Below are 53,957 nucleotides of genomic sequence, written 5' to 3'. Positions count from 1 at the left end.
TTACATTTGATGATCCCAAAAAAAATGTAGATCTTCACGAATTTTTCTTAACTGCGCGGTTACAGTCTAAATATAACTCATATGCAGCTTTCGCTGCTGCTGCAACTGTGATTTTGCAAATGGCTGGCTATTAGAAAACCTTAACCAAGATATTATTTACCTTTATCAATATCAGTTAACGGCTCAAAGTGTAATGGTTCCACATTCTCCTAATGGAGTTATTTACTCGCCCGTCTCGGTAGCCAGCTGCATAAAGCCATTAACCAGCTCAGGCTGACGTCGTGACGTCTTGCCCGTAAAGGTTTCGCCTGTTTGGGTTTGGTAGATGTCGGACATTGAGAGCCTCTTTATCCGCTTGTGGGGATATATGGTTAATTATCCTCTGTAGGGGATACTGCCATCACGATGGGGAGAATCATCGTAATGGCAATAAAAACCGCCCATAGGCAGTTAATCTGAAAGACCAAATTTCTTTTTTGCGTAGGATTTTAGAAGCTCTACACCAACATCTTTCAATACCGATAATGGTTGATCGCTAATTGTTTGTAGCTTCTCAAAAACAGCCTTTTGTTGAAGGGTTTCTGCAAACTCTTGGCCTGATGACGTGAGTCTTACATTGGCTGGCCATTCACGGATTTCATTAAGCCCAATAGTAAGTCCTAATTTCTTAGGATCGCCTATTTCTAGAAAATGGTTACTAATATAACCTCTCTCAATCAATTGGTAGTAATGAAAGAGTCCTTTATCGCTGCTTATTTCGTATCCAGCTTTTTTAAGGTCATTAGCTGATATCAATGGTCCGCCAGCCTTAATAAAGACCCCTAACATTCCCTTCAAGTATTCCAGATCGGTCTGCATAAATTACCTCCATCCTGAGAAATAGAGATAATATTACCCTTAAAATTCTTCATTAACACTAATTTGAACACTGCTCTTTGATGTAGTCCTGCAAGTAGCCGACCTGCTTCGTCACTGTGACGATTCGCTCTCTGAGGGTGAAATAATCCCGTTCAGCGGAGTCAGTAAGTCCGGGGCTGGAAGCATCGCCCAAGCTGCCGGTGCCGGTCTTTCCGCTCGCTGGACATCGGGCATTGAAGTGCAGCCCACACTTGCCAGTGCGAACACAACGCTGCAGATCATCAAGCTGCTTTTTCGCATCAGCTAGTTCTCCGGTGTATTTAGCATCGAGTGCATCAGCATCACGCTGGCGTTGCTGCATGTCAGTAATTGCCGCGTTCGCCAGCTTCAGTTCTCTGGCATTTTTGTCGCGCTGGGCTTTGTAGGTAATGGCGTTATCACGGTAATGATTAACAGCCCATGACAGGCAGACGATGATGCAGATAACCAAAGCGGAGATAATTGCGGTGACTCTGCTCATACCTCAATCTCTCTGACCGTTCCGCCAGCTTTTTTAAATCGGGCAATCAGGTCACCGATTTTATGTTCATACTGACCGTAACCTGCACCAGGTAACGACGCCCAGATATTGCTGCAACGGTCGATTGCCTGACGAATACTGCCGCGGTCAATCATCGGTAAAGCACCACGTTCTTGAATCTGCTGCAGAGCTACAGCGTCCTGGCTTTCTGGAGAAAAATCTTTCAGGCCAAGCTGTTTACGGTAAGCATCCCACCAGCGTGAAAGAAGCTGGTAACGTCCGGCGGCTGTTGATTTGAGTTTGGGGTTTAGCGTGACAAGTTTGCGGGGGTGATCGGAGTAATCAGTGAACAGTTCGCCACCAACAATAACATCATAACCGTGGTTACGTGTCGGTTGTCGCCCGTTATCCGTTCCTTCTGACCATGCCACCATATCCAGGAAAGCTTTACGCTGTGAATTTAGTGCCTGCATAAATTACTCCTTCGATCTACCAAATTTGTTACCGATTACTCGCATTGCAGCCCCACGAATAGCATCGACACCGATCAGCCCCACGCCACCACCAATGGCAACAGAAAGCGATTTAGGCCATCCGACATACTCAAGAGCGGATGCAAAGGTCAGCGTCAGAGCGCCACATAGCAAAATCTCGAGCGTTTTTCGCTTCCAGCCACCACCACCGCCAAAATAGGCGATGCGCAAACCAGCCATAACGATCGACATAATCACTGCGCCCAGCGGTGTGTCTCCACGCCACCAACTTTGTAAGAGTTCCAGTAAGTCAGGCCAGGAATGAGGGACATTGTGCATTTTCATAAGCCTCACCTCCGAAAGTTCGGATGGTGCTAAATGTAAGATTCAGGCTCTCTGGCTTGCTCACAAGAAGTCGAGGATGTTTCCGGAGCCTAACAACGAAAAAGCCCCGGGACATGCCAGGGCCAGATGGAGTACCAGATTAAGCTTCTGGCGGTATATCCTCGTGTTTGATATCGTTAAATCGCCAAAAGTAACCATATCAATTAAAGGAGTATATATGGCTAGTTTTACTGTCCGCGTTGAGCTTGTGGGTGCATCATCCGATGACTACGCTCGCCTTCATGAGGCGATGGAATCCCGAAGATACTTTCGCGAAATTCAAGATGGAGCAGGAAACTGGTTTTATCTTCCAGACGCTGAGTACACAGCCGAAAAAAACGCATCTGCTCGCGCAGTCCGAGAAGAAGTTGTAGCCATCGCTGGGACAATAAAAAAGAACCCTCGGGTGCTAGTCACTCAAGCGGCAGATCGCTCATGGCATTTAATCAAGAAGTGAGTTTTGATCGCCATTAACGGGTATTCCGTTCCCGCTACGCCCCTCACCAACCTCAGGGGCGCTTTCATAGCGCTCCATCGCAATAAACGCGGCAGCGATGCAATGCCCCAAATTTTCAAAATCATCCACCCCCGGGTTAGCCCGAGCCACAATGAACTGACCCAGTGTGATTTTGGCCTGAGATCGGGAATCAGAAGATAATTCATAAAATTTCATGGGTGTTCTCCAGAAACAACAAAACCCGCTCAATGGCGGGTTCTGGTAAAGTTCATGCGCTTGATTCGCCTCGCGATACAGCTTTGCGAAGCGTACTGGAATTGAAGCAGTTTATGGCTAAAATTGCAAGAACTTTTTTAAAGCTGCATCAGCCTTTCCACCAGTTTATCTCTGCGAACAACAAACCAACCATTGGCTCTCGCCAGTTCCAGCCATGACTCAAGGGAAATAACAATATCATCATCCCGCAACTGAATTGTGGAAACAGTGACACCGCCTTGCTGATAACAGAGAACTCGCGTGTCGTAACTTTTCTGGCATGAAACTGGCGCTGACGGATCCTTTTGTCTGAAATAGCAGTCTTCCAGTCTTTCGAACACATCCCACGCCTGATCGGTTTCGAGCATTTTGGCATGACGGGCTGCTCCGCGTTCTGTCCAGAGTATGAGGGAGCGGGCTTTCGGGGAAATTTGTAACCCTCTTAAAGATGGTTGCAAATTTTGTGAGTTACTTAAAGTAACCCGCAAATTTTGTGAGTAGTTTAAAGCTACCCGCAATTCTTTAAGGTCATTACCAACAACTTTGAAAAAGTGTTTCCCTTCAACGAAGCGTACTTTGTTCTCATGATGATTCTGGCGAATACGCACCGGCTCAGTGCCGTAAAGCTGCGCCAAAAGTTCGGTGGTAATAACAGGAATCTGGTTATGGGTGATCGGGGAGAGAGTTTCAACAGAAATTTGAGTTGTCATAATGACGCCCTCTGGTGGTTTCTTAATAACTCACCACCGACGACGCCAATCGTCTGGTGGTGAACTGTGCAGGGTTGGCGTAACCGGGAAACCGACCGGCGCGGATCTCTCCGCCCCCACACAGCCCACCATAATTCAGATGTGCGCGTGCATACGACAATAAAAAACACGCTCGCGGCGTGTATCTGTCGCGGTCTCTATCCAGGACGCCAATCCCGACGCCAGATTTTGCTGGCGCGTGAGGAATATAGCCCCGGATAACAGATTGAGTCAACAGACGGTTTTTAGATCCCCGGAAGAGAATGCATCACGCATCGGCAGATAGAGCATAAACTCTGCCATTTTCAACCACGCATCTATGCGATTACGGCACGTGGCGTAACACCACTCAGGGTGTGAATCATTCAGCAATTCAGCCATTTTTCGCTTAGTCACCCCCCGCCCTTCATATCGTTGCCGGAGGATACAAATCAATCCTGGGTGTTCTGCCAGCACTTCACTAATCACCCGATCAATGCATAACGCCTCTGCATCAGTACAATGCACCAGCCAGCTTTTTTGCTTGCCGTTGATCATATCCCGCAAAAAAGCCTCAAGTTCAGGTTTGTCCAGACCTGCTTTTTTCATCCTCCGGAGCGCCTCGTTAATTGCCGTTTTTGTCAGCTTTTTAGAGGTCAGCAACTGGTTGAACATATTTCCCGTCTTACCGCCGCCAATATACGACCAGCGCCCCCACATGCGCAGTTTTCCCTGAATCCAGACACTTTCCAGCGTGGTGAGACGAAGGTGTTCCCCGCTTTTGCCTGTATTTGTTGGGTAAATCATAAATAACCTTCCTTTCTCCAGATTTCTTGTGTGCGAAAAACACCTTCTGCATGCATCAGGCGTAATTCTTCTTTGGTGTAATCGCTGGTTTTTACCCGCCCGTCGATTAAATCTTGGCATGAGCTACAGGCAATCGCTGCCTGCATATCGTGTGGTTTTGTCGCTGTTCCGCACGTCCCCGCCAGCCTGTAATGCGCCAGCACAGAAGTTTCGGGATTGTGATTGCAGTAGCCAGAAATTCTGACGGTGCACATCTGCCCCCGCGCCGCTTTACGTAAATCCACCATTACGCAAACTCCAGTAACTGTACGGCCACATTTTCGACTTCCTCCGGAGAGGAAAATTTACGGAACAGGATCCAGTTCCACAGCACATTCAGTACAGATTTATAAACCTGCTGAAACTCGGTTTCGTCCATGTTCGCAAATGCGATAGATTTTGCCCTGCGCCCACGACTACCATCAGGATAAATATGCTCGGTGTAAAATCCGGCCTGAATGGTTACCCACTCGCGGAAAGCCTCAAACGACTTTAGCAATGCCGTATCCCGGGTTCTGCGTGTCGCAACTGTATTCAGATATTGCTCTGCGGCTTCGCTCAGAGCTGGCGTATGTTCCCGACCTACTGATTCGCACAGGTACTCAACGAAACCTGATACCAGTTCTCGTTCTCGAGGCGTGATCACCCCACCGCTTGGAGTCCAGTAATCGAATCCCAGTTGCAGGAGTTTGAAAAAACGCTTATGAAATGCGTAGTTACGCACACGCTTAAAGTCTGCGTGTATCCACTCACCTATTTTGATTTGATGCAAAAAATCGCAACTCTCCGGCGTCGCCGGGAGAAGTAATCCGGAAGAGGTTTGTTTGACCAGTTGTATATGCGCCATCGTAGTTCTCCGCTGGCGCAGTAGAATGGGTGTTCAGCCCGTTATGTAGTATAACAGAATTAATGCCAATACTAACAGGATGCTCTGACTCGCAATTCATCCAGCAGTTTATCATTTCCCATAATGTCACTTACCCTCATCGGTAAAAAAATTGCCTTTCGACCATTACGATACATCATTGATTTTGGGATTTCAGGGAAGTAATCCATTTCGACTATAACTGACAGGTCATCACGACGTATGACTGCGTATTTGCTACTAAATAGTTTCTTTATTTTTTCCACGATGCCTCCAGGTTTATAAGTACAAAAGGTTATATCCACATAGAGACAAAAATATTAATCTGAAAAATATTTATTTCACGCCGTATATTTGATTATTTAATGTGCAGGTACAATGACTTTTATTTTGTGTTGTGTATATAATCAAATATATGGTTATTTTTCACCCTGCGTATTCAGCGCGCAACAAAAAACCCGCCGAAACGGGTTAAGCGCGGGTGCGTTGAGGATGCCTGACTCATCAGAGGTGGCGAGGGATTTCTCCCTCGCCTGGTCTCTTACTCCTCAGGTTCGTAAGCTGTGAAGACAGCGACCTCCGTCTGGCCGGTTCGGATTCCTACCTCGCAGAGGTCTTTCCTCGTTACCAGTGCCGTCACTATGACGGTTAAACAGATGACGATCAGGGCGACTAACATCGCCTTTTGCTGCTTCATAGCCTGCTTCTCCTTGCCTTTCGGCACGTAAGAGGCTAACCTACATGTGTTCAGCATGGATTGAGCCTCAGATTAATGTTAAGCGTCTTGCAGGACGCGTAATGTTAACTGGGGCTTTTCTCTATCTGCCTTTGGTGTTCGTGCCTGAGGCAGACAGCCTCAAGCACCCATTATGATTTTAACCAAAGTCTTTATATCTATAAAGAGGCACAATATTACTCGATATATCATCATGTGTGCGCCTTATTCCAAACATTTTGGAAACAAAGCGTTCCCTCACTCCCGACATATCCAGTATCTGCTTCCAAGAAGATATATCCAGCAATTCAACTGCACAGGAAAGTAAGCGAGGTTTTTCCTCAGGGATTAACTCATCCCCCATCTCTCCCTTAATCGTCCCTCTTTTATTTAGATGGATAAATCCCGTTCTCATTTGTTGTGGCGTAATCAGCCCCAAAACCGTAGCACGATAAATACACATGCGAAGACTGATTTTCCATCGTTCTTTGAAATTAATTAGTGCATTCCAGTCAAGATGCGATCCTCGCATTTTAGGAAATTCATTAACGAACGAAACTCTAGGTACAAGGAATGCGCTCGAAAAATAATCCGCATGATGTTCTGTAATTTTATCCCCTGTTATAATCCCTTCATGCAAAACAAGATGCCCCAGTTCATGACCGAGATCTGAGCGAAATCGACACACACTCTTTTTCGCGGAATTTCTAATTATCAATGGGCGTTTACTATTAATAGTAAACGCATCAATACGATCATCCACGCCAGATACATGAGCAACAACAACCCCAATACTTTCCACGAAATTAACCATTGAAGATATCGGTCCCAGCCCCAAACCCCAATACCTTCTACAGGCCTCGGCAATTCTTTCAATATCTTCATCGGAGTTCAAAGGTAATCCGGACGTATCAGGAAAGTTCAATTCTGGAAGAACTATTTCTGTTTCCAAACACTTTACAAACTGCTCCAAAATTTCAGCTCGAGCCAGAATACTATTAGTTAAGGACTGCGTCCTTGATCTCTTGCTTCTGAAATGGCAGTTCTCGCTGTCTAATGGTGATTTCCTTCCAGTGAAGAAAAACGACTCTTTAACATCCAGATAATCTGCAAGAGCTGTCAACATCTGAGATGAAGGGGGATAACCACGCTCTAACTTGTTTATAAATTGCCGAGTCACCCCCAAAGCAGTAGCAAGCTCTTCGCCCGTAACCCCTTTAGCCTGACGAGCTAATTTTAAGCAGTCACCACGATAATTACCCATAGAATCAAATAGTTCCATATTTATCACTATCTGCTTTTTTCGCATTCTTAACACGCCGCTGCAAATTCAGCGGTGGTGTTTCCACGGCCTCTGGCAATACGTCAGTATTAGCTGCTTGTACTGGAGCATGGACTTTAGACACCAATTCGTATCTACTCACTACATTATTTGATGAATCAAAACCTATCAGGGCTAAAAGCCACGTTGGAGGTTCGATATCTTCATCTTTTTTATTTGCAGATGGCAATTTTTCAGCCAGAACACGCCATGTAACATCATGTTCAAAATTAACATCATCTTCAAAAAGAGATAACTGACGACACTCAACATCATTTTTACATAAGCGATGTTTCTTTTTTGGTGAATCCAGTTTATCGGTCACAAACTGTAACGGCACCCTGTTCAGGGTAAACACAAAATTCAGAGGTGTTGAAAGAATCGCCACTCCTTTGAGTTTTTTATGATTTTTTACAAGAAAGTTTTTTATCCATCCATAGGCCCTACATCCATTAATCCAGTTATCATCATACTCATGGCGATGGAACCATAATTCGCCAAGTACGTTAGCAAATTGCTGAAGAAGATTGATAACAGATTTTTCATCCAAACAAGGATTGATTTCAAAACACGGTTGGAGATTCTGTTCAGACGGCATAAGGTATCCCTCTCTCTTAAAACTCCGCTCATCTTTACGCAAAATTTTATTTTTGTAAACCTAATCTTTGGCGGATTTCACGAATTCGTCAACCAGTCGAACAAACTTTAACCACAATACATATTTATCTACATTGATATGAGTATCGCTAACACTATTGTGGGCATTCAGCTAGTATTACCAAGCCTTCAGGTGCGCGAAGTTGTTCCGCACAGTGCAGCAGCGCATCAGTGGCTTCCTTAAGCGTCACAGTGTCGCCATCACCCAGTCCTGCAATTTTTTCGTGCCTGACAAACGCCGCGCAAAGGTCGTTAAACGCCCCTGCCCGCACATCCGCCAGGAAAGCGTTGGCAGCAGCCAAATCCTGGTAGTCAATCCCGCTCACAGTACCGCCTCCTGAAAATTACCCTGATAGAAAGCCAGTACACGCTGCATAACTTCGCTTTTACGACACTCAGTACAAATTATATTATGACGCCTGTCATAGCGGCGTATTTCTCCGTCTGGTAATGACCATATAATGTCCGGATCAACCGCAGATGGTTTCTTCAGCTTTGCCCTTGAGAGCTTTTTACGGGCATTTTGCCAGTCCTTACGCGCCTGTTCAGACGGGAATAACCCGTAACCAGAGCTGTATACATCGCCACTGGCAACCAGCTCTCTGGTCAGAACGCTCATCAGATATCTTGTTGCCCCAGTTTTAGCTTCCAGTTGTCGTAACGTCTCGCGCCCACTCTGGCGTACGAGTTCAACAACCAGCCCTTTAATTTTTTCCCGCTCTTCTTGTGTAAAAACTTTTGCCACAAGCCCTCCTGAAAATTACCTCATGACCAGAAATTAACACTTATCACCTGAAGCCCGGCGGAATTTCGTTATCCGGTTCAGAAATATGATTCACACAACGCTGGCTGTTCGTGCCGCTTACCGGGAGCAACCAGGGGTTCTCAAAATTCCGGTCCGGTCCAAAAAACGTCGTCGCTCGCTGAACAAATTCCGTTCCCGTTTTCCCGGTAGTCGCCAGGTATCTTGCGTAACGCCTCACGCCATCCAGCATGGCCTCTGGTGGCACCCCCTCGCGTAATCTGGCCTTCCAGGCACTGAAAGCGGATTTCTTCGGGTTTGCTCCGGCACGCAACGGGTACTCCCGCCAGACCTGTTCGAACACATCCGGATAATCCACTCGTCCCACAGACTGCCCGGTGTTTTCCGGGACTACCCGATCGGCTTCCCGCTGAATGGCGGAATCGGCTTCGGGCTGCTGCAGTTGGTGTGATTGCTCCGGCCTTGCGGTCATCACCTGCTGCACAGCGCCCGAATCGGCTTTCAGCGCATACGCTGAATCGGCTTCCGGTGTCGTGCCTGCTGGCTGACCAGGATTGACGGTCTGAACATCCCCTGCCTGGTTCGTGGCGTTTTTTACGCCATGGACCATAGTGTTTTGATCTTCTTGATCTGTATCTTTATCTGTATCTTTATCTGTCGTGACTCGTCGTGACATGTGCGTGACATTTCGTGACGCGCCGTGACAATCGCTATTTTGTTCCCGCTTTCTTTCCCTCTCTCGCTGCGCCCTCTTGCGCTCTGCAGGAGATTTTGCGGTTTGCGAAATATTGCCGTTGTCCTCTTTCAGCACCTGGCGTTTTTCCCATCCAGTGATTAAATCACCATCAAGTACCCGCCCCTGCATCGTCTGCAAAATTGAATCAATTACCTCTTCTGTCACGTCGAGCGCACTTGCCAAATCTTCTGTCGTGACATCAATGTGACCTCGCGTGACATTTCGTGACGCGCTCACCAGGAGGTGGATATACACTGCCATCACTGTTGCAATTGGCTGCCCTGACACCCTGGCAATTGTTCGCCACTTAGGGTCATTTGGCATGTCATGCCATAATCTGAGCCAGGCGTTAGCCATACTCACCTCTTCTGATACCGAATCTGTTTACTCACGAGTTGCCGGAAGCGATTCGATATGGCTATTGTCAGTCAATGTACTGCCACAGCATTTCCTGCCGGGCCACCACGGTTCATCTGATTGAAACCGGCGATTGCCACTGCGACAAAATCATCAGCGTCTCTCACCAGTCGCTCCCGCGTCTCCACCAGCTCCCGAAAATAAGCTGAACTGTGGCTGCGCATTCTGGCCACCAGCAAAGGTGGCATTGCCTTTTCGATCGCTGGTAACAACGCCTGAATTTTTTTAACCGCATCAGGAGTGTCTTTCTCCACCCAGCGGAAAATTTTCTGGGTATTGCGAGCCAGGGCTTCCGGATGGCTGTCGTCGTACAGCTCAGGAAACGTCATGCCCAGCTCGAAATAAGCCCTGGTTATCCTGGCTGCTGGCACTTTTTCACCGTCCGGATGCGCCCAGGCATTCATCGCCATGCGGATATGCTCATGCTTGATTTTCATGAATCAACTCCATCAGATAAGCATGCACTACAATCACCTTCAGCATGAACTACATGCGTTTGCCCCAAACGAATGCCGCTCGCATACTCAGGCCAAATAAGTTCCCAATCATGGGGTCGTAGCTCCGCCCTACTTACTTGGCCTTCCGTAGCAGATTCGATCATAAGGGCGCGGGTTGGAGATATAGCTGCTCGTCCAGACGCCATTTGCGATAAGTAAGATGGCGATACACCAAGTCTGGCCGCGAATTTCTTAGCATCACCAACCCTCAATGATTTAATAAACTCTTTTAATGTCATACCTTCCTCGATTTAGTGTTTTTTGCGAGTTTAGTGTTTAATAAACCATTAAGTCAAGTATTTGCTTGTTTAGTGATTACTAAAGATAATTACCACATGCAAAAAAAAGAAATTCGCCGTTTACGTCTCAAGGAGTGGTTTAAAGATAAAACTCTGCCACCCAAAGAGAAGAGCTACCTATCTCAACTAATGAGTGGGAGAGCCTCGTTTGGAGAAAAGGCTGCCAGAAGAATAGAGCAAACATACGGGATGCCGGATGGGTATCTAGATGTGGAATACGCAGAACAACCTGAGGTTTCTCCACCACATGCAGGGTTAACGTCTAATCAACTGGAATTATTGCAGATTTTTTCAGCCTTCCCTGAGGATGAGCAACGCCAGATAATCAGCGAGTTAAAGCAGAAAAAAGAATCAATGGAAGATCTCATAGCGAGATGGATTGCGGCGCAAAAATGCCGCCGCGCCTGAGTTATAAAACCGGAGGAAACATGAATAGAGTCCTTTCACCAATGGTTTCTGAATTTGAAACCATTGAACAAGAAAACAGTTACAACGAATGGCTGCGTGCGAAAGTAGCAACAAGCCTTGCAGATCCGCGCCCAGCAATTCCCCATGACGAAGTTGAGCGCAGAATGGCAGAACGCTTTGCTAAAATGCGGAAGGAACGGAGCAAGCAGTAAAATGTTACCCGTGTTATGGCTTGAAAGTGCAGATACCGACCTAGATGATATAACTAGTTATATTGCTCGTTTCGACGTAGATGCGGCTGAACGCTTATGGCAGCGATTAAGGGGTTGTGTGCTGCCATTATCCGAACATCCGTATTTATACCCACCAAGCGACAGAGTACCTGGCTTGCGTGAGATTGTGGCCCACCCTAACTATATAATTCTATACCGCGTAACAACATCAAGCGTTGAAGTAGTAAACGTGATCCACGCAAGACGCCAGTTTCCCTAACTTTCACTACCAATAGAAACATAACAACCGCAACGACTTTATCAAAAGCGTTGTGTTTGTTACGCCCCATGGTTTAGTTTTTACTTGACTTAAGTTTAATGTTTATTAAACTAAATCTACCAACCCATCCCGCCCCACCAGAGAACGGCAGGACAATACCTCGAGTTATCCAGCCACTGAACAGGGCTAAGTAGCCAGCCTGAGGCATACGAACATGACGGCAGTTGTTGATTGATACAAAGCGCAGTAGATAAAACGTTCCGCCACCCGGCGTTAAGGGGAAATGAGGTCAACATGGATACTATCGATCTTGGCAACAACGAATCTCTGGTATGTGGCGTGTTTCCCAATCAGGACGGCACATTCACCGCCATGACGTATACCAAAAGCAAAACGTTTAAAACCGAAGCTGGCGCACGTCGCTGGCTTGCCAGAAATACTTGCTAATCCATTATTTGGATTAATTCAATATTCTCGCTGTAGGGGTATAGCAGAAACCACCAAAGCCCGGAGGTGGTGAAATAAAACCGGGCACAACACGAAGGCGCATTTCCGATATCCATAAAGAGTCGGTCTTGTCTGTTAAATTTAAATGGTGGGAGTGCGCCTCCGGTTGTAAATAACGACATTGCTATGTGTAGTCTTTGGCGGCATCAGTTCTACTCCGTGGCTGCCCTGCCGCCCCTTTTTAAAGTGAATTTTGTGATGCGGTGAATGCGGCTAAGCGCACGCGGCACAGTTAAAAGCATCAGTGTTATGGGTGGATTATCCGGCGTTAATTGTTAACTGGTTAACGTCACCTGGAGGCACCAGGCACCGTATCGACAAAATTCATTTGTAAAAATGGAGATAATTATGATTGCTCATCACTTCGGAACTGATGAAATACCACGTCAGTGTGTGACCCCTGGCGATTATGTTCTTCATGAAGGTCGGACATATATCGCCTCGGCAAACAATATTAAAAAGCGAAAACTTTATATTCGTAGCCTGACTACAAAAACATGCATTTCTGACTGCATGATTAAAGTCTTCCTCGGTCGTGATGGTTTACCTGTAAAGGCGGAGTCATGGTAATAACTAAGAAAATAAAATGTGCTTATCACCTTTGCAATAAAGAAATTGAAGAAAGCAAAATCATTACAAGACCACTTCATTTCATGCGTGGCGTTATACCAACGACGGAAGTGAAAAAATATTGTAGTGAAATCTGTGCCGAAAAAGACCAGATGGCACACGAACTTTAATTAACTGACTATCCGAAACTAAATTTATGCCAGCAATGGCAGGGATTCGCTCAACCTTAATTAAGGAGAAAAACATGATTACCAGTTATGAAGCCACTGTTGTAACGACCGATGACATTGTTCACGAGGTTAATCTGGAAGGAAAGCGTATTGGCTACGTGATTAAAACAGAAAATAAAGAAACCCCATTCACTGTGGTTGATATCGACGGTCCATCAGGCAACGTAAAAACACTTGATGAAGGTGTCACAAAAATGTGCCTGGTTCACATCGGAAAGAATCTGCCCGCAGAAAAAAAAGCCGGATTTCTGGCAACTCTGATTGCAATGAAATTAGGCGGTGAAATCTGAAAGAAATAGCCTGCGCCATACGCAGGCTATGAACAGTGTGTATCCGGCAAGATCATTCACTGAACAAAACGAATTTTAATCTGAGTTGAGGTTAAAAAACAATGAGCACAAAACCACTCTTCCTGTTACGGAAAGCGAAAAAATCATCCGGTGAACCTGACGTCGTCCTGTGGGCAAGCGACGATTTTGAATCGACCTGTGCCACTCTGGACTACCTGCTCGTTAAGTCAGGCAAAAAACTGAGCAGCTATTTTAAACCTGTTGCCACGAATTTTCCTGTCGTTAATGACCTTCCCCCTGAAGGTGAGATCGATTTTACCTGGAGTGACCGCTATCAACTCAGCAAAGACTCCATGACCTGGGAACTAAAACCGGGAGCAGCGCCAGACGACGTTCACCACCAGGATAATGCTCAAGAAACCAAAGAACTGGCGGGAGGCCAGGAAGAAAACGCGCAGGCAGACGCCCACGAGGATTGCCAGGATTGCGAAGTCTCTGTAGCCACTTTGCGGTTCACACAGCGTCTTCTGCACATTTTTACGTATGCAGCCGGGGATCGGAAATACCTGCATCATGCCACCCGTGAACAACGCAAACACATTACTGCTCTTGAGATGGATCAGGAAAACAGCTATGTCCAGAATCTGCTGTTGGCCATACGCAGCATGGCAGAACCGACAACTCTGGATAATGCCGCCCTGCTCCGCCTGACTGATGCAATTAAGGCAGTGTTCTCTATCACGAAAAAACATCAGCCCTATGAATTTAAGAATTTCATTTCAGCCTGGCTGGATACCGAACACATTGATCGCGGTCTTCTGACAAAAGAATGGCGAAAAGGAAATCGTGTTTCACGCATCACGCGCACGGCTTCCGGCGCTAATGCTGGCGGCGGGAACCTCACCGATCGCGGCGAAGGTTTCGTTCACGATCTGACGTCACTGGCGCGCGACGTAGCCACTGGCGTACTGGCTCGTTCAATGGACGTGGACATTTATAACCTTCATCCGGCACACGCTAAACGTGTCGAGGAAATTATCGCTGAAAATAAACCACCCTTTTCTGTTTTCCGCGACAAATTCATCACCATGCCTGGCGGGCTGGATTATTCCCGCGCCATCGTGGTTGCGTCCGTAAAAGAAGCACCAATTGGGATCGAGGTTATCCCCGCACACGTCACTGAATATCTGAACAAAGTACTGACTGAAACTGATCATGCCAACCCTGATCCAGAAATCGTGGATATTGCCTGCGGTCGTTCCTCTGCCCCGATGCCGCAGCGTGTAACAGAAGAAGAAAAACAGGATGATGAAGAAAAACTGCAACCATCTTGCGCAATGGCAGATGAACAGGCAACGGCTGAAACAGTGGAACCGGATGCAACTGAACATCATCAGGACACGCAGCCGCTGGATTCTCAGTCACAGGTAAATTCTGTTGATGCGAAATATCAGAAACTGCGGGCAGAACTCCATGAAGCCCGGAAAAACATTCCGCCCAAAAATCCTGTCGATACAGACAAATTACTGGCTGCCTCTCGCGGAGAATTTGTTGAAGGGATTAGCGACCCGAATGATCCGAAATGGGTTAAGGGGATCCAGACCCGCGACTCTATATACCAGAATCAGCCAGAAACGGAACAGAACGACCAAAATACGCAACAGAACGAGCCAGAAACGGAACAGCCTGAGCCAGTAGTGCAACAACAGGAAACGGAGAAAGTTTGCACCGCCTGCGGTCAGTCTGACGGGGATAACTGCCCTGACTGTGGTGCGGTGATGGGCGACGCAACATATCAGGAAACATTCGATGACGAGAATCAGGTTGAAGTTCGGGAAAATGAGCCGGAGAAAATGGAAGGCGCTGAACATCCACACAAGGAGAATGCTGGCAGCGATCCGCATCGCGATTGCAGTGATGAAACTGGCGAAGCAACAGCTTCATCATTAGAAAAACTCGACTGGAAAAGACAAGTGGTGATTGCGGCGGTTTACGGTTTATGTGCGAATCCTGCAGGAATAGCCTCAGCGCCATTAATTCCGGGTATTGCAATGATGATCGCAAACAAACTTGAAAATTTTGGGGTAACAGATGATGAGCACATGCCCGATTTTTGATCGCATTGTAGAGCTGGCATGGTCACGCCACTACCAGAAGATCGTTCGCGAAGAAAAAGAAACGGAACTGGCGGACGACCTGGAGAAAGGTCTGCCTCAGCACCTGTTTGAATCGCTCTGCATCGACCATTTGCAACGCCACGGTGCCAGCAAACAGGCAATCAGTCGCGCATTTGATGACGATGTTGAATTTCAGGAACGCATGGCAGAACACATCCGGTACATGGTTGAAACCATTGCTCGTCACCAGGTTGATATTGATTCAGAGGTATAAAACAAATGAGTACAGCACTTGCAACACTGGCCGGGAAGCTGGCTGAACGTGTCGGCATGGATACTGTCGACCCGCAGGAACTGATCGCCACTCTTCGCCAGACGGCATTTAAAGGCAATGCCAGCGATGCGCAGTTTATCGCACTGCTGATCGTCGCCAACCAGTACGGCCTTAATCCGTGGACGAAAGAGATTTACGCCTTCCCTGATAAGCAGAACGGTATCGTTCCGGTGGTGGGCGTTGATGGCTGGTCACGCATCATCAATGAAAACCAGCAGTTTGATGGCATGGACTTTGAGCAGGACAATGAATCCTGTACATGCCGGATTTACCGCAAAGATCGTAATCATCCGATCTGCGTTACCGAGTGGATGGATGAATGCCGCCGCGCACCATTCAAAACCAGCGAAGGCAGAGAAATCACGGGGCCGTGGCAGTCGCATCCCAAACGGATGTTACGGCATAAAGCCATGATCCAGTGTGCCCGTCTGGCCTTCGGATTTGCTGGCATCTATGACAAGGATGAGGCCGAGCGCATTGTCGAAAACGCCGCATACACTGCGGAAAGTCAGCCGGAACGCGACATCACTCCGGTTAACGATGAAACCATGCAGGAGATTAACGCTCTGCTAATCGCCCTGGGTAAAACATGGGATGAGGACTTATTGCCGCTCTGTTCCCAGATACTTCGCCGCGACATTCGCGCATCGTCAGAACTGACACAAGCCGAGGCGGTAAAAGCTCTTGGATTCCTGAAACAGAAAGCCGCAGGGCAGAAGGTGGCAGCATGACACCAGACATTATCCTGCAGCGTACCGGGATCGACGTGATAACTGTCGAACAGGGAGATGATGCGTGGCACAAATTACGGCTAGGTGTCATCACAGCTTCAGACGTTCACAACGTGATAGCAAAACCCCGCTCAGGAAAAAAGTGGCCAGACATGAAAATGTCCTACTTCCACACCTTGCTTGCCGAGGTTTGCACCGGTGTGGCTCCTGAAGTTAACGCTAAGGCGCTGGCCTGGGGAAAACAGTACGAGAACGACGCCAGAGCCCTGTTTGAGTTTACTTCCGGCGTGGATGTTACTGAATCCCCGATCATCTATCGCGACGAGACTATGCGCACCGCCTGCTCTCCCGATGGTTTATGCAATGACGGCAACGGCCTTGAGCTGAAATGCCCGTTCACCTCCCGGGATTTCATGAAGTTCCGGCTCGGTGGTTTCGAGGCCATAAAGTCGGCTTACATGGCCCAGGTGCAGTACAGCATGTGGGTGACGCAAAAAGATGCCTGGTACTTTGCCAACTATGACCCGCGTATGAAGCGTGAAGGCCTGCATTATGTCGTGGTTGAGCGGGATGAAAAGTACATGGCGAGTTTTGACGAGATGGTGCCAGAATTCATCGAAAAAATGGACGAGGCACTGGCTGAAATTGGTTTTGTATTTGGGGAGCAATGGAAATGAGCGCAGCCACAAAGCTCACAGGAGAAAAACCAGTGCGATACACAAAAGTCAAACCATGCCCTTTTTGTGGTTGTCCATCAGTAACGGTGAAAGCCATTTCAGGATATTACCGCGCGAAGTGTAACGGATGCGAATCCCGAACCGGCTATGGTGGAAGTGAAAAAGAAGCACTCGAACGATGGAATAAACGAACCACTGGAAATAATAATGGAGGTGTTCATGTATAAAATTACCGCCACTATTGAAAAGGAAGGTGGCACTCCTACTAACTGGACAAGGTACTCAAAAACAAAGTTAACCAAATCGGAATGCGAAAAAATGCTCTCGGGGAAAAAAGAAGCAGGCGTTTCCAGAGAGCAGAAAGTAAAACTGATAAATTTTAATTGCGAGAAACTTCTGTCCTCGTGAGTTGCATTATATCCAAATTAGAACTTCATAGCTGATTATTAAAAATCAATCACGTCCGCCAGTATTCTGTATATTTACTGGCGGTCATATCGTAAGAGGTATGGCAATGAATCTTGTGACACTCAAAACGTGGGGGAAACTCAGATATCCGGATAATCCACCATCAATATCAACGCTGAGACGATGGGCAAGGAATGGAAACATTTATCCTGCACCTGAACTACACGGGAGGAGTTACAGGGTGGTTCCGGAGGCTTTCTATATCAACCCAAATAAGGTTGATACCGATATAACACACCATCAGCCTAATGGGCGACAAGGGAGAGACAGTCCGTTACTGGAGAAGTTAAAACATGCAGCGGAAAAAATACGATCCCAATTTGCCTAAAAACTTAACATATCGAAGGAGGGACAAAGCATATTACTGGCGCAACCCTCTGACGAAAGAAGAATTTACACTAGGTAAAATTTCAAGAAGAGATGCAGTAGCGCAGGCAATTGAAGCAAATCATTATATATACAAAAACTACTCTCCTGCTGCCTTAATTGAAAAGCTTAAAGGGTTCGACTCATTTACTATGGCAGACTGGATTGAACGTTACAAAACGATTCTTATAAGGAGAAAAGTGTCCAGAAATACTTATAAAATCCGGGTAAATCAACTGGAGACAATAAAAGAAAAATTGGGAGAGATTTTACTGACAGAAATAACCACTCGCCATATTGCCGAGTTTCTTGATTTGTGGATTGAAGGAGGGAAAAACACAATGGCAGGATCAATGCGTTCTGTGTTGTCTGATATGTTTCGCGAGGCCATTGTTGAAGGACGTATATCTCAAAATCCAGTCACGCCAACAAGAGCACCGAAAATAGTAGTTACAAGAGAACGACTGAAACTAAAGACATACAACTGCATCAGGGAGGCAGCAGATCAACTTCCGGCATGGTTCCCATTAGCTATGGATTTAGCCCTTGTAACAGGACAACGTCGCGAAGACATAACGAATATGCGGTTCAGTGATATTTATGATGACCGTCTCCACATCAGGCAAATTAAGACAGGAATGATGATTGCTATCCCTCTGTCACTCAGCCTTCCTGTCGCTGGTCTACGGCTTGGTACAGTAGTTGAACGATGCCGCCTGGTAAGCCGGGGAGATTATCTAATCAGTGCCGGGATTAGAAAAAACAGCCCTGACGGCAGCATTCACCCGGATGGCCTGACAAAAAAATTTGTCGCAGCCAGAAAATTAACAGGTATCCAGTTCAGTGAAAACCCACCAACTTTTCACGAGATCAGAAGTCTGGCTGGACGATTGTACAAAGAAACATGTGGAGAAGAATTTGCCCAGCGCCTACTTGGTCACACATCGGAGAAGACAACAAAAATGTATCTTGATGAGCGAGAAAAAACGTACTTACTGCTCTGATTTTAACGTAAATGGATTGTTAAATGTATATTGGTTGTGATATAACCAAAAAAGACCGGAATACAGAAATTCGAGTAAATTTCGGGGAATTTCGGGGAGACGCTTGCAACTAATTGATTTTAAATACAATTAAAAAGAGACCGAATACGATTCCTGTATTCGGTCCAGGGAAATGGCTCTTGGGAGAGAGCCGTGCGCTAAAAGTTGGCATTAATGCAGGCTTAGTTGCCTTGCCCTTTAAGAATAGATGACGACGCCAGGTTTTCCAGTTTGCGTGCAAAATGGTCAATAAAAAGCGTGGTGGTCATCAGCTGAAATGTTAAAAACCGCCCGTTCTGGTGAAAGAACTGAGGCGGTTTTTTTATTGGAAATCAAAAGGCTATTTTAGGTAATTAACAGAGTTTTTCAGCTCGTTCTATAAACGGTGCCAGACTCATTTTTTCGCCGGGATTGTTAGGATCATCAATCTGAATCACCGAAATGGGTTGGGCTTTAGTCTTCCCACTGGCAACTTCCTTTTGTGCGATATCGTTTAAAGGATACTGCACGAGGGTACTTGGGTTAATGACATACAAAGCATTACCCGGTCTGCAAGTCAGCATCACCTCTTCGCGATTAAACGCCCATTTGTCTTTACCCACTTCAAAACGACTGACGGTAATCACCTGCGGTGCAGCCAGCGCCGCTGCAGAACTGGTGAGTAACAGAAACGTCAGAATACTTTTTTTCATCATTTTCGTAATCCATCAAAAAGGTTCGAGAGTCGCAAGCAGGCTGATGATCACCAGCACTACCGCACCTATCGCCCATTCGAGTTTAGTCATCCACTCAAACCAGGGTGCCGCACGATCTTCATCTTGCCTCATGCGCGGTACAAGAACATAACGATTAGCCAGCGCAATGACCACCATAATCATCACCAGGATGGCTTTGAGCAATAAGAGTTGGCCCCAGTAAGTCGTAAGCGTGGAGGGAAATCCGGTAATCAACAATGCATTAAGCACGCCGCTTGCCAGTACGCCGATCACCGCAAAATGCCCGCACCAGGAAAAACGCATCAGCGCCTGAATGGCCTGGTGTCGCCAACGGCCTTTGATGAGTTGCATACACCAGAGCACCGGCAGTAATCCCCCAAACCACGCCGCCGCACAAATCAGGTGAATCGCGTGATTAGTCTGATGGATTTTCGCCGTTACCCCTTCATTCATCGTCGCATGCCCCACTCCCGCCAGCAGAATAAATTGCGCGGTAGTGAGCATAAACAGCAAACGTGACACATTCCGCGGTTGCATAAGGGCGACGATCAACGTTACGAGGGCGAGAACAATTTGCCATAACCAGACGCCACCAAACTGCGTTTGCAAAACAGCCTGCCAAATGTTTGGCGAAAATACATCTGCCCATCCCGTTCCCATCAACCCGCCCTGAACGGCGAGCATTGCAGTGGCACTGATCAAACTCCAGACGGCAGCGTGCTGTTGTAAACGCAGAAAACGCTTCGCCAGCAAGCGACGAATCGTTAAGGGGGCCAGCCAGGCACCGTACATTGCGAAGCCAAAGACCAGCATCAGCGAGGTGAAATGGATAAATCGCAGCGCGATCCAGGTAAACGCCAGCATGATTTATTTCACGCTAAAGGTGTAGTGTCCTTTCGTTTTATGCCCGTCCACCGAAACAACATGCCAGTCAACGATGTAGGTTCCGGGTTTCAGCGAATCGGCCAGTGGAACAATCAGTTGCTTTTGGTCCTGCTCATTTCGCTTCGCCGGTAATGTTTTAATATTTTCGTTTTTTGGCCCCGTGATTTTTGCACCACTGAATCCTGTTTCAACACCTTCCGAGAAGTTTAAAGTGATTGCCTGCGGTGCAGCTGTCACTTGCGCGTTTGCCGCAGGATACTGATGCGTTAAATGCGCATGTGCCCAGACGGAAGGTGTCACCAACGAAGTGGTCAGGATTGCCAGCGCGTAGCGAAGGGAGCGTGCAGTTGAAGTCATATTATCTATTCCTTTTTGTAATAACTTTTTTACAGAGCATAACCTTGTCTAATGTCTGAGTCGAGGATCATCAATTCCGGCTTGCCATCCTGGCTCACTCTTAGTAACTTTTGCCCGCGAATGATGAGGAGATTAAGAATGCTGAAGAATCTGGCTAAACTGGATCAAACAGAAATGGATAAAGTGAATGTCGATTTGGCGGCGGCCGGGGTGGCATTTAAAGAACGCTACAATATGCCGGTGATCGCTGAAGCGGTTGAACGTGAACAGCCTGAACATTTGCGCAGCTGGTTTCGCGAGCGGCTTATTGCCCACCGTTTGGCTTCGGTCAATCTGTCACGTTTACCTTACGAGCCCAAACTTAAATAAAACTTATACAGAGTTACACTTTCTTACATAACGCCTGCTAAATTATGAGTATTTTCTAAACCGCACCCATAATTTGCAGTCATTTTGAAAAGGAAGTCATTATGTCGTTCTGGAAAGTTGCAGCAGCGCAATATGAGCCTCGTAAAACCTCACTCACCGAACAGGTAGCTCATCATCTGGAGTTTGTGAGGGCCGCCGCCAGGCAACAATGTCAGCTGTTAGTTTTTCCATCGCTTTCTTTACTGGGGTGTGATTATTCGCGACGTGCCCTTCCTGCCCCACCCGATCTCTCACTGTTAGACCCGCTTTGTTATGCCGCAACGACCTGGCGAATGACCATCATTGCCGGCCTTCCCGTTGAATATAACGATCGCTTTATTCGTGGAATTGCGGTGTTCGCACCGTGGCGAAAAACGCCTGGGATCTACCATCAGAGTCATGGTGCATGTCTGGGTCGTCGTTCCAGAACCATCACGGTGGTCGATGAACAACCGGAAGGTATGGATATGGACCCGACCTGTTCACTGTTTACTACAGGGCAATGTCTGGGAGAACCCGACCTGCTGGCGTCGGCCCGTCGCTTACAATTTTTTTCACATCAGTACTCGATTGCCGTGCTGATGGCAAATGCCCGTGGTAACAGTGCACTATGGGATGAATATGGTCGTCTCATCGTTCGCGCCGATCGTGGTTCATTATTGTTAGTCGGTCAGCGTTCATCACAGGGTTGGCAAGGCGATATCATTCCATTACGCTAGGCTTTTTCGGCCTGGAGCATGCCATGTTGCGCATTATCGATACAGAAACCTGCGGTTTGCAGGGAGGGATCGTTGAGATTGCCTCTGTTGATGTCATTGACGGAAAAATCGTCAACCCCATGAGCCACCTGGTGCGCCCCGATCGTCCTATTAGTCCACAAGCGATGGCGATTCATCGCATCACCGAAGCCATGGTCGCCGATAAACCGTGGATTGAAGATGTGATCCCACACTATTACGGTAGTGAATGGTATGTCGCGCATAACGCCAGCTTTGACCGCCGCGTACTGCCTGAGATGCCCGGTGAGTGGATTTGCACTATGAAACTGGCCCGTCGTTTGTGGCCTGGGATCAAGTACAGCAATATGGCGTTATATAAAACACGCAAGCTCAATGTACAGACGCCGCCGGGCCTGCATCATCACCGCGCGTTGTATGACTGTTATATCACCGCCGCGTTGCTTATCGATATTATGAACACCTCCGGCTGGACGGCAGAACAGATGGCCGATATCACCGGACGTCCGTCGTTGATGACGACCTTCACCTTTGGCAAATACCGTGGCAAAGCGGTTTCCGACGTTGCCGAACGCGATCCGGGCTATCTGCGCTGGTTATTTAATAACCTGGACAGCATGAGCCCGGAGCTGCGTTTAACACTGAAACATTATCTGGAAAATACTTAGTCCGCAGGCGTAGCGGGTAATGTTCCCTGCGCCAGCGCGACCAGAAAAGCATATTCCATCGCTACGCCTTCGTACGATTTAAAGCGACCAGATTTACCGCCATGGCCTGAGTCCATGTCGGTACAGAGCAATAAAAGATGGTCATCGGTTTTCAGCTCGCGCAATTTAGCGACCCATTTTGCCGGTTCCCAATATTGCACCTGAGAATCGTGCAAACCGGTCGTTACCAGTAAATGCGGATAAGCCTGTGCGGTGACGTTGTCATACGGGCTGTAGCTTTTCATGTACTCGTAATATTGCGGATCCTGCGGGTTACCCCACTCTTCAAACTCACCAGTGGTAAGAGGAATTGATTCATCAAGCATCGTTGTTACAACATCAACAAACGGTACCTGGGCGATAACGCCGTGGAATAATTCCGGGCGTTGATTAATTGCAACGCCCATCAACATGCCCCCCGCACTCCCGCCCATCGCATAACAAAGCGAAGGAGAGCCATAGCCCAGTTTTAACAATGCATCGCAGGCATCAAGATAATCATTAAACGTATTTTTCTTCTTCAGAAATTTTCCGTCTTCGTACCATTGTTGCCCCAGCTCACCACCGCCGCGAACATGGACAATGGCGTAGACAAAGCCACGATCTAACAAACTCAAGCGGCTAAAACTGAAATCGGCATCAATACTTGCGCCGTAAGAACCATAGCCATACACCAGCAACGGGTTGTGTCCTTTGCGAAAATGTTTGCGATGGTAGACCAACGAAACCGGAACTTCGACGCCATCACGGGCGACTATCCACAGGTGTTCACTGCGGTAATTCGCCGCATCAAAACCGGGCACTTCTGTTTGTTTTAATACACGACGCTCACCGGTATCCATATCCAGTTCAAACAAAGTGTCTGGTGTGGTCATGGAAGAATAACCATAACGCAATCGCGCGGTTTCAGGTTCTGGATTGTAGGCAATCCAGGTCACATAGGCTGGATCATCAAAGGCAATACCAATGACTTCCCGGGTCTTGCGGTTAATTTGGCGCAAACTGGTTAACCCGCGCTGACGCTCTTCAACCACCAGCCAGTCGGTAAACAGCGTAAACCCTTCCAGCATGATGTTTTCGCGTGGCGGAATTAACTCTTCCCACTGTTGCTCATCACGCATACGGGTACGGTATAAGCCAAAGTTTTTGCCGTGGCGGTTGGAACGCAGATAAAAACGATGCTGGTAGTGATCAAGGCTGTATTCGTGATCTTTGCGGCGCGGCAGAAAAACAAACGGCTCGGCATCGGCCATTTCCGCGTCCAGCAGGCGAACTTCACTGGTGGTGGCGCTGGCCAAATGAATGACTACATAGTGCTTCGAGGTCGTTTTATGCAGGCTGACGTAATAGGTATCGTCTTTTTCTTCGTAGATCAGTTTATCTTGCGATGCTGGCGTACCGATGGCGTGACGCCAGACCTGATAAGGCAGCAGCGTCACCGGATGCTTGCGAACATAGTAGAAAGTCCAGGAGTCATTTGCCCAGACAAAGCTGGGTTCAACGTTATCCAGCAGTTCCGGGTACCAGTTACCTGTTTCCAGATTACGAAAACGAATGCCGTACTGGCGTCGGGAAAGAAAATCTTCTGCCAGCGCCATAATGGTGTTATCGGGCGTAATCGCCATTCCGCCCATCGAATAAAACTCACTATGAGCCGCGCGCTTGTTGGCATCGAGCAATATTTCCCACTCGTCCCACTCTTCACTGAACGCCGATTGACGCTGGTAGATAGCATATTCACAGCCTGGTTCATAAATATGCCGATAGCGGTAGCCATTTTTGATGTAGGGCGCAGAAACTTCTCGTTGCGGAATGCGGTCGATGATTTCCTTTAAGATGCGATCCTGCAAGGCTTGTTGTGAGGCCATCACCCGATGACCGTAACTATTTTCTTGTTGCAGGTAGTCCAGGACTTCTGGCTGAGAACGCGTATCGTCCCGCAGCCAGTAGTAATTATCGATGCGCGTATCGCCATGAAGCGTCATGGCGTGGGGAATGCGGGCGGCTTTTGGTAGCATGTTATTGTTCTTTCTGGTTGAAACATCCTATAAGGGTGGCAAAACTCACCGGGGATGCAAGCGAAACAGGGGAGTCATTGCTTAGATGATGACAGGTAATGGCGCGGATATCGAATGTTATGCAGACAGAGAAAATCAGTCTGTTCAAATGGCTGTGCGGTTCTGGATAGCCCGAAATATTCAACTTCAGACTATCCAGAGAGCGGAATTATTCCGCCAAAGTGCGTTTTTGCTGTTCGAGATCGCGTTCAATGCCGTCACGAACATCCTGGGGGATTTTCAGCGCGTCACCCAGTGCATTCAGGTAACTGCGTTCCATAAAATGGTCAATATCAATAGCCGCGCAACTCAGGAAATAGATTTCCAGCGCCTCTTCTTCATTGCGGACCCCGGTAGCCAGGCGTTGTGGATCCAGCGGTTGTTCGATTGCCTGCTCAATGAGTACACGCCCCTGCTCTTCCACGCCGGCTTCACGCAATTGCTGGTCGATTGCCGCACGTTCTTTGGCATCAATATGACCATCACTTTTAGCGGCAAAGACCAGCGCAAGGATCAAACGTTCTGTACGCTCATCCAGCGGCGTACTTTGCGCGCCAAACTGCGGTTCGTCCTGATGCGCCGCGCGAATTTTATCTTTGTATTTATTCCACAGCACCGTACCCGCTACCGCTCCGCCGCCAACCAGTAACGCGTTGGTGCCATATTTCGTAAGAAGTTTACGTGCTGATTTATTTGCGACCAGCAGCCCAGCCAGTCCGCCTAATGCGCCTGGCACTAACAGTTTGCCCAATCCCTGATCCGCAGACGAGGAGGTAGAAGAACTGCTTTGCCCAAGCAGGGATTGCAGTTGATTTAACCAGTTAGCCATATTTGCTCCTCAATAACCATTTTTAGTGCCTGTAGCATAGCGGATGAGGATGTCAGAAAATGTATATCGAGACAAAAGATGCGCAAATAAGCGGGGCGGTAGGCCGTTATTCAAAGAAATTCGCGCCAGGTAAGGTATTTACTGTATATCAGGTGATAAGGGTATTTTAGGTGAAAGTAGTTTGTCGTTTTGAGTGGCATTGTTTGATGCTGATTGCCCGATGCGACGCTGTTGCGTCTTCTCAGGCCTACGATTGTGGTGCGTTCTGGGGCGGACAAGGCACTCGCGCCGCATCCGCCAACGGTCAATCGAATTATCAGAAGCCATTAACGCCGCTGATATTCCGCCATTCCCGCTTTGCAGTCCACGCTGACCTGGTAATGAATATCGGCACTTTTACCACGCACGGTTAGCGGTACTGACCATTTATCATCTTTACCCTGAATGTCCTGCAAACTGACCCAAGCCACGGGATCGGCCTGACCGACAATTTTTTGATCATCTGCCCAGCGCGCCACGCGATTTTGTTGATAATCACGTTTTACGCTCGCGGCAATTCCGGCAGCATCCAGCCCTTCACACTTTGGGAAAGTGACCGACTTGCTGGTTTCATTATTGGCAGCGAAAACTGATGCGCAGGCAGAAACCAACAACAGCCCTAAAAACGCCCCTCTTTTTTTCATGTTTTTCTCCATAGCACAATGATTCAGGAGAAAGCATGGTACAAATTGTCAGGAGCGCAAGTTGCTTCAGGCCGCGTGTGAGGCATCTTCCTCTTCGGATTCAGCACCGACGACCTGTGGGGACGGTAATTTGCCGGTTTTCAGAATGGTGCTCAGCACATCTTTTTGTTCTGCCAGCCATAGCGAAAGGGCTTCACGTTGCTCGTCTTCCATTTGCACTGGAGAATTTGTCAGCCAGGTGTCAAGCAGATCCGCCGTATCAAGCATTTTGTCATAAGCATCGGCTTCCTTTTTGCTGGTAAACGACATTTTCTCTTCGCCCTCACGAATGACTACGTATTTAACTTCAACCGCCATTTGCAGCCTCTCATAATAACTGTGATTTTATACAGTATATTTCTTTTCGGTTGAGAAATCAACATCAGCAATAAAGACACACGCAAACGTTTTCGTTTATACTGCGCGCGGAATTAATCAGGGGATATTCGTTATGACGTTATTAGGCACTGCGCTGCGTCCGGCAGCAACTCGCGTGATGTTATTAGGCTCCGGTGAACTGGGTAAAGAAGTGGCAATCGAGTGTCAGCGTCTCGGCGTAGAGGTGATTGCCGTCGATCGCTATTCCGACGCACCAGCCATGCATGTCGCGCATCGCTCCCATGTCATTAATATGCTTGATGGTGATGCATTACGCCGTGTGGTTGAACTGGAAAAACCACATTATATCGTGCCGGAGATCGAAGCTATTGCCACCGATATGCTGATCCAACTTGAAGAGGAAGGACTGAATGTTGTCCCCTGCGCTCGCGCAACGAAATTAACGATGAATCGCGAGGGTATCCGTCGCCTGGCGGCAGAAGAGCTGCAGCTGCCCACTTCCACTTATCGTTTTGCCGATAGCGAAAGCCTTTTCCGCGAGGCGGTTGCCGCCATTGGCTATCCCTGCATTGTAAAACCGGTGATGAGCTCTTCCGGCAAGGGGCAGACGTTTATTCGCTCTGCAGAGCAACTTGCTCAGGCATGGGAATACGCTCAGCAAGGCGGTCGCGCCGGAGCGGGCCGCGTAATTGTTGAAGGCGTCGTTAAGTTTGACTTCGAAATTACCCTGCTAACCGTCAGCGCGGTGGATGGCGTCCATTTCTGTGCACCAGTAGGTCATCGCCAGGAAGATGGCGACTACCGTGAATCCTGGCAACCACAGCAAATGAGCCCGCTTGCCCTTGAACGTGCGCAGGAGATTGCCCGTAAAGTGGTGCTGGCACTGGGCGGTTATGGTCTGTTTGGTGTCGAGCTGTTTGTCTGTGGTGATGAGGTGATTTTCAGTGAGGTCTCCCCTCGTCCACATGATACCGGGATGGTGACGTTAATTTCTCAAGATCTCTCAGAGTTTGCCCTGCATGTACGTGCCTTCCTCGGACTTCCTGTTGGCGGGATCCGTCAGTATGGTCCTGCAGCTTCTGCCGTTATTCTGCCACAACTGACCAGTCAGAATGTCACGTTTGATAATGTGCAGAATGCCGTAGGCGCAGATTTGCAGATTCGTTTATTTGGTAAGCCGGAAATTGATGGCAGCCGTCGTCTGGGTGTTGCGCTGGCGACCGCTGAGAGTGTTGTTGACGCCATTGAACGCGCGAAGCACGCCGCCGGACAGGTAAAAGTACAGGGTTAAACCCGGCAAAAAAACGCTACAAAAATGCCCGATCGTAGATCGGGCGTTTTGACTTTTACAGCTTAGCGCCTTCTACAGCTTCACGCGCCAGCTTAGTAATGCGGTCGTAATCGCCCGCTTCCAGCGCATCTGCCGGAACCAGCCAGGAACCACCGATGCACAGCACGCTTTTCAGCGCCAGGTAGTCACGGTAGTTAGCCGGAGAAATACCACCCGTCGGGCAGAAACGGACCTGGGAGAACGGACCCGCGATCGCCTGCAGGGCTTTCACGCCGCCGTTAGCTTCAGCCGGGAAGAATTTGAACTCTTTCAAACCGTAGTCCATACCCAGCATCAGTTCGGAAACAGTGCTGATCCCCGGAATTAGAGGAATAGTCCCTTCGGTAGCAGCTTTCAGCAGCGGCTCGGTCAGACCCGGGCTAATTGCGAACTGTGCACCCGCTTCAGTGACTTCTGCCAGCTGCTGTGGATTCAGCACCGTACCGGCACCCACAATCGCTTCAGGCACTTCTTTGGCGATAGCACGGATAGCGTCAACTGCACACTCGGTACGCAGAGTCACTTCCAGAACGCGCACCCCACCAGCAACCAACGCTTTTGCCATCGGCACTGCGTGTTCCAGTTTTTTTACCACGATAACCGGTACAACCGGGCCGGTGGTCAGGATTGATTCTGCACTTGTTTTCCAGTTTTTCATCAGAGTTTTCTCTCGCCTGATTACAAATTTGTCGTCTTAAAAAGTGATACAGGTTGCGCCCTGTTCGGCACCGGACAGTTTTTCACGCAAGGCGCTGAATAATTCACGTCCTGTCCCCACGCGTGACGCGCTCAGGTCAGGAATGTGCGGTTCGCGAGCAGCCAGTTCCGCTTCGTCTACCAGCAGCGTCAGTTCGCCTGTCTGTCCATTCACACGAATGATGTCCCCGTCGCGCACTTTTGCCAGCAGCCCGCCATCGTAGGCTTCTGGTGTTACGTGGATAGCTGACGGCACTTTACCTGAAGCGCCGGAGAGTCGTCCATCGGTAACTAACGCAATTTTGAAACACCGGTCCAATAATACACCAAGTGGCGGCATGAGTTTATGTAATTCTGGCATTCCGTTCGCTTTTGGCCCCTGATGACGGACAACAACGACACAATCGCGGTCCAGCAAACCCGCTTCAAAGGCCGGCATAACGTCATGCTGGCTTTCAAAAACAACCGCTGGCGCTTCAATCACCTGGTTCTCAACCGGCACGGCAGAGGTTTTCATAACCGCACGGCCCAGGTTACCGCTTAACACTTTTGTCCCACCATGATGAGAGAAAGGTTGTTCGAAGGAAGCGATCACATTGCTGTCGAGTGATTTTTCCGCCCCTTCCCGCCAGTCCAGTTCACCATTATTCAGCCATGGTTCAAGGGTATAACGAGACAGACCAAAGCCTGCCACCGTATTGACATCTTCATGCAGCAGGCCTGCTTTGAGCAGTTCACGCACCAGAACCGGTACGCCACCTGCCGCCTGGAAGTGGTTAATATCGGCCGGACCGTTCGGGTAGAGACGTGCCATCAGCGGTACAACATCAGAAAGGTCAGAGAAGTCATCCCAGTTAATCTGAATACCGGCCGCGCGCGCCATCGCCACCAGGTGCATGGTGTGGTTAGTGGAACCACCGGTCGCCAGCAGTGCAACGATACCGTTCACCACCACTTTCTCATCGATCATCTTACCGATCGGCATCCATTCATTACCATTACCGGTCATGCGTGTAACCTGACGCGCAGCGGCAGCGGTCAAAGCATCGCGCAGCGGAGAATCCGGATGAACAAAAGAAGAGCCTGGCAACTGCATCCCCATAAATTCCACCACCATCTGGTTGGTGTTGGCAGTACCGTAGAAAGTACATGTTCCCGGCGCATGGTAAGACGCGGCTTCTGACTCCAGTAAGGCCATGCGGTCCACTTTACCTTCGGCATAAAGCTGGCGAATACGCACTTTTTCTTTATTTGGCAAACCGCTTGCCATCGGTCCAGACGGCACAAACACCGCAGGCAAATGACCAAACGACAGGGCTGCCATCGTCAGACCCGGGACAATCTTGTCGCACACACCGAGGAACAGAGCACCATCAAACATGTTATGGGACAGCCCGACCGCCGCAGACATCGCTATCACTTCGCGGCTTAGCAGCGACAATTCCATTCCATCCTGCCCCTGGGTGACACCATCACACATCGCCGGAACACCGCCCGCAACCTGACCAACCGCATTCGCTTCATGCAGGGCTTTACGAATGATTTCTGGATAGTGTTCATAAGGCTGGTGCGCGGAGAGCATGTCGTTATAGGAGGTGATGATGGCGATATTGTTACGCAACATGCTTTTCAAAGAGGCTTTGTCTTCTGGCTGGCAGGCAGCGAAACCGTGTGCCAGGTTACCGCATGCCAACTGCGAACGATGAACGGTCGAAGTTTTCGCTTGTTCTATCCGGGCGAGATAAGCAGAGCGAGTCTCGCGCGAACGTTCAATGATTCGATTTGTTACGCGTAACAATTGTGGATTCATAAAGGCTCCTGAAATTGAGTTGTCAGAGCAGGATGATTCACAACGCGTTTCATTCAGAGGATTTATGACTGAAACGCCTGTAACCGGAGCTCATAGGGCAAAAACGTTTCAGTCAGTGTAATAAAAAAAGCCTCGTGGGTGAATCCGCACGAGGCCTGAAAGTGTAAAAATTGTTCTACAATCTGTGCAAGATCATGTTACCGGTAAAATAACCATAAAGGATAAGCGCAGATATTACTCAAACTCATTCCAGGAACGACCATCACGGGTAATCATCGCCACCGAGGCAACGGGTCCCCAGGTTCCGGCCTGATACGGTTTCGGCGCATCATTGTCCATCGCCCACGCCTCAGTAATGGAGTCTACCCATTTCCAGGCTTCTTCCACTTCGTCGCGACGAACAAACAGTGCCTGAATACCACGCATGGTTTCCAGCAGCAAACGTTCATAGGCATCCGCCAGATGCGTCTGATTAAAGGTTTCTGAATAGCTCAGATCCAGCTTGGTGATTTGCAGGTTATGTTTGTGGTCAAGGCCAGGAACTTTATTCAGTACCTGGATATCCACGCCTTCATCAGGTTGCAGACGGATAGTCAGTTTATTCTGCGGCAGATCCTGCCACGATTCTTTAAACAGATTCAGTTCAGGTGTTTTGAAATAGACCACGACTTCAGAACATTTGGTCGGCAGACGTTTACCAGTACGAAGGTAGAATGGCACACCGGCCCAGCGCCAGTTATCAATGTCGACGCGGATCGCTACGAAGGTTTCTGTATTGCTGCTCTTGTTCGCGCCCTCTTCTTCCAGATATCCCGGCACTTTTTTGCCCTGGGCGAAGCCCGCAGTATATTGCCCGCGTACGGTTTTTTCGCGTACGTTGGAGCGGTCGATGCGGCGCAGGGACTTCAGTACTTTCACTTTTTCATCGCGGATGCTGTCTGCGCTCAGGTCAGATGGCGGAGACATCGCAATCATGCAGAGAATTTGTAGCAGGTGGTTCTGAATCATGTCACGCATCTGACCGGCTTTATCAAAATAGCCCCAGCGCCCTTCGATCCCCACTTCTTCTGCCACGGTAATCTCAACATGATCAATGGTGCGATTGTCCCAGTTATTCACAAACAGGGAGTTAGCAAAACGCAGCGCCAACAGGTTCAGCACCGTTTCTTTACCAAGATAGTGGTCGATACGGTAAACCTGGCACTCCTCGAAGTATTCGCCAACCTGATCATTGATTTCCTGCGAGGTCGCCAGCGACGTCCCCAGCGGTTTCTCCATGACTACGCGTGCCGGTTTAGCATTCAGTTTTGCCTCGCCAAGCCCTTTGCAAATTGCGCCAAAAGTGCTAGGCGGCATGGCAAAGTAGTTAATGGTGATACGATTTTTTTGATCCAGCATCGCGCCGAGACGGTTGAATGCAGCAGTGTCATTGACATCGAGATTACAAAAATCCAGACGTGCACTCAGGGTGTCCCATAAACCTTCATCAATGGTTTCTTTCATGAAAGTTTCGAGCGCCTCGCGGACAACTTTGGTATATGCCGCTTTATCCCAGTCAGCACGCCCTACGCCGATAATCCGGGTGTCCGGGTTGAGCTGACCGGCTTTTTCCAGTTGATACAGGGAAGGCAGCAATTTACGACGCGCAAGGTCGCCTTTCGCGCCGAAAATGACCAGGTCACAGGCCTGGGCTGTTTGCGTTACCGCCATGTCATTCTCCTTAAGTTAACTAACCCGGTACTTAAGCCAGGGTATACTTGTAATTTTCTTACGGTGCACTGTACTGCTTTTACGAGCTTGCGAAAACTGTAAACGCTTATCCACCCGTGCGATTACGGGAAAAGCGCGCAAAGTGCGGCAAAACTGATAAAAAAATCATCGTTTTCCATTGGGTAAAAATCTGACACTGATCATGTTATGAAAAAAAATAACAACTTTTTTATCTGCTTTTGTCATTAACACAGCACACAGGCGTAATATCTGACAAAACTACATTTCGATTTCTTTCAGTGCGGAAATCGTCATTACCCGTGAGTTTCTTTACATCATGAATATGCTGGAAAAAATCCAGTCTCAGCTGGAACATTTGAGCAAATCAGAGCGCAAAGTTGCCGAGGTCATTCTGGCTTCGCCCGATAACGCGATCCATTCGAGTATTGCTGCTCTGGCGCTGGAAGCCAATGTTAGCGAACCGACGGTGAATCGTTTCTGTCGCAGCATGGACACGCGCGGTTTTCCTGATTTTAAACTTCATCTGGCACAAAGTCTGGCGAATGGCACTCCCTATGTTAATCGCAATGTCAATGAAGATGACAGCGTTGAATCATACACAGGGAAAATATTTGAGTCCGCAATGGCAACGCTTGATCATGTCCGTCATTCACTGGATAAATCTGCCATCAACCGCGCCGTCGACTTGCTCACTCAGGCAAAAAAAATCGCCTTTTTCGGATTAGGCTCTTCAGCCGCCGTTGCCCACGATGCGATGAATAAGTTCTTTCGTTTTAATGTTCCGGTGGTGTACTCCGATGATATCGTGCTGCAACGCATGAGTTGTATGAATTGTAGCGACGGAGACGTGGTGGTGCTGATTTCTCACACTGGAAGAACAAAAAATCTGGTCGAGCTGGCGCAGCTGGCTCGCGAAAACGACGCAATGGTGATTGCCCTCACCTCTGCGGGTACCCCGCTCGCCCGGGAAGCAACGCTGGCAATTACCCTCGACGTACCGGAAGATACTGACATTTATATGCCCATGGTTTCTCGACTTGCACAGCTGACCGTGATAGATGTGCTGGCGACAGGATTTACTTTGCGACGCGGTGCAAAATTCAGAGATAACTTGAAGCGGGTCAAGGAAGCGCTGAAGGAATCGCGTTTTGATAAGCAGTTACTTAATTTAAGTGACGATCGCTAAAAACGACTGTCACTGTCCTAATCTTATACGACATCCGAATGAGATTAATTTATCGCCATCGCGGCGTTATTTCATTCGGATTTCATGTTCAAGCAACACCTGGTTGTTTCAGTCAACGGAGTATTACATGTCCAGAAGGCTTCGCAGAACAAAAATCGTTACCACGTTAGGCCCAGCAACAGATCGCGATAATAATCTTGAAAAAGTTATCGCGGCGGGTGCCAACGTTGTACGTATGAACTTTTCTCACGGCTCGCCTGAAGATCACAAAATGCGCGCGGATAAAGTTCGTGAGATTGCCGCAAGACTGGGGCGTCATGTGGCTATTCTGGGTGACCTCCAGGGGCCCAAAATCCGTGTATCCACCTTTAAAGAAGGCAAAGTTTTCCTCAATATTGGGGATAAATTCCTGCTCGACGCCAACCTGGGTAAAGGTGAAGGCGACAAAGAAAAAGTCGGTATCGACTACAAAGGCCTGCCTGCTGACGTCGTGCCTGGTGACATCCTGCTGCTGGACGATGGTCGCGTCCAGTTAAAAGTACTGGAAGTTCAGGGCATGAAAGTGTTCACCGAAGTCACCGTCGGTGGTCCCCTCTCCAACAATAAAGGTATCAACAAACTTGGCGGCGGTTTGTCGGCTGAAGCGCTGACCGAAAAAGACAAAGCAGACATTAAGACTGCGGCGTTGATTGGCGTAGATTACCTGGCTGTCTCCTTCCCACGCTGTGGCGAAGATCTGAACTATGCCCGTCGGCTGGCACGCGATGCAGGATGTGATGCGAAAATTGTTGCCAAGGTTGAACGTGCGGAAGCCGTTTGCAGCCAGGATGCAATGGATGACATCATCCTCGCCTCTGACGTGGTAATGGTTGCACGTGGCGACCTCGGTGTGGAAATTGGCGACCCGGAACTGGTCGGCATTCAGAAAGCGTTGATCCGTCGTGCGCGTCAGCTAAACCGAGCGGTAATCACGGCGACCCAGATGATGGAGTCAATGATTACTAACCCGATGCCGACGCGTGCAGAAGTCATGGACGTAGCAAACGCCGTTCTGGATGGTACTGACGCTGTGATGCTGTCTGCAGAAACTGCCGCAGGGCAGTATCCGTCAGAAACTGTTGCAGCCATGGCGCGCGTTTGCCTGGGTGCGGAAAAAATCCCGAGCATCAACGTTTCTAAACACCGTCTGGACGTTCAGTTCGACAATGTGGAAGAAGCTATTGCCATGTCAGCAATGTACGCAGCTAACCACCTGAAAGGCGTTACGGCGATCATTACCATGACCGAATCGGGTCGTACCGCGCTGATGACCTCCCGTATCAGCTCTGGTCTACCAATTTTCGCCATGTCGCGCCATGAACGTACGCTGAACCTGACTGCTCTCTATCGTGGCGTTACGCCGGTGCACTTTGATAGCGCTAATGACGGCGTAGCAGCTGCCAGCGAAGCGGTTAATCTGCTGCGCGATAAAGGTTACTTGATGTCTGGTGACCTGGTGATTGTCACCCAGGGCGACGTGATGAGTACCGTGGGTTCTACTAATACCACGCGTATTTTAACGGTAGAGTAAGTACGTTGCCGGATGCGGCGAAAACGCCACATCCGGCCTACAGTTCAATGATAGTTCAACAGATTTCGAATATTCTGAAGCAAACTTGAACTTATCATCAGGCGAAGGCCTCTCCTCGCGAGAGGCTTTTTTATTTGATGGGATAAAGATCTTTGCGCTTATACGGCTGGATTTCGCCCGGTTTGCGAGTTTTCAGCAATTTTAGTATCCAGGTGTATTGTTCTGGTCGCGGACCAACAAAAATCTCGACTTCTTCATTCATCCGCCGCGCAATCGTATGATCATCCGCCTCTAACAGATCATCCATCGGTGGGCGCACCTGAATCGTCAGACGGTGCGTCTTGCCATCATAAATCGGAAACAGCGGAACAACGCGCGCACGGCACACTTTCATCAAACGACCAATCGCGGGCAACGTCGCTTTATAGGTGGCAAAGAAATCAACAAATTCGCTGTGCTCAGGGCCATGATCCTGATCGGGTAAATAATATCCCCAGTAGCCCTGACGTACCGACTGGATGAATGGTTTAATACCATCATTTCTCGCATGCAGACGACCGCCAAAACGACGACGCACCGTGTTCCAGACATAATCAAAAACCGGGTTGCCCTGATTATGGAACATCGCTGCCATTTTCTGCCCTTGCGAGGCCATCAGCATGGCAGGAATATCGACGGCCCAACCGTGCGGCACCAGAAAGATAACTTTCTCGTTATTACGCCGCATCTCTTCGATGATCTCCAGCCCTTGCCAGTCAACGCGCGGCTGAATTTTCTCCGGCCCGCGTATTGCCAACTCAGCCATCATTGCCATCGCTTGCGGCGCGGTGGCAAACATCTCATCAACAATCGCTTCGCGTTCAGCTTCACTACGTTCTGGAAAGCAGAGCGACAGATTGATTAACGCACGACGGCGTGAGCTTTTTCCCAGTCGTCCGGCAAAACGTCCCAGCCGTGCCAGAATGGGATCACGGAACTTTGGCGGCGTTAAAGCGATACCCGCCATCGCTGCTACGCCCAGCCATGCTCCCCAGTAGCGCGGGTGGCGAAAGGATTTATCAAACTCAGGAATGTATTCGCTATTATTTTTTTTCGTTTCCATGCTTTTCCAGTTTCGGATAAGGCAAAAATCAATCTGGTGATAGTGTAGCGGCGCAACTTGCCCCGCACCAAATAAAAAAAGCCGGTACTGACTGCGTACCGGCTGCGAATGGATGTTAATTAATCAAACCGTAGCTGCGGCACAATCTCTTTGGCCTGCGCCAGGAATTCGCGACGATCGGAGCCGGTCAGCCCTTCGGTACGCGGCAGTTTTGCCGTCAGCGGGTTTACGGCCTGCTGGTTTATCCATACTTCATAGTGCAGATGCGGCCCGGTTGAACGTCCGGTATTACCGGAAAGCGCGATACGGTCGCCACGTTTCACCTTCTGTCCCGGTTTCACCAGAATCTTGCGCAAGTGCATATAACGCGTGGTGTAGCTGCGACCATGACGAATAGCCACATAATAACCTGCTGCGCCACTGCGTTTGGCAACCACCACTTCACCGTCACCCACTGAAAGCACTGGCGTACCCTGCGGCATGGCGAAATCAACACCTCTGTGTGGTGCAACGCGACCGGTCACCGGATTAGTACGACGCGGGTTAAAGTTAGACGAGATACGGAACTGTTTCGCCGTCGGGAATCGCAAGAATCCTTTCGCCAGACCAGTACCGTTACGATCGTAGAATTTGCCATCTTCAGCGCGGATAGCGTAATAATCTTTACCTTCTGAACGCAAACGTACGCCCAGCAGCTGGCTTTGCTCACGTTTACCATCAAGCATTTCTCGAGACATTAATACCGCAAATTCATCGCCTTTTTTCAGTTTGCGGAAATCCATTTGCCACTGCATGGCTTTAATCACTGCGCTCACTTCGGCGCTGGTTAAACCGGCGTTTCTGGCGCTGGCAACAAAGCTCCCCCCGACGGTACCTTTCAGCAGATTGTTAACCCACTCTCCTTGCTGCATTTCGCTGGTCATTTTAAAACCGTTAGCGGCAGTACGGTCATAGGTTCGGGTTTCACGACGAGACACTTCCCAGGTGAGGCGCTGCAGTTCGCCGTCCGCGGTTAATGTCCAGGAGAGTTGTTGACCGATTTTCAGGTTACGCAATTCTTTGTCGGCAGCAGCCAGTTGGGTGATATCACCCATATCAATACCATACTGATTGAGAATGCTGCTTAGCGTATCGCCAGTGGAAACAACATATTCATGCACGCCCGCTTCACCGGCGATTTTGTCATCCAGTTCGTCCTGGGGAATGGCTTCATCTTCTTGTGCAGCTTGATCAATCGGCTCACTGGCTTCAGGTAAGAGCGAACGAATTTCGTTCTGTTCCAGCTCAATGGTTTTGACAATTGGCGTGGCATCGCGGTGATAAACATAGGGCCGCCAGACAGCGACGGCCAGAGTAAGAACGGTGAGCGACCCCAACATAACGCGGTGTGGTCGCGGTAAATTATTAAACGCCAGGGCGACAGAGCGGGCTATCTGTTGCACGTAATCACTTCCTCATTAATCTCCTTTCAGGCAGCTCGCATACTGGTTGGCTAATTGACTCAGGAATTCTGAATAGCTTGTTTTACCCAGTTTGATATTCGTCCCCAGGGGATCCAACGTTCCCATACGAACGGATGTCCCTCGTGCGACGCTCTCAACGACCGCTGGCCTGAACTGTGGCTCAGCAAAAACGCAGGTTGCTTTTTGCTCAACCAACTGTGTTCTTATTTCATGTAAACGCTGCGCGCCAGGTTGAATCTCAGGGTTAACGGTAAAATGACCAAGCGGTGTCAGTCCAAACTGTTTTTCGAAATAGCCGTAAGCATCGTGAAAAACGAAATAACCTTTCCCCTTGAGCGGCGCGAGCTCGTTACCAACCTGCGTTTCGGTTGAGGCTAATTGTGCCTCAAAATCCTTCAGGTTGGCGTCAAGTTTGGCTCGACTTTGCGGCATAAGTTCCACTAATTTTCCATGGATTGCAACCGCTGTAGCCCGCGCTATCTCTGGGGAAAGCCAAAGATGCATGTTGAAATCGCCGTGATGGTGATCTTCGTCACTTTTTTCCGCGTGGTCGTGATCATCATCATCGCCGTGAATACTTTTCATCAGTAGCGGTTTCACATCTTCTAGCTGTGCAATCGTTACCTGTTTCGCTTCTGGTAATTTACTTACCGGTTTTTGCATAAACGCTTCCATCTCCGGGCCAACCCAAACGACTAAGTCCGCGTTCTGTAAGCGTTTTACATCCGATGGACGCAGTGAATAATCATGTTCTGAAGCGCCGTCAGGCAGTAAAACCTCCGTTTCTGTTACACCATCAGCAATGGCAGAAGCGATGAACCCAACGGGTTTAAGCGAAGCGACAACGGCGGCATCTGCGGCCTGTGTTGCACCTCCCCAGAGAGCGGCGGATAATGCTGCGAAAAGAAGCGTTTTTTTATGTAACATAATGCGACCAATCATCGTAATGAATATGAGAAGTGTGATATTATAACATTTCATGACTACTGCAAGACTAAAATTAACATGACAAGTCTGGTTTCCCTGGAAAATGTCTCGGTTTCTTTTGGCCAACGCCGCGTCCTCTCTGATGTGTCGCTGGAACTTAAACCTGGAAAAATTTTGACTTTACTTGGGCCAAATGGCGCAGGTAAGTCGACACTGGTACGGGTAGTGCTCGGGCTAGTAACACCCGATGAAGGGGTTATCAAGCGTAATGGAAAACTGCGCATCGGCTATGTACCGCAGAAGCTGTATCTCGACACCACGTTGCCACTGACCGTAAACCGTTTTTTACGCTTACGCCCTGGTACACATAAAGAAGATATTTTGCCTGCACTGAAACGTGTCCAGGCCGGGCACCTGATTAACGCACCGATGCAAAAGCTCTCTGGTGGCGAAACGCAGCGTGTACTGTTAGCGCGAGCATTGTTAAATCGCCCGCAATTATTAGTGCTGGATGAACCCACTCAAGGCGTGGATGTAAATGGCCAGGTGGCGTTATATGACCTTATTGACCAGTTGCGTCGCGAACTGGATTGTGGCGTTTTAATGGTCTCTCACGATCTGCATCTGGTAATGGCAAAAACCGATGAAGTGCTGTGTCTGAATCACCACATTTGTTGTTCCGGCACACCGGAAGTTGTTTCCCTGCATCCGGAGTTTATTTCAATGTTTGGTCCTCGTGGTGCTGAACAACTGGGTATCTATCGCCATCATCATAATCATCGTCACGATTTACAGGGACGAATTGTTTTGCGTCGGGGAAATGATCGCTCATGATTGAATTATTATTTCCCGGTTGGTTAGCCGGGATCATGCTCGCCTGTGCCGCGGGTCCTCTGGGTTCGTTTGTAGTCTGGCGTCGTATGTCTTATTTCGGTGATACGCTGGCTCATGCCTCATTACTTGGTGTCGCGTTTGGTTTGTTGCTGGACGTGAATCCATTCTATGCGGTGATTGCCGTTACGCTGCTGCTGGCGGGCGGTCTGGTATGGCTGGAGAAGCGTCCACAGCTGGCGATCGACACGTTATTAGGGATTATGGCGCACAGTGCCCTGTCGCTGGGCCTGGTGGTCGTTAGTCTGATGTCTAATATTCGTGTTGATTTGATGGCTTACCTGTTCGGTGATTTGCTGGCAGTGACGCCAGAAGATCTCATCTCTATTGCGATTGGCGTGGTCATCGTGGTGGCTATTTTGTTCTGGCAATGGCGCAATTTGCTGTCGATGACGATTAGCCCGGATCTGGCGTTTGTTGATGGTGTGAAATTACAGCGCGTGAAATTGTTGTTGATGCTGGTGACAGCATTGACGATTGGTGTAGCGATGAAATTTGTCGGTGCGTTGATTATTACTTCGTTGCTGATTATTCCTGCAGCTACTGCGCGTCGCTTTGCCCATACGCCGGAACAGATGGCTGGTGTCGCTGTTTTGGTGGGGATGGTGGCAGTAACTGGCGGTTTAACCTTTTCCGCGTTTTACGATACGCCGGCGGGTCCGTCGGTGGTGCTATGTGCGGCACTGTTATTTATTCTCAGTATGATGAAAAAGCAGGCCAGCTAATCTATCGCTGAACACATTTGTCGGATGCGGCGCGAGCGCCTTATCCGACCTACGGTTCGCTATCTCTGGTAGGCCTGGTAAGACGCGAATAGCGTCGCATCAGGCACACTGCCAATGTCGGATGCGGTGCGAGCGACCAATCCGACTTACGGCATTTCTGGCGGCGTTATGCCAAAGTGATTCCACGCCCGCGTCGTCGCCATACGCCCACGCGGTGTACGCTGCAAAAAGCCTTGCTGAATCAAATAAGGTTCCAGCACATCCTCAATGGTTTCACGTTCTTCGCCAATGGCTGCCGCAAGGTTATCCAGACCTACCGGCCCACCAAAGAACTTATCGATTACCGCCAGCAATAACTTGCGGTCCATATAATCGAAACCTTCAGCATCGACATTCAACATATCCAACGCCTGAGCAGCGATATCTGCCGAGATGGTGCCATCGTGCTTCACTTCGGCGAAATCACGCACTCGACGCAGCAGACGGTTGGCAATGCGCGGCGTACCGCGAGCTCGACGAGCAACTTCCAGCGCGCCGTCATCACTCATCTCAAGCCCCATAAAGCGTGCGCTGCGACTGACGATATATTGCAGATCCGGCACCTGATAAAACTCCAGACGCTGCACAATACCAAAACGATCGCGCAACGGTGATGTCAGCGAACCTGCGCGCGTGGTTGCACCAATCAGGGTAAACGGCGGCAAATCAATTTTAATGGAGCGTGCCGCCGGACCTTCACCAATCATGATATCCAGTTGGTAGTCTTCCATTGCCGGATACAACACCTCTTCCACCACTGGCGAAAGACGGTGGATCTCATCAATAAACAACACGTCATGCGGTTCAAGGTTAGTGAGCATCGCTGCCAGATCGCCCGCCTTTTCCAGCACCGGACCAGAAGTCGTGCGTAAATTAACGCCCATTTCATTGGCGACGATGTTGGCAAGCGTAGTTTTACCCAACCCCGGAGGACCGAAAATCAACAGATGATCGAGGGCATCGCCGCGCAGTTTCGCTGCTTTGATGAAAATCTCCATCTGTGAACGAACCTGCGGCTGACCAACATACTCTTCCAGTAATTTAGGGCGAATGGCACGATCTGCCACATCTTCCGGCAAAGTGGTACCGGCAGAAATCAGACGGTCTGCTTCAATCATCCTTTACCTCATAACGCGGCGCGTAGGGCTTCGCGAATTAATGTTTCACTGCTGGCGTCAGGGCGAACGATTTTGCTCACCATGCGGCTTGCCTCTTGTGGTTTATAGCCCAGCGCCACCAGCGCGGCAACTGCTTCTTGTTCAGCATCGTCGGTCGCCGGGCTGGCAGGTGATGTGAGTACCAGGTCGGCGGCTGGCGTAAAGAGATCGCCATGCAAACCTTTAAATCGGTCTTTCATTTCAACAATCAAGCGTTCGGCGGTTTTTTTGCCAATACCCGGCAGTTTCACCAGCGCCCCCACTTCTTCACGCTCAACGGCATTAACGAACTGCTGCGCTGACATTCCGGAGAGGATCGCCAGCGCCAACTTCGGGCCGACGCCGTTGGTTTTGATCAACTCTTTGAACAATGTGCGCTCTTGTTTATTGTTAAAACCGTACAGCAGTTGCGCGTCTTCACGCACCACAAAGTGGGTGAAAACGATCGCTTCCTGACCCGCTTCAGGGAGTTCATAAAAACAGGTCATCGGCATATGCACTTCATAGCCTACGCCGCCCACTTCAATTAACACCAGCGGGGGTTGTTTTTCAATGATGATGCCTCTGAGTCTGCCTATCACATGACGCTCCTGCGTAATGAATCAAAGATAATGCTGTATGATAAAAAAATGCTGGATAGATATCCAGCGAAGGATGAAGAAAACTTGCGAGGTGTCCCGATGATCTGAAAAATGGCAGAGTATAATTTATTCAACAGGTTATATTGGAAGCAAATATTTGAATATTACATATTCAGTGAAGAAATGCGTAATAAAAATATACATTGCGACTCCTGAAAAAATAAATTTTTTATGCTATTACGTATATTCGTATCGATTTCAATGGAATGACAACGTGAATATTAATTACCCTGCTGAATATGAAATTGGAGATATCGTCTTTACATGTATAGGTGCTGCCTTATTTGGTCAAATATCAGCTGCATCAAATTGCTGGAGTAATCACGTCGGGATCATTATCGGTCATAACGGTGAAGACTTCCTGGTTGCAGAAAGCCGGGTTCCCCTTTCAACCATCACCACGCTATCTCGTTTTATTAAACGTTCGTCTAATCAACGCTATGCTATAAAGCGATTAGACGCTGGGCTGACAGAACAACAAAAACAACGAATTGTTGAACAGGTTCCTTCCCGGCTACGCAAACTTTACCACACGGGTTTTAAATACGAATCTTCCCGCCAGTTCTGTTCAAAATTTGTCTTTGATATTTATAAAGAGGCGCTATGTATTCCGGTGGGTGAAATAGAGACGTTTGGACAACTGTTAAATAGCAATCCGAATGCAAAACTCACTTTCTGGAAATTCTGGTTCTTAGGTTCTATTCCGTGGGAGCGTAAAACCGTCACGCCAGCCAGTTTGTGGCATCATCCGGGTTTGGTGTTGATTCACGCGGAGGGAGTTGAAACGCCTCAGCCTGAACTGACCGAGGCGGTATAACTTAACGCAGTCGCCCTCTCGCCAGGTTCAGCCGCGATTCGCTCATCTGCATCGCATTCTGACTGACGTGACAATGGGTAATCGCGATAGCTAACGCATCGGCGGCATCCGCCTGTGGATTAGCGGGCAGTTTCAGCAAGGTGCGGACCATATGCTGCACCTGGCTTTTTTCGGCACTACCAATACCTACCACCGTTTGCTTTACCTGACGTGCCGCGTATTCAAATACCGGCAATTCCTGATTCACCGCCGCAACAATCGCCACGCCGCGCGCCTGGCCCAGTTTCAGGGCTGAGTCAGCGTTCTTCGCCATAAAGACTTGTTCAATGGCGAAATAATCAGGCTGGAACTGGGTGATGATTTCCGTCACGCCCGCATAGATGAGCTTCAGACGAGACGGTAAATCATCCACTTTGGTGCGTATGCATCCGCTACCCAGGTAGGACAGTTGCCTGCCTACCTGGCGAATTACGCCATAGCCGGTCACGCGCGAACCCGGATCAATGCCGAGAATAATAGCCATCACGCGTCTCCGTTTTGCTGTTTAGCAGGCCTCATCAGAGAGTCGCTGCGACCTCATCAGAGATTTCACCGTTATGGTAAACTTCCTGCACGTCGTCGCAATCTTCCAGCATATCGATCAGACGCATCAGTTTCGGTGCGGTTTCTGCATCCATATCAGCTTTGGTGGACGGGATCATGGAAACTTCCGCGCTGTCTGCTTTCAGACCTGCCGCTTCCAGAGCGTCGCGCACTTTACCCATTTCTTCCCATGCGGTGTAGACATCAATCGCGCCGTCATCATAGGTCACAACGTCTTCAGCACCTGCTTCCAAAGCTGCTTCCATGATGGTGTCTTCATCGCCTTTCTCGAAGGAGATCACGCCTTTTTTGCTGAACAGATAGGCTACGGAACCATCAGTACCGAGGTTACCGCCACATTTGCTGAATGCATGACGCACTTCAGCAACGGTACGGTTGCGGTTGTCAGACAGACATTCAATCATGATTGCCGTGCCGCCAGGACCGTAACCTTCGTAGATGATGGTTTCCATGTTTGCATCATCATCACCGCCCACACCACGTGCAATTGCGCGGTTCAGTGTGTCGCGGGTCATGTTGTTAGACAGTGCTTTATCAATTGCTGCACGCAGACGCGGGTTAGCGTCCGGATCGCCACCGCCCAGCTTAGCCGCGGTTACCAGCTCACGAATGATTTTAGTGAAGATTTTACCGCGCTTTGCATCCTGCGCAGCTTTACGATGTCTGGTGTTGGCCCATTTACTATGACCTGCCATAAAAATATCTCCAGATAGCCCTGCCTGTTCAGGCAGCGTTAATTACAAACTGTTCAATCGCCTGCCGGTTGCTCCAGGACTTAGTGAGCGCCGCCGCAGCAGGCGCATCAAGCCACTTGTAAGCCAGATGTTCAGTGAAAACGATCTGCCGCTCGTGTGGGAGCGCAAGACAGAACCATGATTCCGTATTACGCGTCACGCCCGGCGCATAGCGATGACGTAAATGTGAAAAAATTTCAAACTCTACCGTGCGCTGACAGTCAATTAAGGTCAGTTGTTCAGCGACAACATCAATGGTGACCTCTTCCTTTACTTCGCGCATGGCAGCTTGCGGCGCGGTTTCCCCCTCTTCCACGCTGCCGGTTACCGACTGCCAGAAATCGGGATCGTCACGCCGCTGCAACATCAGCACCCGTTTCGTATCTTGTGCGTAGATGACCACTAAGATCGAAACGGGACGCTTATAAGCCATATCAGTTATTCTCAGCCTTCTTCACAACCTGAATGCTCAGCTCAGCCAGTGCAGTCGGGTTAGCAAAGCTCGGTGCTTCAGTCATCAGACACGCTGCCGCCGTGGTTTTCGGGAAGGCAATAACGTCACGGATATTGTCGGTGCCGGTCAGCAGCATGGTCAGACGGTCAAGACCGAATGCCAGACCTGCGTGCGGCGGAGTACCGTATTTCAGAGCGTCGAGCAGGAAGCCGAATTTCTCGCGCTGTTCCTCTTCGTTGATACCCAGAATACCAAACACCGTCTGCTGCATATCACCATTATGGATACGTACTGAACCACCGCCCACTTCGTAACCATTGATGACCATATCGTAAGCGTTCGCCACCGCATTTTCCGGTGCAGCTTTCAGTTCTGCAGCAGTCATGTCTTTCGGTGAGGTGAACGGATGGTGCATTGCCGTCAGGCCGCCTTCACCGTCGTCTTCAAACATCGGGAAGTCGATAACCCACAGCGGTGCCCATTTGCTTTCGTCGGTCAGACCAAGGTCTTTACCCACTTTCAGGCGCAGTGCGCCCATCGCGTCGGCAACAATTTTCTTGTTGTCGGCACCGAAGAAAATTATATCGCCATCTTGCGCGGCAGTACGATCCAGGATGGCTTCGATGATTTCTGCATTAAGGAACTTCGCTACCGGGCTGTTGATACCTTCCAGACCTTTCGCGCGTTCGTTAACTTTGATGTAAGCCAGACCTTTCGCGCCGTAGATTTTAACGAAGTTACCGTATTCGTCGATCTGCTTACGGGTCAGCGATGCGCCGCCCGGAACGCGCAGAGCGGCAACGCGACCTTTCGGATCGTTCGCCGGACCTGCAAATACTGCAAACTCAACAGATTTCAGCAGATCAGCAACGTCGGTCAGTTCCATCGGGTTACGCAGATCCGGTTTATCAGAACCATAACGGCGTTCTGCTTCCGCAAAGGTCATTACCGGGAAATCGCCCAGATCCACGCCCTTCACTTCCAGCCACAAATGACGCACCAGCGCTTCCATCACTTCACGCACTTGCGGCGCGGTCATGAAAGAAGTTTCCACATCGATCTGAGTAAATTCAGGCTGACGATCAGCGCGCAGGTCTTCGTCACGGAAGCATTTAACGATCTGATAGTAACGGTCAAAACCGGACATCATCAGCAGCTGTTTGAACAACTGTGGGGATTGCGGCAGTGCGTAGAATTTACCTTTGTGCACACGAGAAGGCACCAGGTAGTCACGCGCGCCTTCCGGCGTGGCTTTGGTCAGCATCGGAGTTTCGATGTCGAGGAAGCCGTGGTCATCCATAAAACGGCGCACCAGGCTGGTGATTTTAGCGCGGGTTTTCAGGCGCTGCGCCATTTCCGGGCGACGCAGGTCGAGGTAGCGGTATTTCAGACGCGCTTCTTCGGTGTTGACGTGGTTAGAGTCAAGCGGCAGAACATCTGCGCGGTTGATGATAGTCAGCGAGGACGCCAGCACTTCAATTTCGCCGGTCGCCATATCGCGGTTAATATTTTTTTCGTCACGCGCACGTACGGTGCCCGTAACCTGAATGCAGAACTCATTACGCAGTTCAGAGGCCAGCTTTAACGCGTCCGCACGATCCGGATCGAAAAATACCTGCACGATACCTTCGCGGTCGCGCATATCGATGAAGATCAGGCTACCAAGATCACGACGACGGTTGACCCAACCACACAGAGTCACCTGCTGCCCCACGTGGGACAAACGGAGCTGTCCACAATATTCTGTACGCATGAGATATCCCTTAACTTAGCTGCCGGCGGATGCCCCCTGCTGCGCAGGTGACCAAGTCGCAGCGTTAGCTGTATGTCACAACTGAATGAAAAAAGGCGGCTATTATACTGGAAATTCTGCCGCACCGTAAGAGCCTGGCCCGCGCTGGAACGCCTCGTTACCACTTTATATCGGGCCTGAAATCAGACTCTACGCCAGTTTGCTATAAAGGTGTTGCCCGAACTCATAAAAATTAACAAAATTTGTCGTTCCGCCATCGGCTAATCGCATTAAGGTGTGAGGCACGATTTTGTTTTTTCAGGAGTCAGCATGCTTGAACTTAATGCTAAAACCACTGCGTTGGTGGTGATCGATTTACAAGAAGGCATCTTACCTTTTGCCGGTGGTCCACATACTGCCGATGAGGTAGTTAATCGCGCCGGGAAGCTGGCGGCGAAATTTCGCGCCAGCGGTCAGCCCGTGTTTCTGGTGCGCGTTGGCTGGTCTGCCGATCACGCCGAAGCATTAAAACAGCCGGTTGATGCCCCCTCCCCCGCTAAAGTGTTGCCCGAAAACTGGTGGCAACATCCAGCTGCATTAGGTGCAACTGACAGTGATATCGAAATCATCAAACGTCAGTGGGGTGCGTTTTACGGTACGGATCTGGAGTTGCAACTGCGCCGCCGAGGTATCGATACAATAGTGTTATGTGGGATCTCGACCAATATCGGTGTTGAATCCACCGCCCGCAATGCCTGGGAACTTGGCTTTAATCTGGTGATTGCCGAAGACGCCTGTAGTGCCGCCAGCGCCGAGCAGCACAATAACAGCATCAACCATATCTACCCACGCATCGCCCGTGTGCGTAGCGTGGAAGAGATCCTTCACGCGTTATGATTTACATCGGTCTACCGCAATGGTCGCATCCTAAATGGGTGCGGTTGGGAATCACCAGCCTTGAAGAGTATGCCCGCCACTTTAACTGCGTGGAGGGCAACACCACGCTTTACGCCCTGCCGAAACCCGAGGTTGTCCTGCGCTGGCGTGAACAGACCACAGATGACTTCCGCTTCTGTTTTAAGTTTCCGGCGACCATTTCGCATCAGGCAGCATTACGACATTGCGATGATTTAGTGACTGAATTTTTGACCCGCATGTCACCGTTGGCTCCGCGCATTGGGCAATACTGGCTGCAACTGCCTGCCACATTCGGCCCACGGGAGCTGCCTGCGCTTTGGCATTTTCTCGATTCTCTCCCTGGCGAATTTAATTATGGTGTGGAAGTCCGCCATCCACAGTTTTTCGCCAAAGGGGAAGAGGAACAAACGCTTAATCGCGGTTTACATCAGCGCGGCGTTAATCGGGTGATTTTAGACAGCCGCCCGGTTCATGCAGCACGTCCACACAGTGAAGCTATTCGCGACGCTCAACGAAAAAAACCTAAAGTTCCGGTACATGCTGTACTGACGGCGACAAATCCGCTGATCCGTTTTATCGGTAGTGATGATATGACGCAAAACCGGGAATTATTTCAGGTCTGGTTACAAAAATTAGCGCAGTGGCATCAGACCACTACGCCTTATCTTTTTTTACATACGCCAGACATTGCCCAGGCCCCGGAACTGGTACATACCCTGTGGGAAGACTTACGTAAAACGCTTCCAGAGATCGGAGCAGTTCCGGCTATTCCACAGCAATCTTCTCTTTTCTGAATTTGCCACCTATCATAGACAGGTGCCATCGGCCATTTTAAAGGGAGTTTGTATGGTAAGCGCGCTGTATGCCGTTTTAAGTGCGTTGTTATTAATGAAGTTCTCTTTTGATGTCGTTCGCCTGCGAATGCAGTACCGCGTTGCCTATGGTGACGGTGGTTTTAGCGAACTGCAAAGCGCTATTCGCATTCATGGTAACGCGGTGGAATATATTCCCATCGCGATTGCGCTGATGCTGTTTATGGAAATGAATGGCGCAGAAACCTGGATGGTGCATATTTGCGGCATCGTTTTGCTTGCTGGTCGTCTGATGCATTATTACGGTTTTCATCACCGTCTGTTCCGCTGGCGACGTTCCGGCATGAGCGCCACCTGGTGTGCGCTGTTGCTGATGGTGCTGGCGAATCTTTGGTATATGCCCTGGGAGTTGGTTTTCTCCCTGCGTTAGCGCACAATACGCCACTTTCTTTTTCCCGGATTTTTACGTTATGTCTCACCGCGACACGCTATTTTCTGCCCCTATCGCCAGACTGGGCGACTGGACCTTTGATGAACGGGTAGCTGAAGTCTTCCCGGATATGATCCAGCGTTCCGTTCCCGGCTATTCCAATATTATTTCCATGATTGGTATGTTAGCCGAGCGCTTCGTTCAACCTGGTACGCAGGTTTACGATCTGGGTTGTTCTCTGGGCGCGGCGACGCTCTCGGTGCGTCGCAACATTCATCATGATAATTGCAAAATTATTGCCATCGACAACTCCCCGGCGATGATTGAACGCTGCCGTCGTCATATTGACGCCTATAAAGCCCCTACGCCAGTAGACGTGATTGAAGGTGATATTCGCGATATCGCCATTGAAAACGCATCGATGGTGGTGCTGAATTTTACCCTGCAATTCCTGGAACCTTCCGAGCGCCAGGCATTACTGGATAAAATTTATCAAGGACTGAACCCGGGCGGCGCGCTGGTGCTTTCGGAAAAATTCAGTTTCGAAGATGCCAAAGTTGGTGAACTGTTGTTCAACATGCACCACGACTTTAAACGTGCCAACGGTTACAGCGAACTGGAGATCAGCCAGAAGCGCAGCATGCTGGAAAACGTGATGCTGACCGATTCCGTGGAAACCCATAAAGCACGCCTGCATAAAGCCGGTTTTGAGCATAGCGAGCTGTGGTTCCAGTGCTTTAACTTTGGTTCACTGGTGGCATTAAAAGCAGAGGACGCTGCATGATCGACTTTGGTAACTTTTATTCTCTGATTGCCAAAAATCATCTTTCACACTGGCTCGAAACGCTGCCCGCGCAGATTGCTAACTGGCAGCGCGAGCAGCAGCACGGGCTGTTTAAGCAGTGGTCCAACGCGGTGGAATTTCTGCCTGAAATTAAACCGTATCGTCTGGATTTATTGCATAGCGTAACCGCCGAAAGCGAAGAGCCACTGAGCACCGGGCAAATTAAACGCATTGAAACGCTTATGCGGAACCTGATGCCATGGCGCAAAGGGCCGTTCTCACTGTATGGCGTCAACATCGATACCGAATGGCGTTCCGACTGGAAATGGGATCGTGTTCTGCCCCATCTTTCTGATTTAACCGGACGCACCATTCTGGATGTCGGCTGCGGCAGCGGTTATCACATGTGGCGCATGATTGGCGCAGGCGCGCACCTCGCGGTGGGGATCGACCCTACGCAACTGTTTCTGTGCCAGTTTGAAGCGGTGCGTAAACTACTGGGTAACGATCAGCGCGCACATTTGTTACCGTTAGGTATTGAACAGCTTCCGGCACTGAAAGCCTTTGATACCGTCTTTTCGATGGGCGTGCTTTACCATCGCCGTTCGCCGCTGGAGCATCTCTGGCAGTTGAAAGATCAACTGGTGAATGAGGGTGAACTGGTGCTGGAAACGCTGGTTATTGATGGCGATGAGAACACGGTGCTGGTACCAGGCGATCGTTACGCGCAAATGCGTAATGTCTATTTCATCCCTTCCGCGCTGGCGCTGAAAAACTGGCTGAAGAAGTGTGGTTTTGTAGATATCCGCATTGTGGATGTGTGCGTTACCACTACTGAAGAGCAGCGACGCACTGAATGGATGGTTACCGAATCTCTGTCCGATTTCCTCGACCCACATGATCCGAGTAAGACAGTTGAAGGTTATCCTGCGCCTAAACGCGCGGTGCTGATTGCGCGCAAGCCGTAAAGGTCTGGTATTACTGCCGGATGCGGCGTGAATGCCTTATCCGGCCTACAAACCCTTGCTAATTCAATCTATTGCAGGGACTATGTAGGCCTGATAAGCATAGCGCATCAGGCAGTTTTACGTTTGCATAACCTCAGCGCCCGTTTCCGGGCGCTATTCACTTCTTACGCCTGAACAGCAGGCTTATCAAATGCCGTTAACTTCGGTGCGTTACCCGTATATTTTTCGATATACACCAGCGCAGAGTTACCGGCACAGGCATTTGCCAGCTGCGAGCTGGGGATATCCGCCGTTAACACGTTCGCACTGCCGTTTTTACACAAGCCGTTTTCCAGATCTGGCCATGCACCTTCATGCACGCATACCACGCCTTTTTTGATCCCGTCAGTCACCACCGCGCCTGTCAAAATCTGACCACGTTTGTTCCAGACACGCACCAGATCGCCATTCGCAATACCAAATCGAGCAGCATCTTCGGTGTGAATAGTGATCGGTTCACGATCGGCAACCGCATATTTTTTACGCAGTTCCGCATAGTTAAGCTGACTATGTAAACGGTGTGCCGGATGTGCGGTCAGAAGCTGCAACTGCTTCTCGTCGGCGGTACCCTTCCACTCATCAGGCGCAAGCCAGGTTGGATGTGCCGGGCAATCCTTATAGCCAAATTTTTCCAGCGTTTTGGAGTAAATCTCAATTTTGCCGCTTGGCGTACCCAGCGCATTTTTCACCGGATCGGCGCGGAAATCACCATAACGAACGTACTGTTCGTTCTTCTCGCTGCTGCGCATTTCGATCAGTTTATTTTGCTGCCAGAAGGCATTAAACATCGGCATAGTCACGCGTTGCGCACGAGCACCTTTCTGAGCGGCATCATAGAAAAATTTCAGCCACGCCATTTCATCTTTACCTTCGGTATAGATCTCTTTTCCGCCAGGTTTCAGTAATTCAGCAAGATCGGCAAATACGTCAAAATCGTTACGCGCTTCAAATTGCGGAGCAACAGCCTGCTTCATCGGCACAATATGCTGGTTGCTGTAATCACCGGTCATCGTCAAGTCATTGCGCTCAAACGATGTGGTGATCGGTAATACGATATCTGCATGTTTAGCAGCTGCGGTCCAGTAGCATTCAGAAACGACGATCATCTCCGGTTTCTGCCATGCTTTGATCAGACGATTAGTATCCTGGTGATGGGTAAAGTTACCGCCACCCGCCCACCAGATCATTTTGATATTCGGATACGTTTGTTCTTTACCGTTATGCTGATATTTGCCACCAGGATTTTCCAGCGCATCGACGATACGGGCAACAGGAATCGCCCTCATTCCGCCATCATCAGCGGCCTCGCTGGCCTGTCCGGCAATCGCCGCAGACATTTCCGGCAGCACGCCGCCAACACGTGTCGGGTTGCCACCATTTGAGTAATGATAAGAGAAACCAAAACCGCCGCCCGGTGTACCAATCTGCCCTAACATCGCCGCCAGCGTCACCAGCATCCAGTGTTTCTGTTCACCATATTGCTGGCGCTGAATTCCCCAGCCTGCCATCAGCATTGTGCGATTCGCCGCCATCAGTTCAGCGAGTTTGACTATCTGCGCTTCCGGTACGCCAGTAATTTCCGCCGCCCAGGCCGCGCTCTTCGGCGTATTATCGCTCTTACCTCTCAGATACTCTTCAAACTGCGGATACCCGATAGTGTATTTTTCAAGGAACACTTTATCGTGTTTGCCTTGTGTCATCAGGGTATGCGCAATCCCTAACATCAGTGCCACGTCGGTGCCCATATTCGGCGCGATCCAGGTGGCATTATCGCCAAAGAATTCGATGGTTTCGGAGCGGATAGGATCAATGGCAATCACTGGTTTGCCAGATTTTTTCAGCTGATGGAAGTATTCCAGCCCTTGCTCATCGGTACTGCTCCAGGCAATTTTTAAGGTATTCAGCGGGTTCATTCCCCACAGCACCACAACCTGGCTGTTTTCCAGAATCAGCGGCCAGGAGGTCTGCTGTTCATACACCTCTACAGAACCGACCACATGCGGCATGATCACCTGTGCCGCCCCGGTTGAATAATCGCCGCTATGCCCGGAATAACCGCCCGCCAGGTTCATATAACGTTGCAGTAAGGTTTGCGCTTTATGCAACACGCCAGAAGAGCGCCAGCCGTATGATCCGGCAAAAATAGCCGATGGTCCGTTAGCTTTGCGAATGCGATCGTGTTGCTCATGAATCAGTTTTAATGCTTGTTCCCAGCTCACCTGTACATAGGTATCTTCGCCACGACCTTTCGTCGGTTGCAGTGGATTATCGAGATAGCTTTTTCTCACCATCGGATGCTGAATACGCGTCGTGGTGTGTACCTGATCCGCCGCCGTAGACTGTAAGGAATTCGGTATGGTTTTCGCCAGCGCGCCTGTTGAAGAAACAATCTTGCCGTCCTTCACTTCTACGTTCATCGCTCCCCAACGTCCCGCGGTGAGGATTTTACCGCCCTTCTCTTCTGCCCATGCGGGGAGCGGTGCTGCCGATGTCACCACCAGCGCTCCAGCGGCAATACCGCTGTGTTTAATAAATTCACGTCTTGTTAATGTCATAACTTCCTCCCTGATCAACGAGGATCACTGTTTCTCGGTAATATCTTTGGCGTTGTACTGGAAATACCGCGTTAAAATGTCCAGTTCGTTTTCGCTCATGCTGGTTCGCGCACCCATTCCTTTGGCAATGGACGGCCATGCATTGACGGTGTAATGGTCAGCGGCAATAGGCGCATGGCAACCAGCGCAATAGGTATCGTCAAGTTTTTCAGCGTATTGCCATAGCGGTTTACGGTCCGCTAATGCGGGATCGGTAAGCGCACCCTGTAAAGACGCCTGACGCCATTGATTGCCGTATTCGTCAGCCTGCCATTCCCCGTTTACCGTGAGCGCCTTGATACCTTCTTCACTTAATGTGGCTAGCGCCAGCCGTTGACCTGCCGCCAGGTAGAGCGTGTTTTCACTGCCCTGCATTTGATAACCCTGCAACAGAACGATCGGCTGTTTGCCACTGGCATCAACGACGGTGAGATCGGTACCAGGATTCACGGTAGCCAGCTCGCCTATGCGAGAAGTTTTGAAAGGATAAATATGTGCGCCATTAGTCACTGAAGTAGCGGCCTGACTTTCCAGCTCATGCGCCGCGTTGTCATCCATTTTTATTTCTGGCGGAAAATGGGCAATGCCTTTATGACAATCGATACAGGTTTCGCCGCCCTTTTGTGCTTTGTTATGCATTTTCTGCGCAGATTCACTTTGCGAGGCAATATCCATGGCATCAAAAGAATGGCAACTACGGCACGTTGCAGAGTCAGTTGCTTTTAATTCTTTCCATACTGTTTCGGCCATTTCTTGGCGATGAGTTTCGAACTTATCGTCACTGTCTATTTTGCCGCTAACAAATTCATGATAAATATCTTTAGATGCTTTTAATTTAGCAAATAAATAATCCATCCCTGACTTTGGAATATGGCAATCTGCACATTCCGCACGTATCCCTTTCTGGTTCGAAAAGTGGACAGTTCCCTGATATTCCTCAAAAGGTTTACTCATCGAGTGGCAGGAAAGGCAAAATGCTGTATCCGACGTTTTATGTAAGGCTTTTTGCGCCAGCAATAACCC

Annotated in this window: 69 protein-coding genes and 2 pseudogenes (1 of these 71 running past the window's edge); 31 read left to right on the top strand and 40 right to left on the bottom strand. The window is 49.3% G+C overall.

The window, feature by feature from the left end; genetic code table 11:
- Window positions 1-134 carry the end of a hypothetical protein gene (locus QZF50_RS02160; RefSeq protein WP_042343393.1) on the top strand. The gene continues 139 nt to the left of window position 1, outside the view, so only the last 134 of its 273 coding nucleotides appear in the window; the start codon falls outside the window, past its left edge; it ends in the stop codon at window positions 132-134.
- 316 nt (window positions 135-450) lie between these two features.
- Here QZF50_RS02160 and QZF50_RS02155 read toward each other — a convergent pair whose 3' ends face one another.
- Genes QZF50_RS02155 through QZF50_RS02140 form a run of 4 tightly spaced genes read right to left on the bottom strand, consistent with a single transcriptional unit; the run spans window position 451 to window position 2,196 of the window.
- The gene (locus QZF50_RS02155; protein WP_061892287.1) at window positions 451-858 is read right to left on the bottom strand and encodes a hypothetical protein; all 408 of its coding nucleotides are present in this window, start codon (window positions 856-858) and stop codon (window positions 451-453) included.
- A 58-nt stretch (window positions 859-916) separates the two neighbouring features.
- Complete coding sequence (locus QZF50_RS02150; RefSeq protein ID WP_001519804.1) at window positions 917-1,378, bottom strand: lysis protein; 462 nt, start codon at window positions 1,376-1,378, stop codon at window positions 917-919.
- A complete protein-coding gene (locus QZF50_RS02145) occupies window positions 1,375-1,851 on the bottom strand; it encodes a glycoside hydrolase family protein (RefSeq protein WP_001737241.1) in 477 nt (158 codons plus the stop codon). Before QZF50_RS02145 ends, QZF50_RS02150 begins: the two co-directional genes overlap by 4 nt.
- A gap of 3 nt (window positions 1,852-1,854) precedes the next feature.
- Window positions 1,855-2,196: a phage holin, lambda family gene (locus QZF50_RS02140; RefSeq protein ID WP_000781789.1), complete on the bottom strand. Its 342-nt coding sequence runs from the start codon at window positions 2,194-2,196 to the stop codon at window positions 1,855-1,857.
- Between the two features lie 217 nt (window positions 2,197-2,413).
- On the opposite strand from QZF50_RS02140, the gene QZF50_RS02135 reads away from it, so the two are divergent.
- Window positions 2,414-2,692 carry a hypothetical protein gene (locus QZF50_RS02135; RefSeq protein ID WP_001519807.1) on the top strand — a complete coding sequence of 93 codons (279 nt, stop codon included), beginning with the start codon at window positions 2,414-2,416 and terminating at the stop codon, window positions 2,690-2,692.
- Here QZF50_RS02135 and QZF50_RS02130 read toward each other — a convergent pair.
- From QZF50_RS02130 to QZF50_RS02070, 14 genes and pseudogenes are all read right to left on the bottom strand, one after another.
- On the bottom strand, window positions 2,678-2,908 hold the full coding sequence (locus QZF50_RS02130; RefSeq protein WP_000675202.1) for a hypothetical protein: 231 nt from the start codon (window positions 2,906-2,908) through the stop codon (window positions 2,678-2,680). The genes QZF50_RS02135 and QZF50_RS02130 overlap by 15 nt on opposite strands.
- A gap of 137 nt (window positions 2,909-3,045) precedes the next feature.
- Window positions 3,046-3,657 (bottom strand): ORF6N domain-containing protein, encoded by a 612-nt coding sequence (locus QZF50_RS02125; RefSeq protein WP_001519808.1) that lies wholly within the window; start codon window positions 3,655-3,657, stop codon window positions 3,046-3,048.
- Between the two features lie 270 nt (window positions 3,658-3,927).
- Window positions 3,928-4,482, bottom strand: coding sequence for a DUF1133 family protein (locus tag QZF50_RS02120; RefSeq protein WP_290378067.1), 555 nt, complete (start codon window positions 4,480-4,482; stop codon window positions 3,928-3,930).
- On the bottom strand, window positions 4,479-4,769 hold the full coding sequence (locus QZF50_RS02115; RefSeq protein WP_061892286.1) for a DUF1364 domain-containing protein: 291 nt from the start codon (window positions 4,767-4,769) through the stop codon (window positions 4,479-4,481). Before QZF50_RS02115 ends, QZF50_RS02120 begins: the two co-directional genes overlap by 4 nt.
- Window positions 4,769-5,368, bottom strand: coding sequence for a DUF1367 family protein (locus QZF50_RS02110; RefSeq protein WP_016236030.1), 600 nt, complete (start codon window positions 5,366-5,368; stop codon window positions 4,769-4,771). Before QZF50_RS02110 ends, QZF50_RS02115 begins: the two co-directional genes overlap by 1 nt.
- 71 nt (window positions 5,369-5,439) lie before the next feature.
- Window positions 5,440-5,652, bottom strand: a complete 213-nt coding sequence (locus QZF50_RS23725) for a hypothetical protein (RefSeq protein ID WP_000411311.1) — start codon at window positions 5,650-5,652, stop codon at window positions 5,440-5,442.
- Between the two features lie 275 nt (window positions 5,653-5,927).
- A complete protein-coding gene (hokD, locus tag QZF50_RS02105) occupies window positions 5,928-6,083 on the bottom strand; it encodes a type I toxin-antitoxin system toxin HokD (RefSeq protein WP_197733141.1) in 156 nt (51 codons plus the stop codon).
- A gap of 178 nt (window positions 6,084-6,261) precedes the next feature.
- The gene (locus QZF50_RS02100) at window positions 6,262-7,383 is read right to left on the bottom strand and encodes an XRE family transcriptional regulator (protein WP_061892725.1); all 1,122 of its coding nucleotides are present in this window, start codon (window positions 7,381-7,383) and stop codon (window positions 6,262-6,264) included.
- On the bottom strand, window positions 7,370-8,020 hold the full coding sequence (locus tag QZF50_RS02095) for a hypothetical protein (RefSeq protein ID WP_001138877.1): 651 nt from the start codon (window positions 8,018-8,020) through the stop codon (window positions 7,370-7,372). The genes QZF50_RS02100 and QZF50_RS02095 overlap by 14 nt, the downstream gene beginning before the upstream one ends.
- Before the next feature lie 154 nt (window positions 8,021-8,174).
- Window positions 8,175-8,369: pseudogene (locus QZF50_RS02090) on the bottom strand (hypothetical protein); the annotation flags it as partial.
- Window positions 8,370-8,401: 32 nt separating this feature from the next.
- Window positions 8,402-8,824, bottom strand: coding sequence for a DUF977 family protein (locus tag QZF50_RS02085; protein WP_061892355.1), 423 nt, complete (start codon window positions 8,822-8,824; stop codon window positions 8,402-8,404).
- Between the two features lie 43 nt (window positions 8,825-8,867).
- Complete coding sequence (locus tag QZF50_RS02080; protein WP_061892356.1) at window positions 8,868-9,935, bottom strand: hypothetical protein; 1,068 nt, start codon at window positions 9,933-9,935, stop codon at window positions 8,868-8,870.
- 71 nt (window positions 9,936-10,006) lie between these two features.
- Complete coding sequence (locus tag QZF50_RS02075; protein ID WP_061892357.1) at window positions 10,007-10,432, bottom strand: toxin YdaT family protein; 426 nt, start codon at window positions 10,430-10,432, stop codon at window positions 10,007-10,009.
- Window positions 10,429-10,731, bottom strand: a complete 303-nt coding sequence (locus QZF50_RS02070; RefSeq protein ID WP_000172735.1) for a transcriptional regulator — start codon at window positions 10,729-10,731, stop codon at window positions 10,429-10,431. Before QZF50_RS02070 ends, QZF50_RS02075 begins: the two co-directional genes overlap by 4 nt.
- A gap of 96 nt (window positions 10,732-10,827) precedes the next feature.
- On the opposite strand from QZF50_RS02070, the gene QZF50_RS02065 reads away from it, so the two are divergent.
- The 15 genes and pseudogenes from QZF50_RS02065 (at window position 10,828) to QZF50_RS01995 (ending at window position 18,985) form a co-directional block, all read left to right on the top strand.
- Window positions 10,828-11,199, top strand: coding sequence for a hypothetical protein (locus QZF50_RS02065; protein ID WP_135405263.1), 372 nt, complete (start codon window positions 10,828-10,830; stop codon window positions 11,197-11,199).
- Between the two features lie 20 nt (window positions 11,200-11,219).
- Window positions 11,220-11,411 (top strand): hypothetical protein, encoded by a 192-nt coding sequence (locus tag QZF50_RS02060; RefSeq protein ID WP_061892363.1) that lies wholly within the window; start codon window positions 11,220-11,222, stop codon window positions 11,409-11,411.
- 1 nt (window position 11,412) lies between these two features.
- Window positions 11,413-11,691 (top strand): type II toxin-antitoxin system RelE/ParE family toxin, encoded by a 279-nt coding sequence (locus QZF50_RS02055; protein ID WP_061892358.1) that lies wholly within the window; start codon window positions 11,413-11,415, stop codon window positions 11,689-11,691.
- Between the two features lie 294 nt (window positions 11,692-11,985).
- A complete protein-coding gene (locus tag QZF50_RS02050; RefSeq protein WP_000379551.1) occupies window positions 11,986-12,138 on the top strand; it encodes a DUF1391 family protein in 153 nt (50 codons plus the stop codon).
- A gap of 408 nt (window positions 12,139-12,546) precedes the next feature.
- Window positions 12,547-12,768: a killing protein KilR gene (gene kilR, locus QZF50_RS02045; RefSeq protein WP_000560226.1), complete on the top strand. Its 222-nt coding sequence runs from the start codon at window positions 12,547-12,549 to the stop codon at window positions 12,766-12,768.
- Window positions 12,762-12,938, top strand: coding sequence for a YdaE family protein (locus QZF50_RS02040; protein WP_061892283.1), 177 nt, complete (start codon window positions 12,762-12,764; stop codon window positions 12,936-12,938). The genes kilR and QZF50_RS02040 overlap by 7 nt, the downstream gene beginning before the upstream one ends.
- Window positions 12,939-13,012: 74 nt before the next feature.
- Window positions 13,013-13,288 carry a hypothetical protein gene (locus QZF50_RS02035; protein ID WP_001484827.1) on the top strand — a complete coding sequence of 92 codons (276 nt, stop codon included), beginning with the start codon at window positions 13,013-13,015 and terminating at the stop codon, window positions 13,286-13,288.
- Window positions 13,289-13,389: 101 nt separating this feature from the next.
- Window positions 13,390-15,219, top strand: a pseudogene (locus QZF50_RS02030) (RecE family exodeoxyribonuclease); the annotation flags it as partial.
- Window positions 15,220-15,382: 163 nt separating this feature from the next.
- A complete protein-coding gene (locus tag QZF50_RS02025) occupies window positions 15,383-15,679 on the top strand; it encodes a host-nuclease inhibitor Gam family protein (RefSeq protein ID WP_290388815.1) in 297 nt (98 codons plus the stop codon).
- A 5-nt stretch (window positions 15,680-15,684) separates the two neighbouring features.
- Entirely contained in the window at window positions 15,685-16,470 is a 786-nt protein-coding gene (gene bet, locus QZF50_RS02020) for a phage recombination protein Bet (RefSeq protein ID WP_001484907.1), read from the top strand.
- Complete coding sequence (locus tag QZF50_RS02015) at window positions 16,467-17,147, top strand: lambda exonuclease family protein (protein ID WP_000186708.1); 681 nt, start codon at window positions 16,467-16,469, stop codon at window positions 17,145-17,147. Before bet ends, QZF50_RS02015 begins: the two co-directional genes overlap by 4 nt.
- A 32-nt stretch (window positions 17,148-17,179) precedes the next feature.
- Window positions 17,180-17,374 (top strand): type I toxin-antitoxin system endodeoxyribonuclease toxin RalR, encoded by a 195-nt coding sequence (ralR, locus tag QZF50_RS02010; RefSeq protein WP_001307771.1) that lies wholly within the window; start codon window positions 17,180-17,182, stop codon window positions 17,372-17,374.
- The gene (locus QZF50_RS02005; protein ID WP_024165285.1) at window positions 17,367-17,555 is read left to right on the top strand and encodes a DUF1187 family protein; all 189 of its coding nucleotides are present in this window, start codon (window positions 17,367-17,369) and stop codon (window positions 17,553-17,555) included. Before ralR ends, QZF50_RS02005 begins: the two co-directional genes overlap by 8 nt.
- Before the next feature lie 106 nt (window positions 17,556-17,661).
- Window positions 17,662-17,943, top strand: a complete 282-nt coding sequence (locus tag QZF50_RS02000; RefSeq protein ID WP_001311878.1) for an excisionase — start codon at window positions 17,662-17,664, stop codon at window positions 17,941-17,943.
- Entirely contained in the window at window positions 17,909-18,985 is a 1,077-nt protein-coding gene (locus QZF50_RS01995) for a tyrosine-type recombinase/integrase (protein ID WP_001189085.1), read from the top strand. The genes QZF50_RS02000 and QZF50_RS01995 overlap by 35 nt, the downstream gene beginning before the upstream one ends.
- Window positions 18,986-19,377: 392 nt before the next feature.
- Here QZF50_RS01995 and QZF50_RS01990 read toward each other — a convergent pair whose 3' ends face one another.
- From QZF50_RS01990 to yobA, 3 genes are read right to left on the bottom strand one after another with little or no spacing between them, the layout of a single operon-like run.
- On the bottom strand, window positions 19,378-19,719 hold the full coding sequence (locus QZF50_RS01990; RefSeq protein ID WP_000976492.1) for a YebY family protein: 342 nt from the start codon (window positions 19,717-19,719) through the stop codon (window positions 19,378-19,380).
- Window positions 19,720-19,731: 12 nt separating this feature from the next.
- Complete coding sequence (copD, locus tag QZF50_RS01985) at window positions 19,732-20,604, bottom strand: copper homeostasis membrane protein CopD (RefSeq protein WP_061892384.1); 873 nt, start codon at window positions 20,602-20,604, stop codon at window positions 19,732-19,734.
- A 3-nt stretch (window positions 20,605-20,607) separates the two neighbouring features.
- Window positions 20,608-20,982, bottom strand: a complete 375-nt coding sequence (gene yobA / locus QZF50_RS01980; RefSeq protein ID WP_000204699.1) for a CopC domain-containing protein YobA — start codon at window positions 20,980-20,982, stop codon at window positions 20,608-20,610.
- Between the two features lie 138 nt (window positions 20,983-21,120).
- Here yobA and holE point away from each other — a divergent pair, with 138 nt between their 5' ends.
- From holE to exoX, 3 genes are all read left to right on the top strand, one after another.
- Entirely contained in the window at window positions 21,121-21,351 is a 231-nt protein-coding gene (gene holE / locus QZF50_RS01975; protein ID WP_000916763.1) for a DNA polymerase III subunit theta, read from the top strand.
- 101 nt (window positions 21,352-21,452) lie between these two features.
- Window positions 21,453-22,109 (top strand): carbon-nitrogen hydrolase family protein YobB, encoded by a 657-nt coding sequence (gene yobB / locus QZF50_RS01970; protein ID WP_000011652.1) that lies wholly within the window; start codon window positions 21,453-21,455, stop codon window positions 22,107-22,109.
- Between the two features lie 23 nt (window positions 22,110-22,132).
- Window positions 22,133-22,795 (top strand): exodeoxyribonuclease X, encoded by a 663-nt coding sequence (exoX, locus tag QZF50_RS01965; RefSeq protein ID WP_000944256.1) that lies wholly within the window; start codon window positions 22,133-22,135, stop codon window positions 22,793-22,795.
- Here exoX and ptrB read toward each other — a convergent pair.
- The 4 genes from ptrB to yebG all read right to left on the bottom strand — a co-directional run bounded on the left by ptrB (window position 22,792) and on the right by yebG (window position 26,760).
- On the bottom strand, window positions 22,792-24,852 hold the full coding sequence (ptrB, locus tag QZF50_RS01960) for an oligopeptidase B (RefSeq protein WP_000936915.1): 2,061 nt from the start codon (window positions 24,850-24,852) through the stop codon (window positions 22,792-22,794). The genes exoX and ptrB overlap by 4 nt on opposite strands.
- Before the next feature lie 208 nt (window positions 24,853-25,060).
- Window positions 25,061-25,720, bottom strand: a complete 660-nt coding sequence (locus QZF50_RS01955) for a tellurite resistance TerB family protein (protein WP_000024745.1) — start codon at window positions 25,718-25,720, stop codon at window positions 25,061-25,063.
- A 326-nt stretch (window positions 25,721-26,046) separates the two neighbouring features.
- The gene (gene yebF / locus QZF50_RS01950; RefSeq protein ID WP_001295500.1) at window positions 26,047-26,403 is read right to left on the bottom strand and encodes a protein YebF; all 357 of its coding nucleotides are present in this window, start codon (window positions 26,401-26,403) and stop codon (window positions 26,047-26,049) included.
- Between the two features lie 66 nt (window positions 26,404-26,469).
- Window positions 26,470-26,760 carry a DNA damage-inducible protein YebG gene (yebG, locus tag QZF50_RS01945; RefSeq protein WP_000257738.1) on the bottom strand — a complete coding sequence of 97 codons (291 nt, stop codon included), beginning with the start codon at window positions 26,758-26,760 and terminating at the stop codon, window positions 26,470-26,472.
- Between the two features lie 133 nt (window positions 26,761-26,893).
- On the opposite strand from yebG, the gene purT reads away from it, so the two are divergent.
- Window positions 26,894-28,072 carry a formate-dependent phosphoribosylglycinamide formyltransferase gene (gene purT, locus QZF50_RS01940; RefSeq protein ID WP_000173511.1) on the top strand — a complete coding sequence of 393 codons (1,179 nt, stop codon included), beginning with the start codon at window positions 26,894-26,896 and terminating at the stop codon, window positions 28,070-28,072.
- A gap of 55 nt (window positions 28,073-28,127) precedes the next feature.
- Here purT and kdgA read toward each other — a convergent pair whose 3' ends face one another.
- The 3 genes from kdgA to zwf all read right to left on the bottom strand — a co-directional run bounded on the left by kdgA (window position 28,128) and on the right by zwf (window position 32,327).
- Entirely contained in the window at window positions 28,128-28,769 is a 642-nt protein-coding gene (gene kdgA, locus QZF50_RS01935) for a bifunctional 4-hydroxy-2-oxoglutarate aldolase/2-dehydro-3-deoxy-phosphogluconate aldolase (RefSeq protein WP_000800512.1), read from the bottom strand.
- A gap of 36 nt (window positions 28,770-28,805) precedes the next feature.
- On the bottom strand, window positions 28,806-30,617 hold the full coding sequence (gene edd, locus QZF50_RS01930; RefSeq protein ID WP_001069467.1) for a phosphogluconate dehydratase: 1,812 nt from the start codon (window positions 30,615-30,617) through the stop codon (window positions 28,806-28,808).
- A 234-nt stretch (window positions 30,618-30,851) separates the two neighbouring features.
- Window positions 30,852-32,327 (bottom strand): glucose-6-phosphate dehydrogenase, encoded by a 1,476-nt coding sequence (gene zwf / locus QZF50_RS01925; protein ID WP_000301720.1) that lies wholly within the window; start codon window positions 32,325-32,327, stop codon window positions 30,852-30,854.
- A gap of 337 nt (window positions 32,328-32,664) precedes the next feature.
- On the opposite strand from zwf, the gene hexR reads away from it, so the two are divergent.
- Window positions 32,665-33,534 (top strand): DNA-binding transcriptional regulator HexR, encoded by an 870-nt coding sequence (gene hexR / locus QZF50_RS01920; RefSeq protein ID WP_001056694.1) that lies wholly within the window; start codon window positions 32,665-32,667, stop codon window positions 33,532-33,534.
- 127 nt (window positions 33,535-33,661) lie between these two features.
- Window positions 33,662-35,104 carry a pyruvate kinase gene (pyk, locus tag QZF50_RS01915; RefSeq protein ID WP_000091176.1) on the top strand — a complete coding sequence of 481 codons (1,443 nt, stop codon included), beginning with the start codon at window positions 33,662-33,664 and terminating at the stop codon, window positions 35,102-35,104.
- A gap of 130 nt (window positions 35,105-35,234) precedes the next feature.
- On the opposite strand, the gene lpxM is transcribed toward pyk, so the two are convergent.
- The 3 genes from lpxM to znuA form a co-directional block, all read right to left on the bottom strand.
- Window positions 35,235-36,206 (bottom strand): lauroyl-Kdo(2)-lipid IV(A) myristoyltransferase, encoded by a 972-nt coding sequence (gene lpxM / locus QZF50_RS01910; protein WP_000448381.1) that lies wholly within the window; start codon window positions 36,204-36,206, stop codon window positions 35,235-35,237.
- A 119-nt stretch (window positions 36,207-36,325) separates the two neighbouring features.
- Window positions 36,326-37,648 (bottom strand): murein DD-endopeptidase MepM, encoded by a 1,323-nt coding sequence (gene mepM / locus QZF50_RS01905; protein ID WP_001184045.1) that lies wholly within the window; start codon window positions 37,646-37,648, stop codon window positions 36,326-36,328.
- Between the two features lie 15 nt (window positions 37,649-37,663).
- The gene (znuA, locus tag QZF50_RS01900; protein ID WP_001342995.1) at window positions 37,664-38,596 is read right to left on the bottom strand and encodes a zinc ABC transporter substrate-binding protein ZnuA; all 933 of its coding nucleotides are present in this window, start codon (window positions 38,594-38,596) and stop codon (window positions 37,664-37,666) included.
- 78 nt (window positions 38,597-38,674) lie between these two features.
- On the opposite strand from znuA, the gene znuC reads away from it, so the two are divergent.
- Together znuC and znuB are read left to right on the top strand one after the other, a co-directional pair.
- Window positions 38,675-39,430, top strand: coding sequence for a zinc ABC transporter ATP-binding protein ZnuC (gene znuC, locus QZF50_RS01895; protein ID WP_000202996.1), 756 nt, complete (start codon window positions 38,675-38,677; stop codon window positions 39,428-39,430).
- On the top strand, window positions 39,427-40,212 hold the full coding sequence (znuB, locus tag QZF50_RS01890) for a zinc ABC transporter permease subunit ZnuB (RefSeq protein WP_001597907.1): 786 nt from the start codon (window positions 39,427-39,429) through the stop codon (window positions 40,210-40,212). Before znuC ends, znuB begins: the two co-directional genes overlap by 4 nt.
- A gap of 146 nt (window positions 40,213-40,358) precedes the next feature.
- On the opposite strand, the gene ruvB is transcribed toward znuB, so the two are convergent.
- The 3 genes from ruvB to yobI all read right to left on the bottom strand — a co-directional run bounded on the left by ruvB (window position 40,359) and on the right by yobI (window position 42,193).
- Window positions 40,359-41,369 carry a Holliday junction branch migration DNA helicase RuvB gene (ruvB, locus tag QZF50_RS01885; RefSeq protein ID WP_000568519.1) on the bottom strand — a complete coding sequence of 337 codons (1,011 nt, stop codon included), beginning with the start codon at window positions 41,367-41,369 and terminating at the stop codon, window positions 40,359-40,361.
- An 8-nt stretch (window positions 41,370-41,377) separates the two neighbouring features.
- A complete protein-coding gene (ruvA, locus tag QZF50_RS01880) occupies window positions 41,378-41,989 on the bottom strand; it encodes a Holliday junction branch migration protein RuvA (RefSeq protein WP_001597908.1) in 612 nt (203 codons plus the stop codon).
- Window positions 41,990-42,127: 138 nt separating this feature from the next.
- Window positions 42,128-42,193, bottom strand: a complete 66-nt coding sequence (gene yobI / locus QZF50_RS01875) for a stress response small protein YobI (protein WP_001386853.1) — start codon at window positions 42,191-42,193, stop codon at window positions 42,128-42,130.
- A gap of 70 nt (window positions 42,194-42,263) precedes the next feature.
- On the opposite strand from yobI, the gene QZF50_RS01870 reads away from it, so the two are divergent.
- Entirely contained in the window at window positions 42,264-42,866 is a 603-nt protein-coding gene (locus tag QZF50_RS01870; RefSeq protein WP_001024930.1) for a YebB family permuted papain-like enzyme, read from the top strand.
- A gap of 1 nt (window position 42,867) precedes the next feature.
- Here QZF50_RS01870 and ruvC read toward each other — a convergent pair whose 3' ends face one another.
- The 4 genes from ruvC to aspS are packed head-to-tail and all read right to left on the bottom strand — an operon-like array spanning window position 42,868 to window position 46,410.
- Window positions 42,868-43,389, bottom strand: coding sequence for a crossover junction endodeoxyribonuclease RuvC (gene ruvC, locus QZF50_RS01865; protein ID WP_001295503.1), 522 nt, complete (start codon window positions 43,387-43,389; stop codon window positions 42,868-42,870).
- Window positions 43,390-43,423: 34 nt separating this feature from the next.
- Window positions 43,424-44,164: a YebC/PmpR family DNA-binding transcriptional regulator gene (locus tag QZF50_RS01860; RefSeq protein WP_000907234.1), complete on the bottom strand. Its 741-nt coding sequence runs from the start codon at window positions 44,162-44,164 to the stop codon at window positions 43,424-43,426.
- 28 nt (window positions 44,165-44,192) lie between these two features.
- Window positions 44,193-44,645: a dihydroneopterin triphosphate diphosphatase gene (nudB, locus tag QZF50_RS01855; protein WP_077249130.1), complete on the bottom strand. Its 453-nt coding sequence runs from the start codon at window positions 44,643-44,645 to the stop codon at window positions 44,193-44,195.
- Window positions 44,638-46,410, bottom strand: coding sequence for an aspartate--tRNA ligase (gene aspS, locus QZF50_RS01850; protein WP_061892386.1), 1,773 nt, complete (start codon window positions 46,408-46,410; stop codon window positions 44,638-44,640). The genes nudB and aspS overlap by 8 nt, the downstream gene beginning before the upstream one ends.
- Window positions 46,411-46,719: 309 nt before the next feature.
- On the opposite strand from aspS, the gene QZF50_RS01845 reads away from it, so the two are divergent.
- The 5 genes from QZF50_RS01845 to cmoB are packed head-to-tail and all read left to right on the top strand — an operon-like array spanning window position 46,720 to window position 50,301.
- Window positions 46,720-47,286 carry a hydrolase gene (locus QZF50_RS01845; protein ID WP_000891610.1) on the top strand — a complete coding sequence of 189 codons (567 nt, stop codon included), beginning with the start codon at window positions 46,720-46,722 and terminating at the stop codon, window positions 47,284-47,286.
- The gene (locus tag QZF50_RS01840; RefSeq protein WP_000639274.1) at window positions 47,283-48,101 is read left to right on the top strand and encodes a DUF72 domain-containing protein; all 819 of its coding nucleotides are present in this window, start codon (window positions 47,283-47,285) and stop codon (window positions 48,099-48,101) included. The genes QZF50_RS01845 and QZF50_RS01840 overlap by 4 nt, the downstream gene beginning before the upstream one ends.
- Before the next feature lie 52 nt (window positions 48,102-48,153).
- The gene (locus QZF50_RS01835; RefSeq protein WP_001356287.1) at window positions 48,154-48,549 is read left to right on the top strand and encodes an MAPEG family protein; all 396 of its coding nucleotides are present in this window, start codon (window positions 48,154-48,156) and stop codon (window positions 48,547-48,549) included.
- 40 nt (window positions 48,550-48,589) lie between these two features.
- Complete coding sequence (cmoA, locus tag QZF50_RS01830; RefSeq protein WP_000019588.1) at window positions 48,590-49,333, top strand: carboxy-S-adenosyl-L-methionine synthase CmoA; 744 nt, start codon at window positions 48,590-48,592, stop codon at window positions 49,331-49,333.
- Window positions 49,330-50,301 carry a tRNA 5-methoxyuridine(34)/uridine 5-oxyacetic acid(34) synthase CmoB gene (gene cmoB / locus QZF50_RS01825; RefSeq protein WP_000564745.1) on the top strand — a complete coding sequence of 324 codons (972 nt, stop codon included), beginning with the start codon at window positions 49,330-49,332 and terminating at the stop codon, window positions 50,299-50,301. The genes cmoA and cmoB overlap by 4 nt, the downstream gene beginning before the upstream one ends.
- A gap of 164 nt (window positions 50,302-50,465) precedes the next feature.
- On the opposite strand, the gene torZ is transcribed toward cmoB, so the two are convergent.
- Both torZ and QZF50_RS01815 read right to left on the bottom strand, forming a co-directional pair.
- Complete coding sequence (gene torZ / locus QZF50_RS01820) at window positions 50,466-52,895, bottom strand: trimethylamine N-oxide reductase TorZ (protein ID WP_021532944.1); 2,430 nt, start codon at window positions 52,893-52,895, stop codon at window positions 50,466-50,468.
- Window positions 52,896-52,919: 24 nt separating this feature from the next.
- Window positions 52,920-53,957 (bottom strand): NapC/NirT family cytochrome c (locus QZF50_RS01815; RefSeq protein WP_290388813.1); only part of this gene is annotated, 1,038 nt, incomplete at its 5' end.

Source organism: uncultured Escherichia sp. (genome assembly GCF_948475835.1).
Lineage (GTDB): Bacteria > Pseudomonadota > Gammaproteobacteria > Enterobacterales > Enterobacteriaceae > ECMA0423.
Note: the sequence above shows the minus strand (reverse complement) of the source record. Positions and strands in the feature narration are given on the sequence as shown.

Excerpts from the sequence above, each read along its gene's own strand:
- QZF50_RS02155 (WP_061892287.1), bottom strand. The coding sequence starts at position 858 with ATGCAGACCGATCTGGAATACTTGAAGGGAATGTTAGGGGTCTTTATT.
- QZF50_RS02150 (WP_001519804.1), bottom strand. The coding sequence starts at position 1,378 with ATGAGCAGAGTCACCGCAATTATCTCCGCTTTGGTTATCTGCATCATC.
- QZF50_RS02145 (WP_001737241.1), bottom strand. The coding sequence starts at position 1,851 with ATGCAGGCACTAAATTCACAGCGTAAAGCTTTCCTGGATATGGTGGCA.
- QZF50_RS02140 (WP_000781789.1), bottom strand. The coding sequence starts at position 2,196 with ATGAAAATGCACAATGTCCCTCATTCCTGGCCTGACTTACTGGAACTC.
- QZF50_RS02135 (WP_001519807.1), top strand. The coding sequence starts at position 2,414 with ATGGCTAGTTTTACTGTCCGCGTTGAGCTTGTGGGTGCATCATCCGAT.
- QZF50_RS02130 (WP_000675202.1), bottom strand. The coding sequence starts at position 2,908 with ATGAAATTTTATGAATTATCTTCTGATTCCCGATCTCAGGCCAAAATC.
- QZF50_RS02125 (WP_001519808.1), bottom strand. The coding sequence starts at position 3,657 with ATGACAACTCAAATTTCTGTTGAAACTCTCTCCCCGATCACCCATAAC.
- QZF50_RS02120 (WP_290378067.1), bottom strand. The coding sequence starts at position 4,482 with ATGATTTACCCAACAAATACAGGCAAAAGCGGGGAACACCTTCGTCTC.
- QZF50_RS02115 (WP_061892286.1), bottom strand. The coding sequence starts at position 4,769 with ATGGTGGATTTACGTAAAGCGGCGCGGGGGCAGATGTGCACCGTCAGA.
- QZF50_RS02110 (WP_016236030.1), bottom strand. The coding sequence starts at position 5,368 with ATGGCGCATATACAACTGGTCAAACAAACCTCTTCCGGATTACTTCTC.
- hokD (WP_197733141.1), bottom strand. The coding sequence starts at position 6,083 with ATGAAGCAGCAAAAGGCGATGTTAGTCGCCCTGATCGTCATCTGTTTA.
- QZF50_RS02100 (WP_061892725.1), bottom strand. The coding sequence starts at position 7,383 with ATGGAACTATTTGATTCTATGGGTAATTATCGTGGTGACTGCTTAAAA.
- QZF50_RS02095 (WP_001138877.1), bottom strand. The coding sequence starts at position 8,020 with ATGCCGTCTGAACAGAATCTCCAACCGTGTTTTGAAATCAATCCTTGT.
- QZF50_RS02080 (WP_061892356.1), bottom strand. The coding sequence starts at position 9,935 with ATGGCTAACGCCTGGCTCAGATTATGGCATGACATGCCAAATGACCCT.
- QZF50_RS02075 (WP_061892357.1), bottom strand. The coding sequence starts at position 10,432 with ATGAAAATCAAGCATGAGCATATCCGCATGGCGATGAATGCCTGGGCG.
- QZF50_RS02070 (WP_000172735.1), bottom strand. The coding sequence starts at position 10,731 with ATGACATTAAAAGAGTTTATTAAATCATTGAGGGTTGGTGATGCTAAG.
- QZF50_RS02065 (WP_135405263.1), top strand. The coding sequence starts at position 10,828 with ATGCAAAAAAAAGAAATTCGCCGTTTACGTCTCAAGGAGTGGTTTAAA.
- QZF50_RS02060 (WP_061892363.1), top strand. The coding sequence starts at position 11,220 with ATGAATAGAGTCCTTTCACCAATGGTTTCTGAATTTGAAACCATTGAA.
- QZF50_RS02055 (WP_061892358.1), top strand. The coding sequence starts at position 11,413 with ATGTTACCCGTGTTATGGCTTGAAAGTGCAGATACCGACCTAGATGAT.
- QZF50_RS02050 (WP_000379551.1), top strand. The coding sequence starts at position 11,986 with ATGGATACTATCGATCTTGGCAACAACGAATCTCTGGTATGTGGCGTG.
- kilR (WP_000560226.1), top strand. The coding sequence starts at position 12,547 with ATGATTGCTCATCACTTCGGAACTGATGAAATACCACGTCAGTGTGTG.
- QZF50_RS02040 (WP_061892283.1), top strand. The coding sequence starts at position 12,762 with ATGGTAATAACTAAGAAAATAAAATGTGCTTATCACCTTTGCAATAAA.
- QZF50_RS02035 (WP_001484827.1), top strand. The coding sequence starts at position 13,013 with ATGATTACCAGTTATGAAGCCACTGTTGTAACGACCGATGACATTGTT.
- QZF50_RS02025 (WP_290388815.1), top strand. The coding sequence starts at position 15,383 with ATGAGCACATGCCCGATTTTTGATCGCATTGTAGAGCTGGCATGGTCA.
- bet (WP_001484907.1), top strand. The coding sequence starts at position 15,685 with ATGAGTACAGCACTTGCAACACTGGCCGGGAAGCTGGCTGAACGTGTC.
- QZF50_RS02015 (WP_000186708.1), top strand. The coding sequence starts at position 16,467 with ATGACACCAGACATTATCCTGCAGCGTACCGGGATCGACGTGATAACT.
- QZF50_RS02005 (WP_024165285.1), top strand. The coding sequence starts at position 17,367 with ATGTATAAAATTACCGCCACTATTGAAAAGGAAGGTGGCACTCCTACT.
- QZF50_RS02000 (WP_001311878.1), top strand. The coding sequence starts at position 17,662 with ATGAATCTTGTGACACTCAAAACGTGGGGGAAACTCAGATATCCGGAT.
- QZF50_RS01995 (WP_001189085.1), top strand. The coding sequence starts at position 17,909 with ATGCAGCGGAAAAAATACGATCCCAATTTGCCTAAAAACTTAACATAT.
- QZF50_RS01990 (WP_000976492.1), bottom strand. The coding sequence starts at position 19,719 with ATGATGAAAAAAAGTATTCTGACGTTTCTGTTACTCACCAGTTCTGCA.
- copD (WP_061892384.1), bottom strand. The coding sequence starts at position 20,604 with ATGCTGGCGTTTACCTGGATCGCGCTGCGATTTATCCATTTCACCTCG.
- yobA (WP_000204699.1), bottom strand. The coding sequence starts at position 20,982 with ATGACTTCAACTGCACGCTCCCTTCGCTACGCGCTGGCAATCCTGACC.
- holE (WP_000916763.1), top strand. The coding sequence starts at position 21,121 with ATGCTGAAGAATCTGGCTAAACTGGATCAAACAGAAATGGATAAAGTG.
- yobB (WP_000011652.1), top strand. The coding sequence starts at position 21,453 with ATGTCGTTCTGGAAAGTTGCAGCAGCGCAATATGAGCCTCGTAAAACC.
- exoX (WP_000944256.1), top strand. The coding sequence starts at position 22,133 with ATGTTGCGCATTATCGATACAGAAACCTGCGGTTTGCAGGGAGGGATC.
- ptrB (WP_000936915.1), bottom strand. The coding sequence starts at position 24,852 with ATGCTACCAAAAGCCGCCCGCATTCCCCACGCCATGACGCTTCATGGC.
- QZF50_RS01955 (WP_000024745.1), bottom strand. The coding sequence starts at position 25,720 with ATGGCTAACTGGTTAAATCAACTGCAATCCCTGCTTGGGCAAAGCAGT.
- yebF (WP_001295500.1), bottom strand. The coding sequence starts at position 26,403 with ATGAAAAAAAGAGGGGCGTTTTTAGGGCTGTTGTTGGTTTCTGCCTGC.
- yebG (WP_000257738.1), bottom strand. The coding sequence starts at position 26,760 with ATGGCGGTTGAAGTTAAATACGTAGTCATTCGTGAGGGCGAAGAGAAA.
- purT (WP_000173511.1), top strand. The coding sequence starts at position 26,894 with ATGACGTTATTAGGCACTGCGCTGCGTCCGGCAGCAACTCGCGTGATG.
- kdgA (WP_000800512.1), bottom strand. The coding sequence starts at position 28,769 with ATGAAAAACTGGAAAACAAGTGCAGAATCAATCCTGACCACCGGCCCG.
- edd (WP_001069467.1), bottom strand. The coding sequence starts at position 30,617 with ATGAATCCACAATTGTTACGCGTAACAAATCGAATCATTGAACGTTCG.
- zwf (WP_000301720.1), bottom strand. The coding sequence starts at position 32,327 with ATGGCGGTAACGCAAACAGCCCAGGCCTGTGACCTGGTCATTTTCGGC.
- hexR (WP_001056694.1), top strand. The coding sequence starts at position 32,665 with ATGAATATGCTGGAAAAAATCCAGTCTCAGCTGGAACATTTGAGCAAA.
- pyk (WP_000091176.1), top strand. The coding sequence starts at position 33,662 with ATGTCCAGAAGGCTTCGCAGAACAAAAATCGTTACCACGTTAGGCCCA.
- lpxM (WP_000448381.1), bottom strand. The coding sequence starts at position 36,206 with ATGGAAACGAAAAAAAATAATAGCGAATACATTCCTGAGTTTGATAAA.
- znuA (WP_001342995.1), bottom strand. The coding sequence starts at position 38,596 with ATGTTACATAAAAAAACGCTTCTTTTCGCAGCATTATCCGCCGCTCTC.
- znuC (WP_000202996.1), top strand. The coding sequence starts at position 38,675 with ATGACAAGTCTGGTTTCCCTGGAAAATGTCTCGGTTTCTTTTGGCCAA.
- znuB (WP_001597907.1), top strand. The coding sequence starts at position 39,427 with ATGATTGAATTATTATTTCCCGGTTGGTTAGCCGGGATCATGCTCGCC.
- ruvB (WP_000568519.1), bottom strand. The coding sequence starts at position 41,369 with ATGATTGAAGCAGACCGTCTGATTTCTGCCGGTACCACTTTGCCGGAA.
- ruvC (WP_001295503.1), bottom strand. The coding sequence starts at position 43,389 with ATGGCTATTATTCTCGGCATTGATCCGGGTTCGCGCGTGACCGGCTAT.
- QZF50_RS01860 (WP_000907234.1), bottom strand. The coding sequence starts at position 44,164 with ATGGCAGGTCATAGTAAATGGGCCAACACCAGACATCGTAAAGCTGCG.
- aspS (WP_061892386.1), bottom strand. The coding sequence starts at position 46,410 with ATGCGTACAGAATATTGTGGACAGCTCCGTTTGTCCCACGTGGGGCAG.
- QZF50_RS01845 (WP_000891610.1), top strand. The coding sequence starts at position 46,720 with ATGCTTGAACTTAATGCTAAAACCACTGCGTTGGTGGTGATCGATTTA.
- QZF50_RS01840 (WP_000639274.1), top strand. The coding sequence starts at position 47,283 with ATGATTTACATCGGTCTACCGCAATGGTCGCATCCTAAATGGGTGCGG.
- QZF50_RS01835 (WP_001356287.1), top strand. The coding sequence starts at position 48,154 with ATGGTAAGCGCGCTGTATGCCGTTTTAAGTGCGTTGTTATTAATGAAG.
- cmoA (WP_000019588.1), top strand. The coding sequence starts at position 48,590 with ATGTCTCACCGCGACACGCTATTTTCTGCCCCTATCGCCAGACTGGGC.
- cmoB (WP_000564745.1), top strand. The coding sequence starts at position 49,330 with ATGATCGACTTTGGTAACTTTTATTCTCTGATTGCCAAAAATCATCTT.
- torZ (WP_021532944.1), bottom strand. The coding sequence starts at position 52,895 with ATGACATTAACAAGACGTGAATTTATTAAACACAGCGGTATTGCCGCT.